A 57,671-nucleotide genomic window follows, 5' to 3' on the forward strand; every position below is an offset into this window, starting at 1 on the left:
AATTATTAAAAATAACCAAAACCAACTATTTTGTCTACTAGAGCATAGTGTATAAAAAAGTGCCAACTATTTTGTCTACTATGCCATCTTTTATTATGCCTAGTGTTAGAGGATTATCCCACCAACTCATCCCCCAACACTTCCGCCTGTTCTAGCACTCGTGCGATGGCCTCTTGCTCTAAATCAGGTGGATAGCCATTCTTTTTCAGGGTTAAACGGATAATATTTCGCATGCGAGCTTTCACTGCAGGTTTAATTTTCCAATCCAGCGTTACGGATTTTTGCAATTGATCGGTGATTTCTTGTGCCAATCGTTTTAACACCGCATCTTGCATAATTTTCACCGCACTTTCATTGCGAATTAAGGCATCATAAAACGTCAATTCCGCATAACTCAAACCGAGTTGTTCACCTCGTTTTTGCTGTTCTTCAAACTCTTTTGCCATATCAATTAAGGCTTTCAACACATCAGCAACACTTAAACTTTGATTATGATATTGATTCATGGTTTCTTTGAGTTTATCTTCAAAGGTTTTTTGTAAGGTGATATTGCTGCCAGCTCCTTTGCGGAAATTCTGCTGTAAATATTTCGCAATGCGTTCCGCCCACAGATTTTTCGTGCCACTTTTTTGTACCCGTTCCAAGAACTCATCAGACAACAAGCTGATATTGGCTTGATGATCGTCCAATTCGTCCAGCAAATTCACCACGCCTTGCGATTCAACCGCCTGATTGAGCAATTCCACTAAGCGGATTTGACGTTCTCGATCAGCGGTTTTGGTTGGCGTGTCTTTGCCTATGCGTTGGCGAATACTATCAAAAAACGCCAATTCTCGCTCAAAACGTTTAACGAACGGATCGGAACTGCATAAGGCATAACCTTTTTTCGCACTACGTACCGCATTAATAAACGCTGTTTTGCGTGGTGTCGGGTCTTTTTTATCGGGGGATTTCTGCTCATAATCCAAGGCTAAAATATGTTCCGCCCCTTGATTAATGGCGTGTAACAAAGGCTCAACGCTAGTATGGGAAAGTGCTTCTTGCAAATCAAAGGGCTTGCCGTTGACTGGGGTGGCAAATTGCTTGCGGATAATATCCATATTTTCTGCTAATTTTTGCTTCACTAAGGCAATATCCACCGCCACGGATTCGCCACCAGTTGGGTTGCGACCATACATCGCCGTGGCTTCACGCAACGCCGCCGTTAGTCCGATATAATCCACAATCAAACCGCCGTTTTCATTGCTTTTATTGCGGAATACCCGATTCACCCTTGCGATGGCTTGCATCAAATTATGCTCTTTCATCGGCTTATCAATATACATTGTGTTACAGCACGGCACATCAAAACCCGTCAACCACATATCCACCACAATCACCATTCGCAAGCTATCATTTGGATCTTTAAAGCGTTTTTCCAACAATTTGCGGTCATCTTTGCTCGGTACAAAGCGTTGCAACGATTCAGGATCGGAAGCCGAACCTGTCATAATGACTTTCAACGCCCCAAGATTGACATCATCAGAATGCCATTCAGGGCGAAGTGCGGTGATTTTTTGGTAAAGTTTGACCGCAATTTCACGGCTCATCACCACCGTCATCGCCTTGCTTTCAATGCTTTCACAGCGTTTTTCAAAATGGCTAACAATGCTGTCGGCGAGCAAATTCAACCGCTCATCGGATCCCACCAGTTTTTCCATCATCTTCATTCGAGCATTTTCGCCAGCGTCATACACGGCTTCCGCTTCCCGAATCACATAATCAAACTGCTTCGATTCGCCCAGTTTAATTTGTAAGGCTTGATAAAAAATCGGCACGGTCGCCCCGTCAGCCACCGCATCTTCCATCGCATAAATCGACACATACCGCCCAAATACATCTTGCGTGTCCTTGTCTTCCTGCGAAATCGGCGTGCCGGTGAAACCAATAAATGACGCATTAGGAAGAGCTTCACGCAAATATTTAGCAAAGCCTGTGCGATATTGTCCGTTTTTGATTTGGGTGTTAAAGCCATATTGGGTGCGGTGGGCTTCGTCTGTCATCACGATAATGTTGGATCGATCATTCAACATTGGATGATGTTGCTCACCGTCTAACAAAGCGAATTTTTGAATGGTGGTGAAAATCACGCCGCCTGTTTCACGTTTTGCCAATTCATCACGCAAATTTTCCCGATCTTCCGCTTGCACAGGTTTTTGCCGAATAATGCTTTCGCCAGCCGAGAACGTGGCGAACAGTTGCCCATCTAAATCGTTACGGTCGGTCACCACTACAATGGTTGGATTTTGCAAGGCAGGCTGAGCCAACACACGCCCAGCATAAAACAACATAGACAGTGATTTGCCTGATCCTTGCGTATGCCACATTACGCCAATTTTGCGATTGCCGTTGGGAGCCGCCGCCAAAAGCGTACAATCCACCGCTTCATTGACCCCATAAAATTGGTGATAGGCGGCGATTTTCTTAATCACATTGCCATCATCATTCTCAAACACCACGAAATTTTGCACATAATTCAACCAGTTTTCAGGCGTGAGCAGCCCGTGCATTAAGCCGACCAATTCATTTTCAAAGGTAATGCGTTGCGAATCGTTTTTTTCATCCACCACTCGCCACACCGTAAAGCGTTCAAAATTCGCCGTCAGCGATCCTAGTCTGGCTTGGGAAAAATCGCTAATAATCAAGGCTTGATTAAACACAAACAGATCGGCGATTTCGTCTTTATAGGTCTGCAATTGATGATAAGCATCCAAAATATCTGCTTGATCGGAAAGGGGATTTTTCAACTCAAACACCACCAAGGGAAGACCATTGACAAAGCCAATCACATCAGGACGGCGATTGCCTTTGCGACCTTTAATGGTGAGCTGATTGACCATATCAAAGCGGTTATTGTCGGGGTTGTTGAAATCAATCAGATAGGCGTTGTAATGAATAGTTTTGCCGTCTTGTTTATAGGACACAGGCACGCCGTTACGCAACAGCTGATACGCTGCTTGATTACGTTCGGAAAGACTTGCCCCCGAGACTCGCACCACCTGAGCCACCACATCCGCCACCGCCATTTCAGGCAAATCAGGATTCAGCCGCTCCACTGCGTCCTGCAAAATCCGCTTAAATATCACATCAGACGGATTGGCACGAGAAAACTCACTGTTTTCCTCAATTTGACGAGCATCGGTATGCTCCCAACCGAGAGCGGCTAGATGCTCAAGGGCAAGGTTCTCAATGGCTTCTTCGTTGATGTTGAGTGGCATAAGTTTTCTCCTTATTGGTTTTACCCTCACCCTAGCCCTCTCCCAAAGGGAGAGGGGACAAGCGTTGTATTAATCACAAATTTTACAATTACCCTCGTTCAACCCCCTCTCCCTTTGGGAGAGGGCTGGGGTGAGGGTTTTATTACATCGTTATTTGCTTAACCCTGTACGCCAGTGCAGGGGAAAATCTATATATTATCTAAATTTCCATTAATTTTTTCTTTAAATGCAAGAACTAATGAATTTCTAGTTTCGCCAGAATTGATTAAATCAATAATTTTTTGTAAATGTTCGCTATCTGCACTATATGTGCCGATATATCCAGATCTTATTAATCCTTCCAACTCTTGTTTTCCTATATAATTCTTATCTCTCATTTGAAAATAGAATTTACTTTCGGTATTTAATAATTTCTCACAATGTTCGTGAGATAAAATAAAGGAAAGAACTTTATCATCGGTTTCTTTTGATTGAATAAATCTTAAATAAAATGGATTGCTATTTAATCTAAATTCATTTTCTCCGCAATGAGATAATGCTCTGTTTGTGGCTTTCATTTTGTTCATTTGTTCTTTGAAATGCTCATCAATATCAAATGCCCAATTATCTTTATTTTGTCTCAATCGTTTATATTGAACCATAACAATATTTTGATGAATTTTATTGACATAAATAAAATCTATTCCCATTATTTTTTCTAAAGATTTTCTATTAGTTACGTAAAGTGTTAAACTTTCCACTCCATTACTGTACTTTGCTCTACCAATCAAAGATTCACATTTTATACCTTCAAAGCTATTATGAACATCACCAGAAATTACATCATCTTCATAAACAGGATTACCTAAATTCTTGAGTTCGGTATCATATCCATTTTTGATTACCAAATCTTCAAGCGAATAGGAACGATCAAAATTAGCAATAGAAAAAGCAAATTTTATAGCATCAGCTTCCATTCTCTTAATATCTGATTTTTTAGGTTTTTCAATCAGATTAGAAATTTTCTCTGCATTATCACGCCATAGAAATTCAATCACTTTTTTACTCATCAATTCAGACAGAATAGACATTTGATTTTCTAGTTTATTTTCTATCGTTTGTCTTTCTCTACCTGAAAAAATAAGGACTAGCTCAGATAAATTTCCGATTACCATTTTCTGAAAATCAGACAACACAATTATCTTATCATCAGGTGTTGAATTGCGTTTATCTCTTATTTTGCATAAAAAACACTCATCATCACATTCAATCAGAACTAAGGATTTTTTTGTGAATTTATCACTTTCTTCTTTATTTAAGATAAAGGAAAATTTATTTTTATGACGCTCCCTGTCAAGAAATGTTTCAGTTTGTCTAGGACTAACCTTGTAAAGAATAAGATGTTTTCTTGCAATAAATGATTTTGCAGAATTGAGATCGATCATAATTCAATCTCCCCACTTAACAATTTCGGTAATAAATAATCCCTTAACTCTGATAATCTATGATTTTCATAGTTATTACTCAAAATCTTATTAAATAAATTCACAACATAATGGTGAAAAATTTTAATTAGCTCTTTTGGTGGATTAATTATTTCAATATTTGAAAATGTACTAGTATTCATATTAGGGGTAGCACTGCCACTGCTCGCCAATGCGATTAAATATTTTTTCATCTTTTCTTGCGATAGTGAAAAATACAAAAATTCAGAAAAATATTGTTCATTCGGCACAATACTATTTATTTGTTGATTGGTTTGCGATAGTTCGCTTGCAATAGCAACCAATCCAACTGTTGCAATGCAACTTACACAAATACTGCCTTTTGGAATGTATTTTTTTACTTGGCTATCCCCACCTGTTTTACTCAAATTATCAACGGTTTTTGTAATAAAAACATTGTTGTGCATATCAGGAATCTTAATAAAAGGAATATCATTGCCGTAATATTCGGTTTTGGATTTTGACGGTGTTTTACCGCAAATAATCGCTCCAAAATCTTTTAATGGTTTCACTCCCCACCCCAACGGCACCCCATCTTCCCCAAACCCACTCGGAAAAACTCTCGCCATTTCCACCGCACTTTCTCCCCCAATCACTTCAGCGGCGGCTAAATTGGCTTCTTGTTCGCTTTTGCCGTCTGCTAAGGCTTCGGCTTTGGCACGTACAGGGTCAAAATCAATAAACCAGCTTTTAAAAATCGTTTGGGCGATTTGTTCTAGGGTTTGGTTGGTTTGGGTGTTTAGGGTGATTTTGTCGTCAAATACTTGTAATATGCTCCCGATTTTTCCTTGAGTATCTAGGGATGGTACATCTATTTTTAATTTCTTTAATGAAGAAATATAAAGATTTTTTTGAACGCTTCCTTCAGCTAATGCTTCAATATGTTGTCTATTATTAAGCAAAGAATAGAATATGAATAAGTTATCAAATCTATCATTCACTTTTATATTTATAATTGCTCTATTTCCACACATATAGTCTTTAAGTATTCCCAAACGTCCTATTGTGCCAGATTTACTTATTACTATTGTATTGGGTTCAAATAACAATGCACTTTTCTTAGCACTCAAAAATCCTTTTTTTGTTAGTGTTTGAGATGTATTAAATACAGACCAATTATTAAGATCTGTAGCTCTGACCCATTTTATATCTCCACCAAAATAACTTGGTTCAGTTTGAGTAGGATTAACATATCCTTCTTGAAAATCAGCACATTCTGATAATTCCACTATATTCCAATCACTCATACCCCAATTCCCCCAAATTACTCTTAATCTTCGCTTCCAACTCCGCCCCCAATCTAAACTGTTCATTCAAAACTGCGGTTAATTTTTGCATTTTTTCCGCAAAAGGTACGCCGTCATCTTCGGCTTCTTCAGCTCCCACATAACGCCCTGCAGTCAGTACAAAATCATTGGCGGCAATTTCATCTAAACTGGCGGCATAGCAATAGGCAGGCACGTTTGCATAATCCTTGTCCTGTTGCCAGTTGTGGTAAGTTTGGGCGATTTTCGCAATGTCATCGGCGGTGAAATCCCGTTGTTTACGGCTTTTCATAAAACCGATTTTGCGTGCGTCAATAAACAACACTTCGCCTTGGCGAGCTTTGGCTTTGTTTAAAAACCAAATACAAGCAGGGATTTGCACGTTGGCGAACAACTGGCTTGGCAGGGCGACCATACATTCGACCAGATCGGCTTGAATAATATTTTTGCGAATTTCCCCTTCGTTGTTGGTTTGCGAACTCATTGAGCCGTTTGCCAGCACCATTGCCATCCGACCTTTGGGGCTTAGGTGATAAATCATATGTTGCAGCCAGGCAAAATTGGCGTTGCCTTGTGGCGGAATGCCGAATGCCCAGCGTGGGTCGTCAATCAGTTTTTCTTGCCACCAATCGGACACATTAAAGGGCGGATTTGCCATAATAAAATCCATTCGCTGGTCTAAATGGCGTGGGTTGGTGAGCGTGTTCGCCAGTTCAAAATTGGCTTCAATGCCCCGAATCGCCATATTCATAATGGCTAGGCGATAGGTGGTGAGATTGGCTTCTTGCCCGAAAATGGACACCGCATTGCGTTTGCCCTGATGTTCTTGAATAAAGCGGTCAGTCTGCACAAAAAAGCCGCCCGACCCCATCGCAGGGTCATATACCCGCCCTTGATAGGGTTCGAGCATTTCCACAATCAGCGATACAATGGATTTTGGGGTAAAGAACTCACCGCCCCGTTGCCCTTCTGCCATCGCAAATTTGCCTAAGAAATATTCATAAACGTGACCCAAAATATCTTTGGCACTGAGCGAAATCGGCTGACCGTTATACATCGGTTTGGAAAAATCCGTGCTGGAAAACAGGTTAATCAACTCCGCCATTGTGTGATCGTCCACCCGAAATTCGCTGATATGTTGCAGATTATTTTTCAATACAGGGTTTTCACGCTCAATGGCATCAAGGGCATTATCAATCAAGGCTGATGCCCCATTAAACTTCCCACCCCAAGGTAATTCATCACCACGGTTATAGGTAATGACCTGTTTGAGATTATCCCAACGGGATTCAACAGGCAGCCAAAAGACGTTATTTTCGGTGAAATAGTCCCGATTTTCGGCTTCTTCGGCAATTTGCTCAGGGGTGAAATAGGCAGGATCGAGATAATATTCGCTGTCGGGGTTGGTGAAGTTTTGTTGATTTTTTTCTTGCTGAACGCTGAAACTGTCGGAAACGTATTTGAGAAAGATTAAGCCAAGAATCACATATTTATAACTGCTCGGGCTTAATTGCTGACGGAGCTTATCCGCACTCGCCCAAAGGTTTTTGTCTAGCTCATTGAGAAAGGCGTTTTGTTCCGCTTGTGTTTGGTGGTCACCAGATGTGGTGCTGTGGTGCTGTGGTGCTGTGGTGCTGTGGTGCATTATACTATCTCCAGTTTAATTTGTCAATGTAAACAATGGGTTATGAAATGATTTGGATGTGTTTATTTTCGCATAAAAATGGGGGGAATTAAAGGGGATTTTTACCCTCACCCTAACCCTCTCCCAAAGGGAGAGGGGACGATCGTTATATTAATCAAAAAAATCTAATTTTCCCAAGATCAATTCCCTATCCCTTTGGGAGAGGGTAGGAGTGAGGGTAAAATCCCCTCTCCCTTTGGGAGAGGGCTAGGGTGAGGGTAACCACATTAAATCTCCGGCATATATTCCCCATTGATACACAAATAAATTGTTTCCAATACATTATCTATTTGACGATTAATTTCGTTATTATCAAATCGTAAGACTATAAATCCCAATTCATTTAAATACAGCGTTCTTTCTTTGTCATATTGCATTTGTTTATCTTCGTAATGTTGTGAGCCATCTAATTCAATGATCAGATTTTTCTCATAACAAATAAAATCAACAATATAAGGTTCAATCACACGTTGTCGATAGAATTTCAATCCACAAAATAATCTATTGCGTAAATGTTGCCAGAGTTTATGCTCTTCCTCGGTATCACGCTTTCTTAATTCACGAGAAAACTCTAATAAAATCTTGTTGGTAAATGTATTCATTTTATTCCCCTTTTTAGCGATGGGGATTTATTTTACCGACAGGGTGTAATGTATTGAAACGTTTCTTTGCGATTTTGGAATGGAGATCACAAAAATAGGGTTTACCCTCACCCTCACCCTAGCCCTCTCCCAAAGGGAGAGGGGACGATCGTTATATTAATCAAAAAAATCTAATTTTCCCAAGATCAATCCCCTCTCCCTTTGGGAGAGGGCTAGGGAGAGGGGACGATCGTTATATTAATCAAAAAAATCTAACTTTCCCAATATTAACCCCCTCTCCCTTTGGGAGAGGGCAGGGGTGAGGGTAAAACCCAAATTTTCCGTTATTTTTCCCCTAATCTATGCTATAATTCCCCCTAATTTTCACCAAATTGAGAAACCCTATGACAGATAATATCCAACCAGAATCACAACAAGGCGAATACGGTGCCAGTAGCATTAAAGTATTAAAAGGCTTAGATGCCGTGCGGAAACGCCCCGGCATGTATATCGGCGACACCGATGACGGTACGGGCTTGCATCATATGGTGTTTGAAGTGGTGGATAATGCCATTGATGAAGCCTTAGCTGGGCATTGTAAAGATATTATTGTGACGATCCATGAAGATAATTCTGTTTCCGTGGTGGATGATGGACGTGGTATTCCTGTGGATATTCACCCTGAAGAAGGGGTGTCGGCAGCGGAAGTGATTATGACTGTGTTGCACGCTGGCGGTAAGTTTGATGATAATTCTTATAAAGTATCAGGCGGTTTGCACGGTGTGGGCGTGTCGGTGGTGAATGCCCTTTCCGATAAATTATTGCTCACCATTCGCCGTCAAGGACATGTGTATGAACAAACCTATCGTTTAGGTGAACCGCAAGCCCCATTGGCTCAAATCGGTGATACCAGCAAAACAGGGACGACCGTGCGTTTTTGGCCGAGTTCAACCATTTTTAGCAAAACTGTCTTTGAATACGAAATCCTGAAAAAACGTTTACGTGAGTTATCATTCTTAAACTCTGGCGTGTCAATTAAATTATTTGATGAACGTGATGGTACGCAAGATCATTTCCATTATGAGGGTGGTATTCAAGCCTTTGTGGAATATTTAAATCAAAATAAAACCCCAATTCACCCAAAACCGTTTTATTTTTCCATGGAAAAAGACAATATCGGTGTGGAAGTGTCATTACAGTGGAATGATAGCTATAACGAAAATATTTATTGCTTTACTAACAATATTCCACAACGAGACGGCGGTACCCATTTAGCCGGTTTTCGTGGTGCCTTGACCCGAACGTTAAATAGCTATATGGAAAAATCAGGCTTAAATAAAAAAGGGAAAAGCGAGAAAGATAAAGTGGAAACCTCAGGCGATGATGCTCGTGAGGGGCTAGTGGCGATTGTCTCAGTGAAAGTGCCTGATCCGAAATTCTCATCACAAACCAAAGACAAACTGGTTTCTTCTGAAGTGAAAGGGGCGGTAGAATCCGCAATGAATGAGCGTTTGCAGGAATATTTAGAAGAAAATCCGAACGATGCAAAAATTATTGCGACCAAAATTGTGGATGCAGCACGTGCCAGAGAGGCGGCTCGCAAAGCTCGTGAAATGACCCGACGCAAGGGCGTGTTGGATATTGCAGGTCTTCCAGGTAAACTGGCCGACTGTCAAGAACGCGATCCGGCATTTTCTGAACTTTACCTCGTGGAGGGAGACTCTGCGGGCGGTTCTGCGAAACAAGGGCGTAACCGTAAAAATCAAGCGATTTTACCGTTAAAAGGGAAAATCTTAAACGTGGAAAAAGCCCGTTTTGACAAAATGTTGTCTTCGCAAGAAGTGGGAACATTAATCACTGCTCTCGGCTGTGGTATTGGTCGTGATGAATACAATCCTGACAAAATGCGTTACCACAAAGTGATTATTATGACCGATGCGGACGTGGACGGTTCGCATATTCGCACGCTTTTATTGACATTCTTCTATCGTCAAATGCCTGAAATTATTGAGCGTGGTTATGTGTATATTGCACAACCGCCATTGTACAAAGTGAAAAAAGGCAAGCAAGAACAATATATTAAAGATGAACCTGCGATGATCGAATATGAGTTGGCGATTGCGTTAGATGATGCGGCGTTATATATCAATCCGAATGCCCCAGCGATGACAGGATTACCATTAGAGAAATTAGTCACGGAATATAATAATGTCACCCAAATGATAGCACGTTTACACCGCCGTTACCCAGAGGCCTTGCTAAAAGAATTGGTGTATTATCCAACACTGACGAATGAGTTAATGAAAGATCAAACTGCGGTGGAAAATTGGGCAAATTTATTGGTGGAACGTTTGAAAGAAAAAGACACCAGTGGTAACCATTATTCGCATCAAGTGTTATTCAACCAAGAACGCCAGTTACATGAAATGTTATTAACCGTGCGTACTCATGGTATCGACACCAATTACAGCTTAGATTATGCTTTTGCCAACGGTAATGAATATGCTCGTATCGTCAAACTGGGTCAACAGTTAAGTGGTTTGTTGGATGATGGGGCGTATGTGACTCGTGGCGAACGTCGTTTAGAGGTGAGCAGTTTTGAGCAAGCCGTGGATTGGTTAGTTAAAGAATCTCGCCGTGGTTTGACGGTACAACGTTATAAAGGGTTAGGCGAAATGAACCCTGAGCAACTTTGGGAAACCACAATGGATCCAGAGGCTCGTCATATGTTGAAAGTGACGATTAAAGATGCGGTGGAAGCGGATCAGTTGTTTACCACGTTGATGGGGGATGAAGTGGAACCACGTCGTGAGTTTATTGAGAGTAATGCGTTAAGGGCAAATTTGGATATTTAGGGTGTCTTTGTTTGCGAAAAAAAGTTAATAAAAAGTTTCCTCCGATCTTACCTTATTTTCAAGTGGTAAAAACGAGGTTAATTCTAGAAAAGGATAAAAAATGAAAGTTATTATTCCAGTTGCTGGTTTAGGTACCAGAATGTTACCTGCCACCAAAGCCATTCCAAAAGAAATGCTTACTTTGGTCGATAAGCCGTTAATTCAATATGTTGTCAACGAATGTGTCAACGCGGGTGTAAAAGAAATCGTGCTAGTGACGCATTCTTCTAAAAATGCTATTGAAAACCATTTCGACACATCTTTTGAATTAGAAACGATGTTAGAGAAGCGTGTAAAACGCCAGTTATTGGAAGAAGTGCGTGCTATTTGCCCGAAAGATGTCACTATTATGCACGTTCGCCAAGGCAATGCCAAAGGCTTGGGACACGCCGTTTTATGTGGTCGTCCTGTGGTGGGTAATGAGCCTTTTGCCGTGGTGTTGCCTGATGTGCTGTTAGCGGATTTTACAGCTAACCAAAAAACTGAAAATCTTGCCGCTATGATCAAACGCTTTAAAGAAACGGGCAATAGTCAAATTATGGTTGCCCCAGTGGATCCAAAAGACGTGAGTAGTTACGGTATTGCAGACTGTGACGGTGTGGAATTTGCTGGTGGTGAAAGTGCCAAAATTGCTCGTATGGTAGAAAAACCAAGTGTAGAAAAAGCACCGTCTAATCTTGCAGTCGTAGGGCGTTATGTATTTTCAGCAGAAATTTGGCATTTATTAGAAAAAACGCCAGTGGGTGTCGGTGATGAAATTCAATTAACGGATGCCATTGATATGCTTATCGAAAAAGAAACCGTGGAGGCTTTCCACATGACAGGAGAGTCTTTCGACTGCGGTGATAAAATTGGTTATATGCAAGCCTTTGTAGAATATGGTTTACAACATGAAAAATTAGGCAAACCGTTCAAAGACTATTTGAAAAAATTAGCGAAAACCTTGTAATTTGCCTAAAATTCCCTCTCCCTTTGGGAGAGGGCTAGGGTAACCATTTCCGCATTTCACTCACCACATCTTTCACTTCAATTTCCGCCATCAAATTTTTACCCGATAATTTGGTTGCCCATGGCAATTCTTGAGAGAGTTTATGAAATTCTTTAAACGCATTTTGCTCATAGACCGAAATCACATTATCCAAATTATGATAAGGACCTGTTCGCCAAGGATTATGATAAGCATACAGACCGATAACAGGTGTTCCCACCATGGTGGCAATATGAGCAGGACCACTATCGGGTGCGATCACTAAATCCGCTTGTTGAATTAAAGCGGTCAATTCAGTTAAACTCGTTTTTCCGCACGCATTGGTTATCTGATTATCACAAAGTGCGGTGATTTTTTGGCAAATTTCCATTTCTCGTGAAGCAGGAGAACCACATAAAATCACGTTAATACCTTGTTGAGTGGCAACATTGGCGAGCTCCGCATAGCGTTCAATCAGCCAATCTTTTTCCATTTTGCTGGAGCAAGGGGAAATAATCAGATTGCGTTGGTTTGGTTGAATAAAGGTTTTTGCCTTTTGTTGTGCTGGCAAAGAAAGGTTTAATTGCCAATGAGGGGTAAATTTTGCTACGCCAATTTTTTCGGCAAATGCCATAAAACCGTCTAACACATGAGGATTTTCAGGATCATTCACTCGTTGATTAACAAAAAAACATTGTCCCTCTCTTGAGCGCTTTTTACCAAAACCGATTTTATATTTGGCTTTAATACCTAAAGATAAAATAGATGCACGGAAAGCGGTTTGCATATTTAATAACGCATCAAATGATTGATTTTTCAACTGTTTCCATAAAGCAAAAACGCCTCGCCAACCTGTTTTTTTATCAAATATAACTAAATCAATAGGCGGATTTTCAGGCATGACTTGCGATAATAACCCATACTCCACCTTTCCCACAATCCAAGTGATTTGACAAGCAGGATAAAAACGAGCAATTTCTTGTACCACGGCTAAAGCATGCGTAATATCACCAATAGCGGAAAGGCGTAGAACGCATAGGGATTTTGGCGGATTTTGGGGATTAAACAAAGGCATAAATTATCCTCATTCCTCCCCCTCTCCCTCTGGGAGAGGGTTGGGGTGAGGGTAAAATGATGTTTAAATAAACCCTCACCCTAGCCCTCTCCCAGAGGGAGAGGGAATAGTGTTGAGGGGAATTGGAAATAATACTATTTTAAAGTAGAATGATGCGAACGCCAACAAGGAATATAAAATGATTGAACGACAAGATCAAAATTGCTTTTTTTTATTAGCGAATGACAGTTATGCTGAACTCGATTATCGTCAATTTTTTAGTCCAGATTACTGGTTAAAAAAAGAGCGAGTTTCAGGCACCGCCAAAGGACGTGGCACCACTTACTTTTTACAAACCGAAGATTTATTCGGTGTGAATGTGAGCTTACGCCATTATTATCGTGGCGGATTATGGGGCAAAATTATTCGAGATCGCTACCGTTTTACCACACTTTTACAAACACGCAGTTTTGCCGAATTACGTTTGTTGCAAAAATTATACTTGGCTGGTTTACCTGTGCCGAAGCCGATTATGGCGGTCGTTGAAAAAGGCAAGTTAGGTATTTGTTATCGTGCTGATATTTTGATGGAAAAGATCGAAAATGCTCAAGATTTAACCGCACTTTTACAGCATCAAACCTTGCCCTCAGAAATTTGGCAACAGATTGGCGGCTTAATTCGCCAGTTGCACGATTTACAAATTTGCCATACGGATTTAAATGCCCATAATATTTTGCTCCAACAGACAGAAACAGGGCAAAAATGTTGGTTGTTAGATTTTGATAAGTGCGGTGAAAAATCAGGGGATTTTTGGAAACAAGGCAATCTTGAACGATTACAGCGTTCTTTTCATAAGGAAATTGAACGTATGAAAATTCAATTTAGTACGCAAAATTGGCAAGATTTATTAAGCGGTTATCACAATCGCCAGATTTAATGATAGAATACCGCAAATTTTTTTGAATAGATAAAATAATTAGGAATACCAATGCGTACAAGTCAATATTTATTTTCAACGCTAAAAGAAACCCCGAATGATGCTCAAGTGGTGAGCCATCAGTTAATGCTAAGAGCAGGTATGATTCGCCCAATGGCATCTGGCTTATATAACTGGTTGCCAACAGGTGTTAAGGTATTGAAGAAAGTTGAAAATATTATTCGTGAAGAAATGAACAAAGGTGGTGCCATTGAAGTGCTAATGCCTGTGGTGCAACCTGCCGAACTTTGGCAGGAATCAGGGCGTTGGAATGATTATGGTGCGGAGTTATTGCGTTTTACCGATCGTGGTAAACGTGATTTTGTGTTAGGACCTACTCACGAAGAAGTGATCACCGATTTAGTTCGCCGTGAAATCAGTTCTTACAAACAGTTACCGTTGAATTTATATCAAATTCAAACCAAATTCCGTGACGAAGTTCGTCCACGTTTTGGCGTAATGCGTTCCCGTGAATTTGTGATGAAAGACGCTTATTCTTTCCACACCACGAAAGAAAGTTTACAACAAACTTATGATGTGATGTATCAGGTTTATAGCAATATTTTCAATCGGCTAAATCTGGATTTCCGTGCAGTACAAGCGGATACAGGTTCAATCGGTGGTTCCGCATCACATGAGTTTCAAGTGCTGGCTCAAAGCGGTGAAGATGATGTGGTATTTTCTACCGAAAGTGATTTTGCCGCCAATATTGAATTAGCGGAAGCGGTGGCGGTAGGTGAACGCCAACAACCAACCAAAGCTATGGAATTAGTAGATACGCCAAATGCGAAAACCATTAATGAGTTAGTAGAACAGTTTAATCTGCCGATTGAGAAAACCGCCAAAACCTTGATTGTAAAAGGGGCTACAGAAGAACAGCCGTTAATCGCCTTAATTTTACGTGGCGATCATGAATTAAATGAAGTTAAAGCTCAAAAACACCCGTTAGTCGCTGATCCATTAGAATTTGCCGATGAAGCAACAATTAAAGCCAAAATTGGGGCAGGTGTGGGTTCACTAGGTGTGGTGAATTTACCGATTCCAGCGGTGATTGATCGCTCCGTGGCATTAATGTCTGATTTTACGGTGGGCGCGAATATTGACGGCAAACATTATTTCAATGTGAACTGGGAACGGGACGTGGTTGTGCCTGAGATTTTTGATTTGCGTAACGTCGTCGAGGGTGATCCAAGCCCAGATGGAAAAGGCACGTTGCAAATTAAACGGGGCATTGAGGTGGGGCATATTTTCCAACTGGGGACGAAATATTCCGAAGCCATGAAAGCCACCGTGCAAGGCGAAGACGGCAAACCATTGGTGATGACCATGGGTTGTTACGGTGTTGGTGTCACCCGTGTGGTCGCTGCGGCTATTGAACAACATCATGATGAGCGTGGGATTATTTGGTCAAGCGATGAAATTGCCCCATTCACGGTGGCGATTGTGCCAATGAATATGCACAAATCCGACACAGTGCAACAATTCTCCGAAGATTTATACCGCACTTTACAATCGCAAGGTGTCGATGTGATTTTTGACGATCGCAAAGAACGCCCTGGCGTCATGTTTGCAGATATGGAGTTAATCGGTGTACCGCACATGGTCGTGATTGGTGAGAAAAATCTAGCGAATGGCGAAATTGAATATAAAAACCGCCGTACGGGTGAAAAACAGATGATTGCCAAAGATCAGTTATTGGATTTTTTGCGTGCAAATGTAAACGCTTAATTTATAGATTGGGGCATAGATTATGCCCCTGTATTTTTTATGCCATAGAATGTAATTCAAACCAACTTTCTAAAATTAAACAAGCCGAAATACCATCTACTTTGCCTTTATCTAAAGCTCTAAAACCGCCACGTTGAAAAATTTCTGCTCTAGCGTCCACGGTGGTAAGGCGTTCATCTTGTAATTCCACAGGTAAACCAAAACGCCCGTGTAAACGGTTGGCAAATTTTTTGGCTCGTAAGGTGAGAGCCTGTTCGGTGCCATCCATATTGAGTGGTAAACCGACCACAAGGCGATCGGGTTGCCATTCTTTGAGTAATTTTTCAATAGCGTCCCAATTTGGAATACCATCTTGTGCTTTAAAGGCGGTCAAGGCTTGTGCCGTGCCAGTAATAGATTGTCCCACCGCACAACCGATACTTTTGGTGCCAAAATCAAAGGCGAGAACAGTGATCCCCATTAGCAATATCCTGCCTTACCACTTAAATTATGGCTATCAATCCCCAATAATTTTAGCGATTCTGTCCAACGATCTTGATAAGCTACATCAAAAATAATCCGCTCATCTGCTGGCATAACTAACCACATATTTTGAGCGATTTCTTGCTCTAGCTGACCGTTCACCCAGCTGGCACAGCCTAAGCCAACCAAATATTTTTCAGGGGCATTTGGTGTACCGAAAGTATCAATTACATCGGCTGAGGTAGTAAGTTGTAAACGGTCACTAATTTTATAACTATGTAGAAAAGATTGTACTGTTGGGGTGTGTAAAATAAAACCACGCTCAATACTAACAGGTCCACCAGCCACCACATAATCCTGTGGATAAACTTTGTCATCAGACATCATAAAACGCAATTTTGCCACCATTTCGGTAAGGCTTAAATCTGTTGGTTGATTTAAGACTAATCCCATGGCACCTTTGTCATTATGTTCACACATAAAAATCACCGCACGATGAAAATAATCATCGTCCATGGTAGGCATTGCGATTAATAAGTGATTTTGCAAATTCATGGTAATTTATGTTCTCGTTTGATTTTAATTAATAGGGCATTGCAACATTGCTCAAGTAATTGATAGGTTTCATCAAAACGTCCAGTATACCAAGGATCAGGAATATGATCATAAGCTAAATCAGGACAAAGGCTGGCGATAGCAAAAATATTTTGTTGTTTACCAAATAAGCGGTGTAAATCGTATAAATTATGGTTATCCATGGCGATGATATAATCAAAATTCTCTCGATCTTTTAACCGCACTTTGCGACTGACAAAATCATGACTTTTAATCCTTAAGCGATCTAATACATCGGCGGTTCCACAGTGCATATCATCACCATCATTTTCGCCTGATGTACCAGCACTATCCGTTTCAATAAAATCGGATAAACCTGCTTTTTGAATTTTATCTCGCATTAAATATTCAGCCATAGGGGAACGGCAAATATTGCCAAGACATACAAAGAGAATTTTGATTTTTTGCATATTTTCTTATGTTTTTGTTAATTAAGTTATAGGGTTAATTTGGGGATTGCTCGCAAATTTTCAATGTGGCTTTAATCAACTCCAACGCAATCGTCCCTTGTGGTGGTAATTCAGGCATGGGTTCATTATATTTGAACCATCTGGCATCCACAATTTCAGCTTCTTGCAACTGAATTTCGCCACTGTCATAATCTGCTAAAAAGCCGACCATTTGGGAATTGGGAAACGCCCACGGCTGACTGCCGAAGTAGCGGATATTTTTCACTTTAATCCCTGTTTCTTCAAACACTTCACGCTCTACAGTTTGCTCAAAGGTTTCGCCTACTTCCACAAAACCTGCCAGCGTGGTATATAATCCAGCACTCCCATCGCTACGGATATGGCGTTGATGGCATGCCAGTAAAATCTCATCATGACGGCGAACGGCAACAATAATAGACGGACAAATCACGGGATAGGCTCGATAATGACAAGCAGCATTTTGGCACTGCACCGCCCATTCATCGCAAGTGACTGCGGTTTTTTCACCGCACTTTCCGCAAAATTGATGGGTTTTAAAGAAATGATTGAGTTCAATGCCACGATTGAGCAAATAAAATTGTGTTTTAGGTAAACCTAATAAAGCACGTAAAGTTGTCCATTCTCGTTGTTCATTTGCCGTGTTTTTATTGGTCGTTTCTTCTTGCACCAAATACAGTGGTGCATTATGCCATTCGCCGATTTGGGTGGCTTGCTTACCGATTAAGCCTAATTGTTCCGCACTGCCAAAAGGCAATTCATGGTTGGGGAAATAAATTTGTTGGGCTTGGTGAATTAACCAGTAGCCCGTTTCATTGCTGATCGTTTTCATTAGTGTGCTTCGTCCCAGTTATCGCCTACACCCACATCCACAATTAATGGCACGCTTAATTGAGCCGCATTTTCCATTTCGGTTTTAATCAGTTGGCTAAATTCTTCGATTTTTTCCGACCGCACTTCAAATACCAATTCATCGTGAACTTGCATAATCATCACAATATCTGGATTATTTTGAATTTTGTTATCTAAGGCGATCATGGCTTTTTTAATAATATCCGCCGCCGTCCCTTGCATTGGTGCATTAATTGCCACACGCTCCGCCCCTTTTCTTCGCATGGTGTTGCTGGAATGAATGTCAGGCAAATATAAACGGCGACCGAATAGGGTTTCCACATAGCCTTGAGCTTTTGCCTTGGCTTGAATATCCGTCATAAAGGTTTGTACATTTGGGTAGCGTTGGAAATACAAATCGATATATTTTTGTGCTTCACCCCGAGCAATACCGAGCTGACGAGCAAGACCAAACGCTGACATGCCATAAATCAAACCAAAGTTAATCGCTTTGGCACTACGCCGTTGTTCACTGCTAACATTGTCTAGTGGCAAGCCAAAAATTTCCGCTGCGGTAGCACGGTGAATATCCTTGCCTTGTTGGAAAGCATTAGTTAAACCGTGATCGCCCGATAAATGTGCCATAATGCGTAATTCAATTTGTGAATAATCCGCTGCCACGATTTTAAAGCCCTCTCTGGCAATAAAGGCTTGGCGAATTTTACGCCCTTCTTCATTGCGGATAGGAATATTCTGTAAATTGGGATCGCTGGATGAAAGCCGTCCTGTGCTGGTTACTGCCTGATGATAAGAGGTATGCACTCGCCCTGTTTTGGGGTTAATCATCAAAGGTAATTTATCGGTGTAAGTGGATTTTAACTTGGCTAAACCACGATGTTCAATCAGCAATTTTGGCACAATATGCCCTTGTTGAGCTAACGCTTCCAACGCCTCTTCATTGGTGGATGGCGAGCCTTTCGGGGTTTTGGCAATGACTGGCAAAGCGAGCTTTTCAAACAGAATTTCTTGTAATTGCTTGGTGGATGCTAAATTAAAGGTTTCGCCTGCTTCTTGATGCACCTGTTGTTCTAGCTCATTCAATCGCAAGGTAATTTCCGCAGATTGTGTTGCCAACGCTTGCTTATCAATTAACACGCCGTGCCGTTCAATGCGAGAAAGCACCGTGACTAACGGCAATTCAATTTGTTCAAATAACGTAATCAGCTCAGGTGTCGCCTGTAATTCTTGCCATAAGGTTTGATGCAATTTCATGGTAACATCGGCATCTTCTGCCGCATATTCGGTGGCTTTATCTAACTCAATCTGATTAAAGGTGAGTTGGTTTTTGCCTTTGCCCGCTAAGGTTTCAAACGCAATGGTTTGATGTCCGAGATAACGTTCGGCTAAATCGTCCATATTATGTCGCCCTGTACTGTTTAACACATAGCTTTCTAACATGGTATCAAATTGCACCCCTTGCACGGCAATGCCATGGTTAGCAAAAATTGTTAAATCATATTTAATATTTTGTCCGATTTTTTTGATGTTAGCGTTCTCTAACAAGGGTTTTAATTGGTTTAAACAATATTGTTTATCTAATTGATTTTCAATTAATTTCCATTGCATTTCAGGGCTTTCGGCATCGGCGAATAAATCCCCTTGTCCATTCTCATGATGCACAGCCACTTGCTTACAATGTCCTAAGGGAATATAACAGGCTTTGCCATTTTCCAATCCAAAGGAAATACCGACTAATTCCGCTTGCATGGCATCAAGGGCGTTAGTTTCGGTATCCACCGCCACTAATTTGGCTTGCTCAATTTGTTTAATCCACTGATTTAACTGTGTTTCTGTCGTGATCGTTTCATATAAAGTGCGGTCAATTTTTACTAAATTTTTCACCGCACTTTGCTCAATTTTTTCTTCTTTGGCAATATTAGCGGTTGCCTGATAAGGATTAATCTTTACCGTTTGCTCTGTTGGATTCGTCACGGAACTTTCGCCGTTCAATACTTCATTTAACCAACGTTTAAATTCATATCGCCCAAAATATTCAGCAAGTTGATCGTTATTCGCTGTACCGATTTGGAGTTGATCATGGCTCACTTCTAATGGGACATCGGTTTTAATGGTGGCTAACACATAGGACAGATCCGCATCTGCCTTGGCAGATAACAATTTTTCGCCTAATTTTTTCGCACCACGAATCGGCAAATCGGCAACTTTATTGAGATTAGCATAAATTTCCGTCATTGACCCAATCCCTTGTAACAAGCCCAATGCGGTTTTTTCACCCACGCCAGCGACACCAGGAATATTATCCGAGCTATCGCCCATTAATGCCAAATAATCAATAATCAATTCAGGTGGAATCCCATATTTTTCTATCACACCAGCACGATCTAACAGACTATTATTCATGGTATTAATCAGCATAATATGCTGATTAACCAGCTGTGCCATATCCTTATCGCCCGTAGAAATGAGCACATTTTTCCCCACACTTGCCGCCTGCATGGCAAGCGTACCGATCACATCATCAGCTTCCACGCCTCCAATGGACAATAACGGAATGCCTAATGCCCGAATCATCTGATGTAACGGTTCAATCTGCGACCGCAATTCATCAGGCATCGGTGGGCGATGGGATTTATATTGCTCAAACAGTTCATCACGAAAGGTTTTGCCCTTAGCATCAAACACCACCGCAATATGGCTTGGTTGCACTTGCGAAATCAGGCTTTTGATCATATTCAACACACCATACATCGCCCCAGTCGGCTCACCTTGCGAATTAGTTAAAGGAGGAAAGGCATGAAAGGCACGATATAAATAAGACGAACCGTCCACGAGGACGAGAGGGTTTGGGGCAATTTGGGTCATAGTATTTCTCGCTAATTTAGTATGACCTTATTATAGCTTAATTTGGCGGAAGAATTGTATTTTATATGTGAAATGGTTATTTTGCTAAAAGAAAAAATCCAATTTTTGAGTCAAGCATTTTGACTTACTAGCTGAAACAGCTAGGCACTGGATTTGTATAATTTGAACATTCGGGCAGTCATGGCTTAGTCGTGCGATATGGCAGACAAATTTACATTTGATGTGATTCAAATCGTACTTTTAGGGCAATTCTCAGATTGGGAAGTTGTGTTACACTTTGGTTTAATAAGCGCTGGAATAATTAGTCGATATAAGATCACTTATAATCTACTAACTTATTTAATTGACTAAAAAGAAAGTGGATTATACCATATCACAATCAGAATAATTGGGTTTGAAATGGTATTGAAAAGTTACTTTAAATAGAATGATTAAAATATGACTAATTATGATTTATGTGATTATAGAATTGAAATAACTCAAGAAATGTTTGAAGCCGCTGTAAGAGAAGTGGAGAGAAGATCTCCAAACCTTAAACCGCATTTCTATTTAGGTTATTTAAGTGAAGAAGCTAGACAAGTTCTTGGTTTTTTAGGGGAGTTTTCTTGTGCAACTTACTTTGGTTATAATTGGAAAGATTATATAAGAAAAGATTACAAACTAGCTGATAAATATGACTTAATTTTTAAAAATAGAGAGGATAGTTCAATTTCTTATCGCATTGATGTTAAGACTGAAACTTTACCTAGTTATGAAATATTAAATAAAGTAATGAATAAACAAATTGATGATGACAAACCTTACGGAAGAAGATTAATTCATCAATATCAATTTGAAAATAATTTATCTAATTATAATTGGATTTTATTTGGATGCTTTTTAAGACCAAAAGAGTCCGAGTTAAGTTGGAATCCTGTCGGTAATTATTGGTACCTTATAGGAGGAATAGAAACAGAAAAAATAAAAGAGAATACAATTACAAGAGAAACGCCATTTGGCAGTTTATACCCTGAACCATGCGTTAATATACGTACATCATTATTACGTCGTCGGAGAAAAAATATGGATGTAATGTTCGGTAAAAAACTACAGATTAATTGCTCTAATCAAACTTTTTATAAATTTTTAGGATATTTAGCTAATCATCCTAATGATATAAATATAGTATATGAAAGAAATTCTGAACAAGGAGCTTGGGGAAATGAATCTCGAATACACTTTAGCAGTGATTTTGTTAGAAACAAGTTTATTCATTTAGGTATTAATGTGACAGCAGGTGTAAGCAACATTGATTCTAGATTAAATTGCAATGAATTGATTGAGTTTTTGTATAAACTCGGCTTTCAGCAGGGAAATACTCAGAATTTAAACGTTATCAGGAATAATATCTCAAATGATTATATTAATGATTTTAATAATGGAGCATTAATGTAATATTCTATGAGCCTATAAGAGCCTATAACAAAATTTGTGTAAATACCTGTTTCTGGAATAATATTCAAAAATAGGTATTTTAATAACAAATTAAATTATAAGCTCCAAAGTGCGGTATTTTCTAACTTATTTTTATCCTAACTATACCCCATCAATCTCAACAGTTCCTTAGTATAATCAATGGCTTCGGTGCGATTTGCTACGCCGATTTTTTGGTATAGATTGCGGATATGGGTTTTAGTGGTGGTTATGGCGACTTGTAATTCTTCTGCAATATGTTCATTGTTATAACCTGAATAAATCAGCCCTAACACTTGCCATTCTCGTTGGGTCAGTGGGCTGATTTTAAGTAATTCAGGGACTTCAGGATTTTTCAATAAACGTTCTACAAATTGCTCGTCAAAATGGGCAAATTTATGCCGATAGTGCTGATTGATACTGCGTAAAATAAATTGTGCTTTATGTTGGGTAAATTCGTCTAATACATTGCTTAATTGCAGGAGTTGACGAATTTGTTGTGCCATAATATCGCCTTCAAGCACAAACGCACTGATAAAATTTGTTTGTTTGGTTAAGCGAAGTGCTTCAAGCAAATCTGTTTGAGCCAGATTTTTTTCATTCTGTAAGAAATACAGACGGTTACGCAATATTAATGCTCGATTTAAATCACTGGTTAAATTGAGTTGCTGGGCGGTTTCAATGATACGATCTAAAATCTGTTTCGCTTGGCTAAATTCACCTAGTGCAATGTACGCTCGGGCAATACTTCGCCATTGTTCTTGGCTAAAATGATTGCGATCAGTGTGGGGTTGTTTACTTTGAATTAACCAGTTTTGCATGGCTTCAAGATTATTATTCATTTGATATAACAATACTTTGGCAGAATCAGCATTGGCTAACCAGTCATCATGATAATCGTGCATACCTTGTAAAATATCTAAGCCTTTAATCAACCGATCAGCGTTATCTAAATCACCACGTACCAGTGAAATTTTGCTTAATAGCGTCACACATTGTAATTTATCAGAGGCTTTATTTAGAATTTGAATGCCTGCATTTGCCATGGCTTCAGCTTTATCAAGATTGTACCATTCCCATAAGATACGCCCTTTTAAGCGGAGCAAAAACTCATACATAGGAATTTTTTGTAGGTGATTTTCTTTCACAAACAGGGTGGCTTTATCCAACATATCATAAGCGGCTTGCAAAAAGCCCTGTGCCATTAAAATTTCTGATTGTTGTAACAGCGACCATAAAATATGATGATAAGTATGGTGATGACGTGCCATTTTTTCAGTGTGTTGTTGGATTTTTAAGGCTTGCTCCAGATTACCATAACAATGATGTGCTTCACCGATAATAGAGTTTGCCACAATTTGTGCGTAATAGGCGTTTTCAAGTAAATCGGCTTGTGCTTTTGATGCAAGGGATAACGCCGTATCTTCATTGCCGTCATTAATGGCGACCTGTGCCAATAATACATCAAATTCCGCCTGATTTTCTTTGCTTAATTGTATGTTATTTTGCTGTAATGCTTGTTTAAATTGGCTAAAAATACCGATTACTTCATTATGTCGATGTTGACTTTGTGCCAGCCATGCCTTGAGTAAGACTAAATTGGGCTGTTGCATAAATTCGTCTTCATTTAGGCATTGTAAACTTTCTTCCAATAATTGCAGTTCACCATGATGAAATAAATCCCAAGCATGTTGATTTAGAATGGATAACAAAATGGAACGATTTTCTAATTGCATCGCATGATATAAGGCTTCGGTGATATAACCCAATTTTAACCATGCTTCTGCTGCCCGTTGATGAAGATCTTGCAATTCTTCGCCTAATTCGGTTTGGCAACATTGCCATAAAAACGTGGCAAATAAAGGGTGAAAACGCCACCAGTTATCTTCGGAATCCATTTGATGTAAGAATAAACCTTGTTTTTCTAACTCTTCTAAGGATTTGCGGCTATTGGTTACACCCGTTAAATGTTGTACTAATGCTTCATTCATGGAACGCAGCACGGAACATTGGAGCAAAAATTTGCGAGCTGTCTGATCGAGCTTATTTAGCACTTCATCATTTAAATATTCATTGATATGGGAATTATTTAACTTGGCTAACCGTTTGGCAGCGTCCTGTAATGAGGTGTTTTGTTGCTTAACGGATAGGCTAATTAATTGTAAGGCGGTCGGCCAACCTTCTACTTCATCGCAAAGTGCGGTGATTTCTGGTTCAATTAATTCTGCATCAAGACGAGATTGGAAAAAAGCAATACTTTCTTGATGATTAAAAGGTAATTGACCCGCATCAATTTCTAATAATTGTTCTTGCACTCTCAAATTGGCAATGCCTAACGGTGGCACGGAGCGAGAAAGCAAAATCAATGTCATATTATCGGACTGATGACGAATCCAATATTTTAATGCTTCGTGAATATCTTCATTTTCAATTAAATGATAGTCATCTATAATCAAATAGAAATGCCCTTTTAAGCCAGCAATCTTAATTAACAGCTGATCGAATAAGGTAAATAAGCTGGCTTGATGATTAAATTGCCCATCTTCTATTATGGGCTGTTCTGCATTAATCGCTTGGCTAAGAGCTGCACAAAAATAGGTGGCAAAACGTTCGGGATTATTGTCACTTTCATCTAGCGAATACCAACCCACATTTTTGGGTTGTTGTGAATTAATCCACTGAGAAATTAACGTGGTTTTACCATAACCCGCAGGTGCATTAATCAGCACCAAAGGATATTCACAGGCTTTATCTAATAATTGTATTAAACGCTCTCGAATCACGCTATTTTGTAAGCGGTAAGAACAAATCAGTTTTGATGGAATGAGCATATATTTAAGGTATCCAGTTGGTGTAGGAGAATACGGTTTCTCTACTTCTTTATAGTCATACTACGAAGATTATAGCAAGGATGATTTATTTTTACATTGATCCAAGATAATGAAACATAGAGATTTAATAAAAATTTATGGAGTTGCTATGTTACAAAACCAATTTACTCAGGCATCATTTGATACTGTCGTGCAAAAATACTGCCGTTATTTTGATGTGGACGGTGCCGAACAGTTTTCTTTGAGCCAATGGTATCAAGTGTTAGCCGAAGGAAGCCTTGCTTTAGCTTATGCCAAACCAGCACAAAAAAAGGCGGATACTCGCCACGTCAATTATCTTTCTATGGAGTTTCTTATCGGGCGATTAACCGGCAATAACCTGATGAATTTAGGTTATTACCAGCAAGCCAAAGCCTATTTAGCCAACTATGGAGTAGAAATCGTTGATGTGTTAGAACAAGAGCGTGATCCTGCATTGGGGAATGGTGGTTTAGGTCGATTAGCTGCCTGTTTCTTAGATTCCATGGCAAGCCTTGGACAACCTGCCACAGGCTATGGTTTGCATTACCAGTACGGTTTATTCAAACAAACCTTTGAAAACGGCGTACAAAAAGAAAGTGCAGATTTTTGGGGACGCAATGATTACCCGTGGCAAAGCCACAATCCAGCCAAAACCCAATTAGTGGGATTTGGGGGCAAAATTCAGTGCATTAAAGATGATAAATACGAATGGCAACCTGCATTGACCATTCAAGGTAAAGCCTATGATCTGCCTGTGGTGGGTTATCAAAATGATGTCGTGCAGCCTTTACGTTTATGGCAAGCGGATAACGATCAAACCTTTAGCTTTGAGAAATTTAATGACGGTAAATTCTTGCTTGCGGACAAAGAAATCGTTAATGCGGCTGCCTTAACCCAAGTGTTATACCCGAATGACAACCATAAAGCAGGGCAAAAACTCCGCTTAATGCAACAGTATTTCCACTGTGCTTGTTCAGTGGCGGATATTTTAGCTCGTCATTTGGCACAGGGTCATCGCCTACAAGACTTTGCTAAATATCAAGTGATTCAATTAAATGATACCCACCCAACTCTGGCTATTCCAGAATTAATGCGAGTGTTATTAGATGACTATAATTTAAGCTGGGATCAGGCTTGGGAAATTTGTTCAAACACCTTTGCTTACACCAACCACACCTTATTACCCGAAGCCTTGGAACAATGGGATCAACGCCTATTTAAACAGTTATTACCACGTCATTTCCAGATTGTGGATAAAATCAATCGTTTATTCCAGCAAAAAGTGCGGTCAGAATTTGGTGAAAATCCACAAGTTTGGGAAAAATTGGCGATTTTATTTGATTATCGGGTTCGCATGGCAAATCTTTGTGTGGTCACTTGCTTTAAAGTCAATGGAGTGGCTCAAATTCATTCAGATTTATTGGTGACGGATTTATTCCCTGAATATCATAAAATCTTCCCAACCAAATTCTGTAATGTGACCAATGGTATCACGCCACGCCGCTGGATTCGTCAAGCTAATCCAAAATTAAGTGATTTATTAGATCGCACTTTACAAACCGATTGGACTAAAAATCTTGAACAATTACAGGGTGTTGAGAAATATGTGGCAGATAGCGGTTTCCGTACCGAATATCGCCAAATTAAACAACATAACAAAGCGATATTGAGTGCGGAAATTAAACAGACCCTTGGTTTAAGCGTAAATGAAGATGCCATTTTTGATGTGCAAATTAAACGTTTCCACGAATACAAACGCCAACATTTGAATTTACTCAATATTATTGCGACTTATCAACAGCTGAAAGACAATCCAAATATGCCGTTCACGCCACGTTTATTTGTCTTCTCAGGCAAAGCGGCACCAGGCTATTATTTGGCGAAGAATATTATTCATGCCATTAATAACGTGGCACAAGTGATTAATCATGATAAGCAAATGAAAGATAAATTACAGGTCGCATTTTTGCCAGATTATCGCGTCAGTCTGGCGGAAAAAATTATTCCCGCCGCCGATGTGTCGGAACAAATTTCCATGGCAGGTAAAGAAGCCTCAGGGACGGGCAACATGAAACTCGCCTTAAATGGGGCATTAACCCTTGGTACATTGGACGGTGCTAATGTGGAAATCGCCCAGATGGTCGGTACAGAAAATATTTTCCTGTTCGGTCATACGGTAGAAAGTGTCCGCGAACTGTTGGCACAAGGTTATGACCCAAAAGCCTATTATCAACAAAATCCCGTGTTAAAAAGTGCGGTGGATTTTTTAACCAAAGGGGCGGTGTGCCAAGGCAATAAGGCGATGTTCAAATTGATGATCGACAGCTTAATAGAACGTGATCCGTTCTTAGTGTTGGCGGATTTTGATAGCTATATGGTAGCTCAACAACGCATTGGACAGGCTTATTTAGACAGGGAAGCATGGTTACACAGTTGTATTTTGAATACGGCTCGGCTTGGTATGTTCAGTTCTGACCGTTCCATTCGAGATTATCAACAACGTATTTGGTTGAAATAACAACGTTTTCCCCTGTTACAGCAGGGGAAAATAAGGGGAATATGATGACAACAATATTGAATAAACAATGCCAACAAGCGGGTATTTTGCCGTATTTTTTTGATGAAAGGGGATTAAAAATTCCCCCTAAAACGGAAGTAAAAAAGCGGTTACTCAAAGCGTTTGAAAATAATTTCTCGCAACATTCATTGTTGCCAACGGTGAAAATATTTCGCCAAAAAACACCGCACTTTTTCCCATTAAATACCACCAATCAACGTGAACACATACAGGGAAAATGGCAGCTTTGGTTAGAAAACCAGACTGAACCTTTGCAAGGGAAAATCAAACGCAATGCGATTCCGTTACCACAAAATTTACCACTGGGCTATCATCAATTACAATTAACCGTAGGCAAACAACAATGGCAATGCGTGCTGATTATCGCCCCTGAACGTTGTTATCAGCCGATTGAACTGCTGGAACACAAAAAATTATGGGGAACCTTTTTACAGCTTTATACCTTAAAATCAGCAACCAACTGGGGGATCGGCGATTTTGGTGATCTAAAACAATTTATCCAACAGCTCGAGCCTTATCAAGCAGATTTTTTAGGCTTGAATCCGATTCATGCACTCTTCCCTGCCAATCCTGAATCTGCCAGTCCTTACAGCCCATCTTCACGCCGTTGGTTAAATATTGCTTATATTGACATCGGAAGCATTGTGGAATTTCAACAAAGCCAAGCAGCACAAGCGTGGTTTAACTCCGATGAAATTCAACAAAAATTAACCGCACTTCGAGCCACAGATTGGATTAACTATGCGGATGTTATTCCGTTAAAATTAACAGGATTACGTTTTGCCTTTCAGCAAGCGGATAAAGAAAATCCTACTTTCATTGAGTTCTTACAACAAGGCGGTGAAAGTCTGCAAGTACAAGCAACCTTTGATGCGTTACACGCCCATTTGAGCCAGCACTTTTCTGAACAATGGGGTTGGGATTTTTGGGCGAAAGAGTATCAAGATTTTAACTCGCCAGCCGTGCAACAATTCCGCCAACAACATCAACAGGATATTTTGTTTTACAGTTGGTTACAATTTATTGCGGATCAGCAACTGGCAGAATGTGATGCTTTGTGTAAAGCACAAGCGATGCCAATCGGTTTATACCGTGATTTAGCCGTCGGCGTAACGGGCAATGGGGCAGAAACTTGGAATAATAAAACCTTATTTTGCCTAAATGCTTCTGTCGGTGCGCCACCCGATGTACTTGGACCACAAGGGCAAAATTGGGGATTAACGCCATTCAATCCACACATTTTGCAACAACAAGCCTATCGTCCGTTTATTGAATTAGTCAGATCTAATATGCAACACTGCGGTGCGTTACGCCTTGATCATATTATGTCTTTATTGCGTTTATGGTGGATTCCGAAAGGGGATAGTGCGGTCAACGGGGCTTATATCCGTTATCCAGTGGACGACTTAATTGCGATTCTGGCACTTGAAAGCCAGCGTCATCAATGCACTATCATTGGAGAAGATTTAGGTACTGTGCCAAAAGAAATTGTCAGTAAATTACGCAATGCTGGCATTCTCTCTTACAAAATCTTTTATTTTGAATTTGGCCAACAAGGACAAAGCCGAGATTTACAACAGTATCCTTATCAAGCCATGACAACCCTCAGTACCCACGATTTACCCACCATTAACGGTTATTGGCGTGGTTATGATTTTGAGTTGGGGAAACAGTTTGGCGTTTATCCAAACCCTAAAATCTTGAGCATTTTGCAACAAGACAGAGTGCGAGCAAAACATAAAATCTTAGATCGTTTGCAACAAGCTGGGATAGACATTGAACAAGGGATTGATGAAACCCTTGATTCTCCAGTCAACAAAACATTCAATCATCAATTACAACGCTATGTGGCTAAGGTAAGCAGTGCATTATTTGGTTTACAACCCGAAGATTGGTTAGATATGACCGAACCTGTTAATATCCCCGGCACCAGTACGCAGTACGCTAATTGGCGGCGGAAATTAACTAAAAATATTGATGCGATTTTTGCCGATCGGGAAATTCAGGCGTTGTTGATTGGGGTGAAAGAGCAGCGGTTGGATAATGCGTAAACGAATAAAGATTGACAATAATGGGGTTAATGCCCATAAATTTCTCGGTATTATGTCGCACTGCCAAAAAATTTATCCCCTGTTTGTTCGGGGGATTTTTATGGGCGAAAAATACGTTTACTTAGGTGTCTATACCAAAATTTCTATTTACATTCCTTTTATTTTCTATATAATTCCGAATCGAAACTAATCATGACTAAAGTCTAATGAAACGAAACTTTAACCAACGCAATACTCAACAACGTCGTCAACAGATTATGCAACTGTTACAACAACAGGGCGAGATCACGGTTGAGCAATTAGTCCAGCTATTTGACACTTCTGAAGTGACGATTCGTAAAGATCTCACTGCATTAGAAAACAACGGTTTTTTACTTCGCCGTTATGGCGGAGCCATTTTAATGCCACAAGATATTTTTGAACAGGAAGAGTTACTTTCGAAACAAAAGTTAGCCATTGCCAAAATCGCAGCAGAACGCATTCGGGAACATAACCGTATTATCGTGGATAGTGGCAGTACCACAGCGGCATTGATTAAGCAGTTAGACGGTAAGCAAGGCTTAGTGGTAATGACGAACTCTCTTTCGGTTGCAACAGAATTGCGAGCGTTGGAAAATGAGCCGACCTTGTTAATGACCGGTGGCACTTGGGATACCCATTCGGAATCTTTTCAGGGAAAAGTGGCGGAGCAAGTGTTGCGATCTTATGATTTTGATCAACTGTTTATTGGGGCAGATGGCATAGATTTAGAACGTGGCACCACCACTTTTAACGAATTAATTGGATTAAGTCAGGTGATGGCGGATGTCAGCCGTGAAGTGATTGTGATGGTGGAAAGTCAAAAAATTGGCCGAAGAATGCCGAATTTAGAACTGACTTGGGCACAAATTGATGTGTTGATAACCGATAATCAAATTTCAATGCAGGACAAACAATTTATTGAAAACTTAGGCGTACAAGTGATTGTCGCTGAATAATATTTAGAAAAGGAAAAACAACTTATGTGTGGAATCGTCGGTGCAGTCGCACAACGTGATGTGGCAGAAATTTTAGTGGATGGCTTACACCGTTTAGAATATCGGGGTTATGATTCTGCTGGTGTAGCGGTGTTAAGTGCGGATAAAAATATGCAAATTGCTCGCCGAGTGGGGAAAGTGAAATCCCTTGAAGATGCGGTGAACGCCAAGCCATTAGTGGGTGGTACAGGGATTGCGCACACGCGTTGGGCAACTCATGGCGAGCCATCAGAAACCAATGCACACCCCCACCGTTCAGGGCATATTGCCGTGGTGCATAACGGCATTATTGAAAATTATCTTGAATTAAAAGCCCAATTACAGGATCGTGGCTATGCGTTCCAATCGCAAACCGATACCGAAGTGATCGCTCATTTAGTGGAATGGGAATTTCGCACCGCAAAAACCTTGTTAGAGGCTGTCCAAAAAGCGGTGGTACAACTACGTGGAGCCTATGGCACAGTGGTGATGAATGAACAAGATCCAGAACGTTTAATCGTCGCTCGTTCGGGTTCACCGTTGGTGATTGGTTATGGCGTGGGTGAAAATTTCTTGGCCTCTGATCCCTTGGCATTATTAAGCGTGACTCGCCGTTTTGCTTATTTAGAAGAGGGTGACGTTGCCGAAATTACACGCCGTACCGTGAGCATTTTTAATCGTGCTGGTGAACCTGTTGAGCGTGAAATTCACGAGGGTAATTTTGAGGCAGATGCGGCAGATAAAGGGCCATATCGTCACTATATGCAAAAAGAAATTTTTGAACAACCGGTGGCCATTATCAACACATTAGACGGTCGTATTAAAGACGGCAAGGTGGATATTCAATCTATCGCACCGAATGCCGTGGATATTTTATCGCAAGTGCAACACGTGCAAATCGTGGCTTGTGGCACCTCTTACAACGCAGGCATGGTGGCTCGTTATTGGTTTGAGTCTATTGCCGGCGTGAGCTGTGATGTGGAAATTGCGTCCGAATTTCGTTACCGTAAATTTGTTACTCGCCCGAATAGCTTATTAATAACCTTGTCGCAATCCGGTGAAACCGCAGATACTTTAGCCGCACTTCGCCTTGCCAAAGAATCGGGCTATATGGCGGCCATGACTGTGTGTAACGTGGCCAGTTCCTCTTTAGTGCGTGAATCCGATTTTGCTTTTATGACCAAAGCGGGCGTAGAAATTGGTGTGGCCTCCACCAAAGCCTTTACCACTCAATTAACCTGTTTATTATTATTAAACGTGGCCATGGGACGTTTAAATGGTCAGGTGAGCGAAGAACAAGAACATCACATTGTACAGGCTTTACAACGTTTACCTGCTCAAATTGAAAGTGCGTTGGTTTTTGATAAACAAATTGAAAAATTATCCGAGGACTTTGCCGATAAACAACATACCTTATTTTTAGGCCGTGGCGAATATTACCCGATTGCCATGGAATCCGCCTTGAAATTAAAAGAAATTTCCTATATTCACGCCGAGGCCTACGCCGCAGGCGAACTCAAACATGGGCCGTTGGCGTTAATTGACAGCGAAATGCCTGTGGTCGTGGTGGCACCTGAAAATGATTTATTGGAAAAAGTGAAATCCAATATTGAAGAAGTGCGTGCCAGAGGCGGTCAACTTTATGTATTTGCTGACCATGATGCGGGCTTTGAAGAGGCCAGTGGCTTTAAAACCATTGTGTTACCGAAAGTGGATGAAGTGACTGCGCCGATTTTCTACACCGTGCCATTGCAATTATTGTCTTATCATATTGCGATTATTAAAGGCACCGACGTGGATCAACCGAGAAACTTAGCGAAAGCGGTGACGGTGGAGTAAAATCTCTTTAGAATATAAGAATAGGTGCGTTTTTACGCACCTGTTTTTTTCTACTCAATCCCCAATTCCAACCCCATTTCAATCAAAAAGCGTTGTTCGGTTTTTAAATCCTGTTGTACTAACGGATTGCGTGCCAAATAATCAGGTTCAAAATCCAGTTGCCACAAAGTGCGGTGGGTTTTGAGGAAGATTTTTTCGGTTTGTTCCGTGGCTTGGCGTGAGCGGTTAAGCAGAATGGCCAAACGCAATAAACGGATTAACGCCAACACATCTTGTGGTGTGTAGCGAGAAAATTGAGCAACATCATCTAAATGAAAACCATTGATTTGCAAACGCACGAGCGTGGCAAGCAAACGTTGTTGTTCTTTGTCGAAACCGGGCAATTCCATATGGGTGAGAATATAGGCGGAATGTTTTTGCATATTTTTATGATTAATCACAATGCCCACTTCGTGCAACAACGCCGCCCATAATAAGATTTCTTGCATTTCTTCGGCAAACTCACTGGCTTGCCAATCGTGAAAGTGTTGGGCTAATTGCACCGCCGTTTTGCTCACGCGTTCCGCTTGAATGCGGTCAAGATTAAATTGTTCCGCTAGGGATTCGGCGGTACGTTGGCGGATATTTTTTACTTGGAAATTTTTATCCAAACTGTACATCACGCCCTCACGTAAGGCACCATCAGAATAACGCATTTGTTCAATTTGATAAGTGTCGAATACCGCACTCAAAATAGCTAACCCCGGCACGAATACATCAGCTCGTTCTTCGTTTAAGCCAGACAATTTTAAATTATCAAAGTGCGTGGCTTTTAGTGTCCGTTCAATCAGAAAATCTAACCGACCGGCGGTGATAATGCCGTCGGGATCGAGCGTGGCTGTGATCACCTGATGAACGGTTTTAATGGTGCCAGATGAACCGAGGACATATTGCCAACCTAATTGTTGATAAGGTTGAGCGAGATCCTGAATACGGCTTAGGGCAGCTTGGCGAGCATGTTCAAAATTTTCCACGTTGATTTCACCATTAGGAAAAAATTGTTTGGCAAAACTGACACAGCCCATATTGCGGCTCTCGGCTACCATGGGGTCAAAATCTTCGCCAATAATCATTTCTGTGGAACCGCCACCAATATCAATGACCAGTTTACGACCACTTTCAGGCTGGGTATGCGACACGCCAGCGTAAATCATTTTGGCCTCATCTTGGCCTGAAATAATATCAATCGGGTAAGGAAACACCTGTTTGGCTTGGCGTAAAAATTCCGCATTATTCACCGCACTTCGTAGCGTGTAAGTACCCACTACATTCACATTTTCTGCTTGAAAACCCTGTAATCGTTCAGCAAATAAAGCAAGGCAATTCACTCCGCGAGTAATAGCTTCTTGATCTAAAATACCATTTTCATCTAACCCTTTTGCCAACTGCACTTTTTGTTTTAAACGTGACAAAATTTGGATGGATCCGTTAACGATACGTGCCACGATCATGTGGAAACTGTTGGAGCCTAAATCAATGGCGGCAATTTCACGAGCTTGGTGTAAATTGCCCTGCGAAAGTGCGGTGGCTTTGTTGATTAAATTAATTGTATTCATAAATTCATCATAAAAAGGTTAAAATTCAAATTCATACAATACATCAAAGGCCTGATTGACCCCAGATACTGATTGTAAGAAAAGTTGTGGAACTAAACGATAACGCAAGGTGACTTCGGCAAGACCGTCAAATAATCCTACGCCGTATTTAATTTTTAAACGAGGCGTAATGTTACCACTCACAACGACTTTAGAACTGTCACCCACACCAGAAGTGCCTAAGTTTAAATCTTGAATACCGAAGGCTTCTCCAATACCGCCGACTAGCTTACCGCTTTTGGCTAATCCCATGCCGAGCAAGGCCGCCCCAACAGAACCGCTTGAACCGGCATCTCCGCTACTTTCTAATGAGCGACCGGTGATAATATAAGACAAGGCTTGATCTTGCGGCATACTAGGTTCAGAGAATACTACCACATCAGGAGAATCTGCCACACCGGTGACTTTAATCCCAGCGGTGACCTTACTGTCCTCCATCGCTTCAGGATTACGAATGGCCTCAATATTTAATAGCGGTTGTGATGGTAAACCAGAAAAGCTAATTTGCCCTTTACGAATCAGCAGATCTTGCCCAAAGGAGGCATAGCGTCCATTTTTCAGATCCACTTGTCCGTATAAACCTAACTGTCCTTTGTCTTGCTTAACGGATAATTTACCCTCTAAATTACTGTCTAAGCCATAGGCTTTGACATTGACATCCTTGCCAATATTAATCTCTAAATCTGACGTAATCAACATCCCTGATTCCGTGGTGGCGGCCATTTGACGAGATGCTAACACGTCGCCATTTTTCAGTGGATTCGCACTGTCTAAAATCACTTCATCACTGCTGACCGACACCGCACTGTCTGGCAAACTTTCCACCGCAATTCTGGCCCATGGAATATCCACATTGCCACTTAAGGCTAATAATTTCGGATTGGCTTTCACGGTCACGTTCGGACTCACTCGCACTTTGGCCATGGACGGAATATTCACCAAGAATTTATCTGCTTGGGCATGCACTTGAGCGTTCCATTGTTCAAGGGTTTTCCAATCTGCCTCACCATCGATATTTAAACGGCTGTCGGCGGTTTGAATATCGCCTTGCAGCGTAGAGCGGTTGCCCAAGAAATTTAACGCCACAGCACCGCCAGTGATTTCCACTGGAGAAGATTTGAGTTTGGCTTTTAACTGATTAATATTAAAGGCACCATTTAACAGCGGTGCATTTAAATCCCCTGCAAAGGTTAAGTTTGATGTAATGCCACCTGAGATTTTTTCACTACTGGATAATAATTGGTTCGCCAAATTCAGATTCACGCCGTCAATCTTCAAGGCACCGGATAATTTGCGTGCTTTGACAATATCCTTAATGTTCACATCTGCATTAATGCGACCGTTATTTTGAATCTGAATATCGGATTTCACCGCCAAATTATCGTTATCTAATTGAGCGTTTAACGCTAATTTTGGAATCGCTAATTTAAAGGTGCGGTAGTCTATTTTTTGTGCCACCGCCACGCCGTCGCCATTGACGGTGACATCAAGTTTAAGCGGTTTATTTTCATTCCACGCAAAGGTACCAGTACTGCGTAAGGTACCTTGTAATAAGCCATTTTGCTCGGCTAATTTATTGACCAAGGCTAAATTGAACCGTTTTAACTCAAAAGGAATTTCCCCATTTTTGCCGGCTTTAAAGGATAGAGGAAAACACAAATCAATGTCCGTATGTTTCCAACAGTGGCTCGAAATGGTAGCAAGCGTTTGTTTATTATCAAAGCTAATATCAATATTTTGGCTATTTTTCACCTCACCGATTGGTGAATTTACCGCAACTTGGCTTAAGGTGCCTTTCCACACTTGCGAACTGCGGTCAAAACTGCCGGATAAATTTAAGCCTCCAGCCACCGGTTCACCACTGGAGCGTAATTGTAATTGGTGAGATTTTTCATTGCCTGATGCGGTTAATTTCGCTTGATTCAATTTAATCTCGCCTTGGCTTAATCCGCTTAATTCCACATTTAAATCGCCTTGAATTTGTTGTTCCGTGCTGACGTTACCTTTGGCACTGACTTTGGCAATTTTTAACTGTTGAAATTGAATATGACTGCCGACTAAATCGAGATCTAAATTCGGTTCGGTGATTTTGCCTTTAATATGGGCTTTGCCTATTAATGCAGCGGATAAATCAGGCAACAGTCCTTTTAAGTTGGGAGCGTTAATGTCTAACGCAAAATCCGATTGTTCGGTTAATTTACCCTTGGCCACAATATGGTTGACGCCATAATTTAAGCTAATTTGTGATGTGTTTAACAAGACCTGATTATCTGACGTCAAACTGCCTTTTAGGCTGAGTGGATTTTTCGACAGCGAACCTTGAATATTTAATTCAGGTACGGCGATTGCCCATTGATTGCCTTTCACTTGTCCTGAATGCGTGAGTTTACCCGATAATACCGCTGGGAATGCAGACAAATAGGCCCCCAGATTAATTTTGCTTAAATCCGTATCCGCTTGCCATTCCACGCCGTCTTGCCAGTTTAATTTTCCGTCCAAAGTGAGTGAACCGTCTAACGCATTGACCTGTAATTTCTCAATGTCCGTGTGTGAAATGCCACCGCTGGCTTGTAACGCCAGATCCGTTGACGGTGCGGACATGCCTTTGATTTGGCCATTTAACGCTAACTGATAATCAAGCAAATTACCGCTCACATTTAGCGTAGTATTTTGCACCTTAAGCGGATCGCTTGTTTGGCTAAACGGATAATCAAATTCAGCCACATTTAAGGTGAGATTTAACGGTGTTTTTTCCTGATTAAGTTGGACATCCGCATTGAGCGTGGCCTTGGCGACACCTTGCGTGGTCAGAGAAAGTGCGGTGGTCTTTTTCAGATTTCCGCTGACAGACAGATCCACCACGGATTTTGGCAATAAAATCTCATCGCCTTGTTTAAAGGTATCCAAATCAGAATGCAAGGTTAAATTCAGTGGCATGTCTTGATCCAACTGCATATTGCCTTGTGCTTGGATATTACCTACCGAACTGTCAATGTGTAACGTTTGTAATGCCACATTTGAACCAGTAGCATCCGCTTGCACTTGTACGCTTGGCACATCAATTTGTTGCACTAACTTGCCATCAGTGAATTGTTGATATTGCCAGTTTTTGCCTGAAATATCAGGAACGTGCATATCAAAAGGCAAAATAATTTCATTCAGATTCGCCAATAATGCGGGGGTTAAACTTTGCTCGATTTGTTGCCAGTTGATCGGCTCACTTGGGCTTTTTTCGGCTTGAATCTGGGCTTGTTTGTCTTTTTCTGCTTGCTCTTTGGTATTGCTAGTCAGAATATAGGCAACATCATTAATCTGTGTCGGTTCAAGGGTTAAACCATTTTCATTGTTTAAAAACACCGCACTTTTGAATTTGCCAAGATGAATCTGATTATGATCAATGCCTAACGCCAGATTATCCACTTCCACATTTTTCACGGCGACCGAAACTGGCAAAGTGATTCGCCGCATTTCACTTTGTTCTTTTTCTTCTTCCGGTTCAGACGGTGGCAATTTACTGGTATCAATCTGAATGGCCGGCTGTTGTAGATGTAAATTCTCAATGCAAATATCCGCTTTTAGTAAGCAACCAAAATCAAATTTGAGTTCGGCCTGAGCAATATTGGTAGCCACGCCGGCGGATTGAAATTCCACATTTTTTAACACTAAGCCATTCTGCAATTTGCCTTGCACTTCGCCAATGGTTAAACCATCTACATATTTGTCCGCTAAACCGACAGCCCATTGGGTACCACTTTCGGTGCCCATAATGCCAGCCACGCCCACGCCAGCTAAGCCAGCGATACCGGCAAGTACGCCAGTCGCCACCAAACTGCGGTGTAAAATTTTGCTTTTTTTGCCCTTTGTGGTTGGGCTAGATTGCGGTGTATTTTCTGGTTGTTTAACTGAGTCTGTCATCCTTAAATCTCCGCCCCTAATCCGATGTAAAATTGAATATTTTTGCTATCGTCCTTATCTCGTACTGGCGTTGCAATATCAAATTTAATGGCACCCACAGGCGATGCCCAACGTACGCCCATACCTGCCCCATAACGCAATTCATCGGTATGATAAGAACTGGCGGCTAAACCGGCATCGTAGAACGTAGCGAGCCACCAACTTGGATAGACTTGATATTGATATTCAACGGAACCGGTGGCTAAACGTGATGCACCAATTAACTTACCATTGCTGTCTTTTGGCGAAATTTTCTTATATCCATAGCCACGCACACTGCGATCGCCCCCGGCAAAGAAACGCATAGACGGTGGCATGCGGTGGAAGTCATCGGCGTGTAACCAACCAAGATCCAAACGTCCCACCACACGATGATTTTCCGCAAAGGTTTTAATCACCGCACCGGACGCACGTAAACTGACAAAATTCACATCGGATAGCCAAATCTTCTGCCCGACATCTGCGGTTAAACTGAATGTATGAGCCCAAGTGGGGAAAATACCGCCTTCTAAATATTTATGGCTCACGCTTGCGGTGGGATACAGCAAAAAGGTTTTATCTTCCACATCGGCTTGGGTAAATTTATCGTAGCGAGATCGCACCCCAAGGGAATACTGCCAACCGTCAGGGTAGTCCCAATAACGCAATCCCCCCACTGTAATGGCGGTAGATTTGGTATCGGTACTGCTGTCATTTTCGTTTTCAATCCCTGCACTAAATTGATAATATTCGTACAACGGATTTTTTAATAACGGCATTTTATACGACATCTCAATGGTTTGTTTAGGCGAAGATACGTAGAAATTGGAGCTAAAACTATGCCCACGGTTATTAATCCAAGGCTTTTTCCAACCTAACTGCAAACGTGGCCCCACATCGGAAGAATAACCAATCCCCACTTCCATGGAATTTTTCTTTTTAGGGTACATCAACAGGTCAAAATCCACGGTTTTGCTGTCTTCATTTAAGGTCGGTTTCATCAGCACCGATTGAAACCAACCTGTTGATGTGTAATCATTATTGGTTTTCAGCACATCCGTTAATAAATACGGATCGCCTTGTTGCAAGGTTAAAATATTTCGTAAATAATCTTCACGGATCTGTGAATTTTGGAAACGAAACTCACCATAACGATAACGTTCACCGCTTTCAAACAGCAAACGCCACCACGCCTGATAAGTGGAAGGCATGACTTCCAAGCGATGAATAGAAAAATCCGCATCAAAATAGCCCCGTTGAACCGCTAATTTTTGCACCGCACTTTTGTAATCATCATAGGTTTCGTGATTGACAATATCGCCTTTTTTTGGCACATCTTTATTTAACGCCAGAAAAGCGTCATCCGTGGCCGCCGCACCTTTCATCTGAACATCCGCTTGTTCAATGCGTACCGGTTTGCCAAGCTCCACATTGGCAATCAGTTCTTTTCCGTTCGGCGAGAGAGTAAAATGGAGTTGAAAATCGTAATAACCCAACACACGCAACCCCTTATACAAGACGGTGCGGATTAATTCTTGATGACGCTCTGAACCATCAGATTCATCCGCATCAATCTCATCAAGATAAATTTGTGCATTCTCTTTTAATTTTTCATCTTGAATGCCTTGTAAACGCACCTTGACCTTTGGCGTCACCGTTTTTTGCTCGCTATCTTGCAACGTAGGTGCTGACGGATCACGTTGCTCAGCCAACGTCATCATGGGATAACCCACAACATAGCTCAATATCAACCAAAACAGTAACTGCTTGCTCATTTTCATCTCATTCAACCTATAAACACATTAACCTTTGGGGCTGTCAAAACATCAACAACCCCCTATATCTTAGTTTACATTTCAATGAGATAGTTCGCAATTATTGAATGTGATTTATTCGGTTAAAATTGATGATTTAATCACATTAAACTCAGCAGGCAATGCTTGATCACAAACGAATATATCAAACTGTTGCAAATTTCCCACATAGGCCTGTTGTACCTTGTTAATTTTAGATGAGTCAAACACCAATATGGATTGTTGGGTTTTCGCCATCGCTTTGTGTTTGGTTTTGGCTTCATCTACATTAAAACAGGTCACGCCCTGTTTCACATCCACGCCAGCCGCCGAAATAAAGGCTTTAGTGGTGCAAATGGCATCCAGTTCCGTATTGAGTTGAATGGGCGTTAAAAAAGAATTGTGTCTGGAATAATGCCCACCGCACAAAATCACGTGGCAATTCGGTTTTTCTTGTAACACCAAAAAGCTATTAATGGAACAACAAAGTGCGGTGAATTTGATCGAAGAATTGATTTGAGATGCAATGAAAGGAATGGTGGAACCACAATCAAAAAACACCACATCCCCATCTTGCACCAGCTCCGCTGCCAATTTCCCTACCTGCATTTTTTCCGCAATATGCTTGGTTTCTTGCTCAAAAATCAAATAGTTATTCTCATTGGATTTCTGCGGATCTTTAACAATATACCCCCCTAACAACACCACCGAGCCTGTATTGGTACTCAAATCACGGCGAATGGTCATCTCCGACACATTCAGCATATCCGCCGCATCTCGCAAATGGATTTTGTCCATCTGCTTCAGTAAAAATTCCAATTTCTGAATACGGGATTGTACTTTTTTATCCATAACAGGCTCGCTTATTCGTTTTCGGGGTGGAAGATTAATATCCGCCCTGATTATCTTGCAAACCGCTAATAATTGCAATCCCTGCACTGGCACCAATACGCGTCGCCCCTGCGTTAATCATCGCCATCGCCGTTTCCGTATCACGCACCCCACCTGACGCTTTCACGCCTAATTTTTCGCCCACGGTTTGACGCATTAACGCAATATCTTCCACCGTCGCACCGCCTTTATTAAAGCCTGTGGATGTTTTCACAAAACCCACGTTCAAGTCACGGCAGATCTCACAGGCTTTGACAATCTCATCTTTCGTCAACAAACAGGTTTCCAAAATCACTTTCAAGGTTTTACCGTTGCACGCCGCAAGCACCGCTTGAATATCCGCCTGCACCGCATCCCACTTGCCCGATTTAATCCAACCCACATTGATCACCATATCAATTTCTTCCGCTCCAGCCACAATCGCTTGTTCCGCTTCAAAGGCTTTCACCGCCGACAAATTCGCCCCCAGTGGAAAACCCACCACTGTGCAGATTTTCACATCCGAACCTGCTAATTGTTGTTTCGCCAACGGAATATAACCCGAATTAATACACACCGAACAAAAATGATGCGCTAGGGCTTCTTGGCAAAGTTGAATAATATCTTTTTCCGTTTTTTCAGCGGTTAAAGCGGTATGATCGATAAATTTCGCTAATTCATTTGGTTTCATAATAATGTCCTTTTTTGTTTGGTTTTTGTGATTATTTTAACTTTTTTCTATTTTACAGTAAAAATTTTTTAAATCTGTGATCTTTGTCACAAAATTAACATTTTATTTGATTTATACTGCTTGCAGTAAAAATTGTTACTATTCTAACATAATGTCACTAAGGAGAAAACGATGGATATTGCAGTTATTGGATCAAATATGGTTGATCTTATCGCTTATATAAACGAAATGCCTAAACTGGGTGAAACCCTTGAAGCCCCTGATTTCAAGATGGGTTGCGGTGGTAAAGGGGCTAATCAAGCTATTGCAGCAGCAAAATTAGGATCATCAGTAATGATGGTTAGTAAGGTTGGCGATGATATTTTTGCGGAAAATACCGTGAGAAATTTCCAACATTATGGCGTAAATACTGATTTTGTGAAAAAAGTCACAAATGTCTCTAGTGGTGTTGCCCCTATTTTTGTGGATAAATCATCGCAAAATCGCATCTTAATCGTTAAGGGAGCGAATAATCACTTAAAACCCGCGGATATTGATCAAGCTGAAGTGCGGTTAAAAAATTGCAAATTATTTATTTTGCAACTGGAAATTCCGTTGGAAACGGTATATTACGCTATTGATTTTGCTAATCGTCATCAGATTCCAGTGATTTTAAATCCTGCTCCAGCAAGCCCTGATTTAGATATTCAGTATGCGTGCAAATGTGATTTCTTTATGCCAAATGAAACTGAATTAGAAATTTTGACAGGAATGCCAGTACAAACAATGGAGCAAATTCAACAAGCGGCGAATAGCTTGTTAGCAAAAGGGCTAAAAAATTTGATTGTGACCCTAGGCGAAAAAGGCTCAGTGTGGTTGCACGGCAATGAAATTACGCATATCGCCCCACACAAAGTCAATGCGGTGGATACCAGCGGAGCAGGTGATGCCTTTATTGGCTGTTTTGCCCATTACTATATTGCGACACAAGACGTGGAAAAAGCAATGCAAATGGCTTCCCTTTATTCGGCTTATAGCGTGACAGGCTTAGGCACGCAATCTTCCTATCCAAATAAAACTGAATTTGAGCAATTTCAACAATCTGTGAAATAAGGAGCATCTTATGAAAGACATTCAACAAATGCCTGACGGCTATCTCAACAAAACGCCGATCTTTCAATTTATTCTGTTATCTTGTTTATTCCCATTATGGGGAGCGGCTGCCAGTTTAAATGATATTTTAATTACCCAATTTAAAAGCGTCTTCACTTTGAGTGATTTTGCCAGTGCGTTGGTTCAAAGTGCGTTTTATGGGGGTTATTTCTTAATTGCCATTCCAGCGTCTTTAGTGATTAAAAAAACGAGCTATAAAGTGGCGATATTAATTGGTTTAACCTTGTACATCGCAGGTTGTTCAATGTTTTACCCTGCATCCCATATGGCAACTTACACAATGTTTTTGGCAGCGATTTTCTCTATCGCCATTGGATTAAGTTTCTTAGAAACATCCGCCAATACGTATAGCTCAATGATTGGTCATAAAGACTACGCCACATTACGCTTGAACATTAGCCAAACGTTTTATCCTATTGGGGCAATTTCAGGCATTTTATTGGGTAAATACCTTGTTTTCCAAGAAGGGGCAAGTTTAGGCGAACAAATGTCAGGAATGACACCAGAGCAATTACACGAATTTAAATTATCTATGCTAGAACATACGTTACAGCCCTATAAGTATTTAATTTTTGTATTAATTGCCGTGACGATTTTGTTCTTAATTACCCAATTTCCAAAATGTAAAGTGGTGAATACGGATAATCAAGTTTCTAACGTCAAATTCACTGATACCTTAAAATATTTGGCAGCCAACCGTGCCTTTAAAAAAGGCATCATCGCCCAATTCTTGTATGTGGGAATGCAAGTCGCTGTTTGGTCATTTACCATTCGTTTAGCCTTAAATTTGAGCAATATGAATGAACGTGATGCGTCTAATTTTATGATTTACAGCTTCATTGGTTTCTTCGTGGGTAAATTTATTGCCAACTTCTTAATGACCAAATTTAAATCCGACCTTGTGTTGCTTTGGTATTCCATTTTAGGAGTGTTGACGTTAGCTTACACCGCTTTTGTTCATGACTTTTCAGCGGTTTATGCGGCTATTTTTGCTAGTGTGTTATTTGGGCCTTGTTGGGCAACCATTTACGCATCTGTCTTGGGCACTGTGGCAAGAGAACACCGTGAAATCGGTGGAGCAGTGGTGGTAATGTCCATTATTGGTGCGGCTGTCGTCCCAGCCATTCACGGTTATGTGTCAGACAGCTTAGGCTCAATGCAACTTGCCTTTATTGTACCGTTATTATGTTTTGCTTACGTTGGTTACTATTTTTACGACAAATTAAGAAATAGCAACGAAACCAAATAAGGAGAGAACTATGAAAAACAGAATTTATCTTTGTAAACAACAATTTAGTTCAGTAGAACAGGTGATTTTTCAGAATGATCATTTCACTGCCGTGAGTTTTAAATACGATTCTGGCATTGAAGCCATTAATCTGATGAACAGCAAAGGATTTGTCACTGTTTTACCTTTTTATGGGCAAATTATTTGGGATGCTGAATTTAATGGGCAAACACTCAAAATGAAAAATATGTTCAGCGAACCGAAAGTGGGAATAACCATTGTGGATACTTACGGCTGTTTTGCGTTTCATTCGGGGTTGATTCGTAATGGTTGCCCAAGTCCACAAGACGATCATCCATTACACGGTGAAATGCCTTGTGCCAAAATGGATAAAGTCTGGTTAGAATTTGATAATAATGCCTTAGCCATTAGTGGACAAACGGAATATGTGAAAGGCTTTGGCGATCATTATTTGGCACAACCTGAAGTGGTGATTTACGCTGCTCGTTCGCTGTTTGACATTAAAATGCAAGTGACGAATCTAGCCAGTGTGGAAATGCCGTTGCAATATATGTGCCATATGAATTATTGTTATGAATCGGGAGCGACTTTTAGCCAAAATATTCCTGAAAGTGCGGTGCAATTACGTCAAACTATTCCAGCTCACGTTAAACCAACGCCACAATGGACGGCGTTTAATCAGCAAATTCTTAACGGCGAATATCAACTAAATGCCCTTGAAAATAACGAGCTATACGATCCTGAAATTGTGTTCTTTATGGATAATTTACAACAATATCAACAAGATCTTGAATATCGTATGCACTCACCGAAAGGCTATAATTACTTGACGACATTCTCATCAAATCAATTTAATTATGCTACTCGTTGGATTTTATACAATGCGGATCAACAAGTCGCCGCCTTTGCATTACCAGCGACTTGCCGACCTGAAGGTTATTTGGCAGCGGAAAAAGCGGGTTCGTTGATTTGGTTAAAACCGAAAGAAACAAGGGAATTTAAAGTGACAACAGGGATTGAAGAGTAATCTATTGATTCTTAAATTATCTTTTGAAAGTGCGGTGAAATTTACCGCACTTTTTGTTTATTTTTGTGATCTGCATTCCAAAAAAAAGATTATACAGTATCTTACTGTTTAAATAACTATTATAATATGTTCTCGTAATAGGTAAGACAGGATTAGAAAAATGAGTGACATTAAATTATTTGAAAACAGCCAAATTCGTTCTATTTGGGATGCTGAAAAAGAAGAATGGTTTTTTAGTATTGTAGATGTGGTGCAAGCATTGACGGAAAGCCCTAATCCCCGTGATTACTGGTATCGTGTTAAAAAACGGATGTCTGATGAAGAAAAATCTGAACTGTCGACATTTTGTCGACAGTTGAAATTGCTGGCAGGTGATGGAAAAATGCGAGAAACGGATGTGGCTGATATGACAGGTATTTTCCGTATTATTCAATCCATTCCTAGCCCCAAAGCAGAACCGTTTAAAATGTGGTTAGCCGAGGTGGGGAAAGAGCGAATTGATGAAATTATTGATCCAGAATTGACCATTGATCGAGCATTACAAACCTATTTGCAAAAAGGTTATTCGAGAGAATGGATTAATCAGCGTTTGCAAGCCATTCAGGTGCGTAAAGAATTAACTGATGCTTGGCAAGATCATGGCGTGAAAGTGGGGCGAGAATTTGCGATGCTCACTAACGAGATTACTCGAGCTTGGTCGGGTATGACAACGAGAGAATATAAGCATTTCAAAGGGTTAAACAAAGAAAATTTACGTGATAATATGTCAACCACAGAGCTTGTATTGAATATGTTAGCAGAGGCGGCAACCAAAGATATTACTCAAATCACCCATCCTGATGGTTTTGAAGAAAATAAGGCCGTTGCACAACGGGGTGGAAATGTGGCTAAGGTTGCTCGAGAAAGTTTGGAAAAAGAAACGGGAACACCAGTTATTACGCAACAAAATTCCATTGATTTTGCTCAATTAATTGGTTATGTTTCGAGTGAAGTTAAGAAAAAATAGTCATGTATTGTTACCAATACAAATAATCACATAATAAAAAGGAGAATAATATGTCAGAAGTCTTTCATTTAGGCTTAACGAAAGCCATGTTAAAAGGGGCAAAAGTGGCGATTGTGCCGGGTGATCCTGCTCGTAGTGAGCGTATTACTAAATTAATGGATAACCCTGAGTTTTTGGCTTCTACCCGAGAATTTACTTCTTGGTTGGGCTATGTCGGTGGACAACCTATTGTGGTTTGTTCCACTGGCATTGGTGGTCCGTCGGTGTCGATTTGTGTAGAAGAACTGGCTCAATTAGGTGTGCGTACTTTTTTACGTATTGGCACGACAGGAGCAATTCAGCCACATATTAATGTGGGGGATTTACTGATTACCACAGGTGCAGTGCGTTTAGACGGCGCCAGTGGCCATTTTGCACCGTTGGAATATCCTGCGGTAGCCAATTTTGATTGTACCAATGCTCTTTTTGCCGCAGCGAAAAATCAAGGGGTGCAACCCTATGTGGGGATTACGGCATCGTCTGATACATTCTATCCTGGGCAAGAACGTTATGACACTTTTTCGGGCAAAATCTACCGTCATTTTCGTGGCTCACTCGAACAATGGCAGGAACTCAATGTGATGAATTTTGAAATGGAATCTGCCACATTGTTTACTATGTGTAGTGCGTTGGGGTTACGTGCAGGCATGATCGCTGGTGTGATTGTTAATCGTACCCAACAAGAAATTCCGAATGAAACGACGATTCATAGCACGGAGCAAAAAGCTGTTGCAGTCGGGGTGGAAGCTGCAGGCAAATTAGCATTGGATTATGTGTAACGCATTGAGTTTATGAGAAATGTTGAAAGTGCGGTGTTTTTCACCGCACTTTCATAGACTAGATCGACAACTTCGGCTTGCTCACCATAATCTCAATCACCTGACGGTCAGTATATTGCATACTGCGTGATGCAATGTTACACAGATTATCAATGGAACGGTCAATGGAATGTTCAACAATGCCTTCATTGCCCGTCACTTGGGTGTTATCCAACGCCATTAAGACAGATTTATAGCCTGAACTCACGCTAGTAGACACTTTCATGGCACAGCTATTTGCCGCACCGTCACAAATAATACCACTGATGTCACCAATCATACTGCTAATTGCCATGCTAATGGTTTCAAATTTCCCCGTCAGCAACCAAGCCACCCCCGCACAACTGCCCATTGCAGCCGTGGTCGCTGCACATAAAGCGGATAGTTTCGGTAGTTTGCTGTGAATATAAATCGCCATTAAATGGGATAAAAATAACGCTCGAATCCGTTGTTCATGGCTGGCGTTCAAATGGCGAGCCACGACTACAACTGGCATAGTGGCGGCAATGCCTTGATTGCCTGAACCAGAATTACTCATGGCCGGTAGGTTTGCGCCACCCATACGGGCATCGGATGCGGCTGTGGTTTCAATAATAATTCGATTCATTAAATCATCACTTAATAAGCCTTTACCGATTTGATGTTGCAAGGTTCGCCCAATATGTAAGCCATATTCTTGGCGTAAGCCTTCTTGTGAAAGTGCCGAATTCAGTTTTTCCGCATCATCAATAAAGGCAATTTTTTCCAATGCCACATTCATGGAGAAATCAAAAATATCCTGTGCGGAAAGGGCGGCAAAAATATCATTTAAGCTGTCGGTTTCTGCTGCACAAGGTTTAGAAAAAATCACCTTACCATTTTTAGCAATGTAAATAATGTTGGTATGATGTGCGGCAATGCGGACGCACACCTGATCTTCACCATAAAATAAACAGGCTTCGGAATATAAAATATGCTCAGTGTCAAAAATAGACACTTCAACCCGATTTTCTGCCAGTAAATTTTTGGCTTGGGCGACCTGTTCGGGAGTAATACCTTTTAACACTTCTAAGCCCGCATTAGGATCACCACCAATCGCCCCAATCGCTGCCGCCATGGGTAAGCCTAATGTGCCTGTCCCCGGTACGGTGACGCCCATACCGTTTTTCATTAAATTGGCAGATACTTTGGCATCAATACGTTCAGGCAAATGCCCTAAATGATAGCGAGCCACCGCTGATGCCAAGGCTAAGGAAATCGGTTCAGTACAGCCGAGGGCAGGGACGACTTCATTTCTTACGGTGTCTAAGATCAAGTTTTCAGTCGTCTTGTCATTAATTTTCATTTATATTCCTTTAAAAATAATTCGCTGTCTATATAATCAAAACTCAGCAGTACGGCTGAACGTCATTTTTTCCTTTGTGATCGGATGATGAATCGTCAAACTTTCCGCATGCAAACACAACCTTGGCGACATGGCTTTGGCTTGTGGGTGGGCATAAAATTTATCGCCTAAAATCGGGTGTCCTAGGGCTAACATGTGTAAACGTAATTGATGTGAACGCCCTGTAATCGGGGTGAGTTTGACTCTTGTGCTGTTATTCGGCAAGCGTTCCAATACTTCAAATTCCGTCACGGCACGCTTGCCATAGACAAAATCGAGCCGTTGTCGTGGGCGGTTTTCCCAGTCGCAGATTAAGGGTAAATTCACCACACCATTGTCGGCTTTCACATGTCCCCAAACTAAGGCTTGATAATGTTTTTCCGTTTCCCGTTCCCGAAATTGGCGTTTGAGTTCGCTGTCTGCGAGCTTGCTCATGGCGAACAATAAAATGCCACTGGTTGCCATATCAAGGCGGTGTGCAGGTTCGCAAAAGCCGTATTTATCTTTAATGCGACTCATGGCACTGTCACGATATTGCGGTTGGCTACCCGAGACGGAAAGCAAGCCACTGGGTTTGTTGACGACCATAATATGATTGTCATGATAAACAATATCAAGCCAAGGTTCGGTGGGGGGATTGTAGTCAATTAATGCCATAATGGGTTACTCAAAAAAATCAGAATGGCGTATTTTAGCATAATTTAGGCTTGATTTTCTGTTTGTCTATACTATGATTGTTCTATTCATTGATCCGTCTTTTTATAAATATGGTTAAAATTCAAAATCTTAGTTTTTCCTTTGAACAGCAAGTGATTTTTCATGGCTTGGATTTTTCCTTGCCAGAGCAACAATGGACAGCGTTACTTGGGGCATCGGGTATCGGAAAATCTACATTATTGCGTTTAATTGCAGGTTTGGAGAAACATTATCAAGGTCATATTTTGCTGAAACCCAAGGCAAAATTAGCGTGGTTGGCTCAACAAGATAGCCTGTTTCCTTGGCTTTCTGTGTTGGATAATGTGCAGTTGCAAGCGCATTTACAAAGTAAAACCAACGCACAAACGATTGCGAAAGCCGAGCAATTATTGCAAGCGGTGAATATGTTGGAACATAAAAACAAGCCTTGTTATCAGCTTTCGGGCGGACAACGGCAGCGGGTGGCATTGGCAAGAACCTTGATGTTGGAGGCGGATTTAATTTTAATGGATGAACCTTTTTCGGCGTTGGATGCAGTGACAAGATTACAACTACAACAGCTTTCACGAGAATTATTAAAAGACAAAACCGTGCTATTAATTACCCATGATCCACAAGAGGCCTTACGCTTGGCAGATCGGATTTTTGTATTGAAAAAGCAACCTGCTCAACTGTCTGATCCTATTATTCCCGACAGCCCTGCCCCGAGATTTTCTCAAAATCAAGCCTTGTGGCAGTTGGAGCAACGCCTGTTTAGCGAATTACTTGGGGAGGTGGCATAATGCACAACGCAATGAAAACACTGATAAAATCCTTGGGACTGTGTTTAAGCCTTGCCCTGCTTTGGCAGTTAGTCGTTTATCTTTTTGATTTACCCCATTATTTATTACCCACACCGATAGATGTCGGCAACAAAGCCATTGAGCGAGCGGATCTGCTCTGGGAACATGCTCAAATCACGGGCATTGAAATTTTGTTAGGGTTGGCGTTGGGCTTAATTTTAGGGCTAATGTCCGCCTTATTGCTCGCATTATCTAAATGGCTCAGTCGCTTGTTATTGCCCTTATTATTGATTTCTCAAGCCATTCCCGTGTTTGCCATTGCCCCCTTGTTGGTGGTGTGGTTCGGTTATGGCATGGCATCAAAAATCGCCATGACGGTGCTGATTATTTATTTCCCCGTAACCGCCTCTTGCTATGACGGTTTACGCAACACCCCTAAATCTTGGTTAGAACTGGCTCAAACCATGCAAATTTCCCCACAAGCCATGTTGTTTAAAGTCCGCTTACCTGCGGCGTTACCCTCTTTGGCTTCGGGTTTACGCATTGCGGTCACCATTGCCCCCATTGGTGCAGTGATTGGCGAATGGGTCGGTTCTTCGCAAGGCTTGGGGTATTTAATGATGCACGCCAACGCGCGTATGCAGGTGGATTTAATGTTTGCAGCCTTGTTGGTGTTGTTAATCATCACGCTCTGCTTGTATTTTTTGGCAGATAAATTGTTAAACCGCTGGCTCCCTTGGGTCAGCCATTTACGTTAATCTGGAGAACTTTATGAAAAAAATTACCCAATTTTTCACCGCACTTTTGGCAAGTTTTGCGTTAGTTTGCCAAGCTCAAGCCAATGAGAAAATCAGTTTATTGCTCGATTGGTTCATCAATCCCGACCACGCCAATATTGTGGTAGCACAACAAAAAGGCTTTTTTGCCAAGCAGGGGTTAGAAGTAGCAATTATTGAACCCACCGATCCCTCAATGCCACCAAAACTTGTTGCTGCCGGCAAAGGTGATATTGCCGTCAACTATCAACCGCAACTGTTAATGCAAGTAGATGAGGGGTTACCTTTAGTGCGAGTAGGCACGATTGTTGGCACGCCATTAAATTCCTTAACCGTATTAGAAAGTAGTAAGATCAACAAGTTAGAAGATCTAAAAGGCAAAAAAATCGGCTTTTCCGTGAGTGGTTTTGAAGATTCCTTGTTAGAAAAAATGCTTTCCGATGTGGGCTTGCACAAGCAGGATGTGGAATTAATTAATGTCAACTGGGCGTTATCGCAATCTTTGTTGAGCAAACAAGTGGATGCGGTAATAGGCACATTGCGTAATTTTGAACCGCACGAATTGAACCTTGAGGGACATCAAGCCAAATTATTTTACCCTGAACAATACGGCGTGCCGAGCTATGAAGAACTGATTTTTGTGGTGCAAGCGGGTAAACAAAACGATGCTAAAATTGCTAAATTTTTAACCGCACTTGAACAAGCCACCGCTTATATTAAACAAAATCCAACGCAAGCATGGCAAGATTTCGTCAGCTATAAACCAAAAGAATTAGACAACGAACTTAACCGCCGTGCGTGGAAAGACACCATTCCGTTGTTAAGTGATAATGTCCGCAAACTGGACAAAGATCTTTATCAACAAGTGGCACAGTTTATGCTAGATAGCAAACTGATTAAAAGCCTGCCAGCCTTAGACCGTTATGCGGTGGAAGTGGGGCAGTAATTTACGTTGTACAGCCCTCATCATGAGTGATGAGGGTTCTTTTATTAGGATGAAGAATGAAAAAAACTCGCCAATTTTACACCGCACTTTTTAGCCTGACTTTCGCATTATCGGCACAGGCGAATGAAAAATTAACCATGTTAATTGACTGGTTTGTCAATCCCGTACATGCCGATATTGTGATTGCCAAACAAAAAGGCTTTTTTGAACAACAAGGGTTGGATGTGGAGATTATTGAACCCACTGATCCGTCCATGCCACCGAAATTAGTGGCAGCAGGGCAGGCGGATATTTCCATGGATTTTCAACCGCAGTTGATCATGCACGTGGATCAAGGTTTGCCCTTGATGCGTATTGGTACTATGGTAGCAACGCCGTTTACCTCTTTAGTGGTGTTAAAAGATAGCGGTATCAATAGTTTAGCGGATCTCAAAGGCAAAAAAATTGGCTATTCGGTCAGTGGTTTTGAAGATACGATTTTAAGCAGTATGCTAGAATCCGCTGGACTGTCGTTGAAAGATGTGCAATTAATCAATGTGAACTTTGCGTTATCGCAGTCGCTGTTAAGCAAACAGGTGGATGCGGTAATCGGTGCCTATCGCAATTTTGAATTACACGAACTGGCTTTGGAGGGACACCCAGCCCAAGCCTTTTTCCCTGAACAAAATGGCGTGCCATCTTTTGAAGAACTCACCTTAGTGGTGAAAAAAGGACGAGAAACCGATCCGAAAATCGCTAAATTTCTCACCGCACTTGAGCAGGCGACGGTCTATATGAAACAAAATCCCGAACAGGCATGGCAAGATTTTGTGAGCTTTAAGCCAAAAGAATTGGATAATGAATTAAATCGTTTAGCGTGGAATGATACCTATCCTGCTTTTGCGGACAATCCTCGTGAATTGAACAAAGATCGCTATAATAAGGTGGCGGAATTTATGTTGCAAAAAGGCTTAATTAAAACCTTACCCGCTTTGGAAAGCTATACGACAGAAGTACCACGTTAAGATAAAAAATGAGCCTTAAGGCTCATTTTTTTACTGACTCACCATCACCCTCAAACTATCCAATCGCCAGCGAGCTTGTTGTAAATGTTGTAATGCTTGTTGGCGCATTGTTTCTAAGCTGTCAATTTCATCTTGGCGAATATTCGGGTTGACGGCTTTTAATGCGGTTAGGCGTTCTAGTTCTTCGCTTAATTGTTTATCTGCCAGCTGTTTGGCTTGCGCAATAATTTGTTTAGATTCAAGTGCCATCAGGTTTTCTGCCGCCTTGAGCATTTGTTCTAAATTGGGGCGAACCATTTTCACCATTTTGTTTGCCATGGTTTTTGCCATGGGTTTAAGCTGTTTTTCAAGATTCTCAAATGTCACATTGGGAGCGAGATTATTGCCTTTGCTATCTAACAATAAGCGTACAGGTGTAGGCGGTAAAAAACGGTTTAGCTGCAAGCCTTTTGGAGCTTGGCTTTCCACTACGTAAATACATTCTAATAATAATGTCCCCGTTGGCAATTTTTTATTGCTTAACAAGCAAGTTGCCGTTTTGCCGATGTCGTTAGACAAGACTAAGTCAATGCCGTTGCGTAATATGGGGTGATCCCAACTGAGAAATTCCACATCTTCACGTGCTAAGGCAACATCTCGGCTAAATGTTACCGTGATACCGTCTTCTTTTAAGCCAGGGAAATCAGGCACTAACATTGTGCCAGTGGGCGTAATGACAATGGATTGTTCGCCTAAGTCTTCTTGTTCTACACCAATAATGTCAAATAAATTTAAGGTGAAATTGACTAATTCAGGGCTGTTGTCTTGCTCGGCAATTTGATTTGCTAACTGTTGAGCCTGAATACCACCGTTGGAATTTAATTCCAGTAAGCGATCTCGTCCATTTTCGAGTTCGTCTTTTAGCTTGGCACGTTGTTTCGCTGTTTCTTTGATGAAATCGGCAAAACCATCAAGTGCGGAAGGATGTTGCAAAAAATGTTGTAATTTTTCACCGCACTTTTCAAATAACATTGCCCCCATTGGGCAGGTTTGTTCAAAGGCATTTAAGCCTTGATGATACCAATCAGCTAACAAGGCTTGTGGCGTTTGAGCAAAACAAGGGACATGAATTTGAATTGCTTTAGTTTGCCCGATTCGGTCTAAACGCCCGATACATTGCTCTAATAAATCGGGATTATCTGGCAAGTTAAACAGCACTAAATGTTGTGCAAATTGGAAATTCCGCCCTTCTGAACCGATGCTTGAACTGAGTAATACTTGAGCACCTTGTTCTTGATCCGCAAAGTAAGCGGCAGCACGATCTCGTTCAATAATCGACATATTTTGATGAAATACCGCACTACGAATCCCTTCTTTTTCTCGCAAGGCTTGCTCTAACTGAATCGCAGTTTGAGCCAGTTGGCAAATCACTAACACTTTCTCCGTGCGGTGATTTTTTAAGAACGTGACCAACCAATCAAAACGGGGATCAAATTCGTACCATTTAGCATTGTCATTCATTTTCTGAAACAGCTGTTCTGGGTAAAATAAACCCTGATCAACCTTTTCACCGAGAGAACGCATTACTTTCATGGTATTTTCATATTGCTTAGGTAATTCAAGGGTGATCTGATGATAAATCCGTTGCGGAAAGCCTTTTACGCCTGATCTGGTATTACGAAATAACAATCGACTGGTACCGTGACGGTCGATCAGATGACGAATGAGTTCTTGTCGAACGCTGGTTTTTTCTGGTTCGTTATGGCTCTCTAATACCTTAAATTGTGGCTCAATATCTTGTTCGGATAACAGATCAGAAATGGCGTTTTTTTGCACCGCACTTAGAGGTTTTTGGGTCAGTAAAGTTTGTACTGCCTTGGCAACAGGTTGATAATTTTGCTGTTCTTGTAAGAACGCATGGTAATCATAAAAACGGTCATTATCTAATAAACGTAAGCGAGCGAAATGCCCTTGTTGTCCGAGTTGTTCAGGCGTGGCAGTGAGGAGTAATACAGACGGAATTTGTTGAGCTAAGGTTTCTACTAACTGATATGCTGTACTGGGATTTTCAGGTGACCATTGTAAATGATGTGCTTCATCTACAATCAACATATCAAATTGGCTTGCGATTAACTGTTGCATTCGTTTTGGATTTGCCACCAACCAATCAATGGAACAAATAATGCGGTTTTCCGTATCAAAAGGATTTCGCTCTTGTTCATCTTCGGTTGCAACAAAATCGCCGGCACGTTCTTCATCAAATAGCGAAAAATGCAAATTAAAACGGCGTAGCATTTCCACTAGCCATTGATGTTGCAAAGTTTCTGGCAGCAGGATTAATACTCGATCGGCACGTTCGGCAAAAATTTGTTGTTGTAAAATCATGCCAGCTTCAATGGTTTTACCTAACCCAACTTCATCTGCTAACAATACTCGTGGTGCAATACGTTGCCCTACTTTTTTGGCAATATGCAGTTGGTGGGGAATTAAACCGGCTCGAATACCACATAGCCCACGTAAGGGAGATTGAAATTGTGCCTGTTGGTGTTGTAAAGCACGATAACGCAAGGTAAAACGATCTGAGCGATCGATTTGTCCTGCGAATAATTTATCTTGTGGTTGACTAAAACTGATATGACTGGCGAGTTCCATTTCTTTGATCACCATTTCTTCGCCATTATCTAAACGTTGGACTAAATACAGGGCAATGTCATTATTCATCATCGTATCCACGATTTTTGCCTGCCAGCCTTGTTGATGTGTGATGTGATCGTGCTTTTTGAAGATCACTCGGGTTAAAGGGGCTGTGGCAATGGCATAAATTCGGGTTTCTTGTGCGGCAGGGAAAGAAATTGTGATACTGCGGTGATTAAGTTCGGTGATGATGCCTAAACCGAGATCGTTCTCACTTTCGCTGATCCAACGTTGACCGATAGCAAATGACATAATAGGGGGACACTCTTGTTATGATAAATTGGGGGCGTATTTTAGCAAAAATGAGCAAAAATAAAATTGAAATTTATGTATTAAATATTTTCCATCATATCAATTTAGTCATTTAATGGGCGCTATTTTGTAATTTATCCTTGACTTCATGAAAGTGCGGTGCAAAAATTCTTATGTTTTTACTAATATAAAGGAACGTATTATGAATTATGTCAATGCAATCAAAAAAGAATTCTTCGGTGGTTGGAATGCGATTGAGACACTCTGGATTGTGGTTTTTGTCGGGGCACAAATTTGGGCCTATGTACAAGAGCCAGATTCACCACTGGGCATGATCTCAGGCATTGCGGGATTGCTATGTGTTATTTTCGTCAGTAAAGGAAAAATCAGTAACTACTTCTTCGGGCTTATTTTTATGTAGCTTGGGGCAATAATTTTATCGGTGAAATGAATACCACGCTATATGTGTATATTCCAGCCCAATTTATTGGTTATTTTATGTGGAAAGCTAACATGCAAAATGACCAACAGGGGAATGAGGAAGTGATTGCGAAAGCCTTAACCCCAACAGGTTGGCTGATTTTATTAGTGAGTATTGCAGTCTGTTCATTCTTCTTTATTCAAGCGGTGAATGCGGCAGGGGGCAGTTCGGCATCGCTTGACGGCACCACCACGATTATTACCTTTGCTGCACAATTATTGATGATTTTGCGTTATCGTGAACAATGGGCGTTATGGATTGTGTTAAACATTCTCTCTATTGTTTTATGGGCAGAAACCCCAGCGATGTATATTATGTATAGCGGTTATTTATTGAACTCCATTTATGGGTATTACAACTGGACGAAATTAGTTAAGAAAGAAGCCTGATTGGCTATTCTTGAAAACAATAGAAAAAAGCACCGCACTTTTATGGTTGAACCATACAGTGCGGTTGAATATTGGTGAATGTTTATCCATCTCGAAAGACTAAGCTAAGGCTGTATCAATCACAGCAATTACCTCATCTGTGGTTTGGCAATTAAGTAATTTTTTTAAATCTACTCCAGTTTCGCTATTAGGATCTTTATCTTCTAGCACTTGGGTGATTTCCATAATACCTTGCATATGTTGAGTGGAATCGCTACCCGCAAGGGTAATCAGTACACTGACAGGTTCATCTCTACTATCAAACACTACAGGGGTAGTTAAAGTGACCAATGCAAAAGCGGTTTTAATTACGCCTTCTTCAGGGCGAGCATGTGGCATGGCGAGACCAGGAGAAAGAATAATATAAGGTCCGATTTCTTTTACTTTGGCAATAATATTGTCATAATAACGAGGTTCAATGGCTCCTGAGGCAATTAATAAATCGGTACCAATTTTAATTGCATCTTCCCAAGTGTTAGCGGTTTGATTTAATTTAATCGAATTATTGGCAATAAGAGATTCTTTTAACATAATATTTCCTTTTTGAATATTAAACTTTACCCCATTGGTTATGGGGATATTGGTTAGTTTTAGTAACAGTTTATATGAACTTTATCAGCTAATTCACAAACATAATTCTGTGTAACAAAATTTGTGGGATAAGCATTATCTATGCAAATATGGAAAAAATGCTTATTATGTTCAATAATCTTGATGTTTCCAACGACGTGCGGTGAATTTCACCGCACTTTCGTCTTTTCCTTACTGTTCTAACTTACTTCTTCAGCGCCCCTAAAATCCCACGGGTAATTTCCCGTGTAATTTGTGAGCGAATACTGCGTCCTACGGATTTACTTAATCCACTGACCAATTCTTCTGTCACCGTTAATTTTTCACCACGTTTTTTAGTGCCAAAAATCATGCGACTTAAGGAACCGAATAACCCCTCGCTTTCTTCCTTTTCCGCCTGCTGTGCTTGTTGTTCTGCCACTTGGTCAAGATTCGCTTGCTCGGCTAACATTTCAAAAGCGGATTCGTTATCCACATAATTATTGTAGTAAGCAAACAGATCATCATCTTTCACCCAAGTTTGACGTTGTTCAGCACTGAGTGGGGTGAGTTGGCTTTTCGGCGGATAAATGGTGGCTCGTTCAACGGGCGTTGGCATGCCTTTTTCATCTA

40 protein-coding genes and 1 pseudogene (1 of these 41 running past the window's edge) are annotated in these 57,671 nt (G+C 40.9%); 19 read left to right on the plus strand and 22 right to left on the minus strand.

The window, feature by feature from the left end:
* Positions 1-113 precede the first annotated feature (113 nt).
* The 5 genes from ACTG7L_RS08415 to ACTG7L_RS08435 all read right to left on the minus strand — a co-directional run bounded on the left by ACTG7L_RS08415 (position 114) and on the right by ACTG7L_RS08435 (position 8,292).
* Positions 114-3,257: a type I restriction endonuclease subunit R gene (locus ACTG7L_RS08415; RefSeq protein WP_439328158.1), complete on the minus strand. Its 3,144-nt coding sequence runs from the start codon at positions 3,255-3,257 to the stop codon at positions 114-116.
* Between the two features lie 188 nt (positions 3,258-3,445).
* Positions 3,446-4,681, minus strand: a complete 1,236-nt coding sequence (locus tag ACTG7L_RS08420) for a hypothetical protein (protein WP_439328159.1) — start codon at positions 4,679-4,681, stop codon at positions 3,446-3,448.
* Entirely contained in the window at positions 4,678-5,988 is a 1,311-nt protein-coding gene (locus tag ACTG7L_RS08425; RefSeq protein ID WP_439328160.1) for a restriction endonuclease subunit S, read from the minus strand. The genes ACTG7L_RS08420 and ACTG7L_RS08425 overlap by 4 nt, the downstream gene beginning before the upstream one ends.
* Complete coding sequence (locus ACTG7L_RS08430; protein WP_439328161.1) at positions 5,981-7,651, minus strand: type I restriction-modification system subunit M; 1,671 nt, start codon at positions 7,649-7,651, stop codon at positions 5,981-5,983. Before ACTG7L_RS08430 ends, ACTG7L_RS08425 begins: the two co-directional genes overlap by 8 nt.
* A gap of 266 nt (positions 7,652-7,917) precedes the next feature.
* A complete protein-coding gene (locus ACTG7L_RS08435; protein WP_439328162.1) occupies positions 7,918-8,292 on the minus strand; it encodes an endonuclease domain-containing protein in 375 nt (124 codons plus the stop codon).
* 383 nt (positions 8,293-8,675) lie between these two features.
* Between ACTG7L_RS08435 and gyrB the strand changes: the two genes are divergently transcribed.
* Together gyrB and galU are read left to right on the plus strand one after the other, a co-directional pair.
* Positions 8,676-11,126: a DNA topoisomerase (ATP-hydrolyzing) subunit B gene (gene gyrB, locus ACTG7L_RS08440; protein ID WP_439328163.1), complete on the plus strand. Its 2,451-nt coding sequence runs from the start codon at positions 8,676-8,678 to the stop codon at positions 11,124-11,126.
* Between the two features lie 100 nt (positions 11,127-11,226).
* Complete coding sequence (gene galU, locus ACTG7L_RS08445; protein ID WP_439328164.1) at positions 11,227-12,114, plus strand: UTP--glucose-1-phosphate uridylyltransferase GalU; 888 nt, start codon at positions 11,227-11,229, stop codon at positions 12,112-12,114.
* Positions 12,115-12,148: 34 nt separating this feature from the next.
* Here the strand turns inward: galU and ACTG7L_RS08450 are convergent, their stop codons facing one another.
* On the minus strand, positions 12,149-13,207 hold the full coding sequence (locus ACTG7L_RS08450) for a glycosyltransferase family 9 protein (protein WP_439328165.1): 1,059 nt from the start codon (positions 13,205-13,207) through the stop codon (positions 12,149-12,151).
* A gap of 178 nt (positions 13,208-13,385) precedes the next feature.
* Between ACTG7L_RS08450 and ACTG7L_RS08455 the strand changes: the two genes are divergently transcribed.
* The gene (locus ACTG7L_RS08455; RefSeq protein WP_439328166.1) at positions 13,386-14,123 is read left to right on the plus strand and encodes a 3-deoxy-D-manno-octulosonic acid kinase; all 738 of its coding nucleotides are present in this window, start codon (positions 13,386-13,388) and stop codon (positions 14,121-14,123) included.
* Between the two features lie 51 nt (positions 14,124-14,174).
* Entirely contained in the window at positions 14,175-15,890 is a 1,716-nt protein-coding gene (gene proS / locus ACTG7L_RS08460; protein WP_439328167.1) for a proline--tRNA ligase, read from the plus strand.
* 37 nt (positions 15,891-15,927) lie between these two features.
* On the opposite strand, the gene ruvX is transcribed toward proS, so the two are convergent.
* From ruvX to polA, 5 genes are read right to left on the minus strand one after another with little or no spacing between them, the layout of a single operon-like run.
* Entirely contained in the window at positions 15,928-16,350 is a 423-nt protein-coding gene (gene ruvX / locus ACTG7L_RS08465; RefSeq protein ID WP_439257484.1) for a Holliday junction resolvase RuvX, read from the minus strand.
* Positions 16,350-16,907 carry a YqgE/AlgH family protein gene (locus ACTG7L_RS08470; protein ID WP_439328168.1) on the minus strand — a complete coding sequence of 186 codons (558 nt, stop codon included), beginning with the start codon at positions 16,905-16,907 and terminating at the stop codon, positions 16,350-16,352. Before ACTG7L_RS08470 ends, ruvX begins: the two co-directional genes overlap by 1 nt.
* Positions 16,904-17,377 (minus strand): low molecular weight protein-tyrosine-phosphatase, encoded by a 474-nt coding sequence (locus tag ACTG7L_RS08475; RefSeq protein WP_439328169.1) that lies wholly within the window; start codon positions 17,375-17,377, stop codon positions 16,904-16,906. The genes ACTG7L_RS08470 and ACTG7L_RS08475 overlap by 4 nt, the downstream gene beginning before the upstream one ends.
* Before the next feature lie 34 nt (positions 17,378-17,411).
* Entirely contained in the window at positions 17,412-18,227 is an 816-nt protein-coding gene (nudC, locus tag ACTG7L_RS08480) for an NAD(+) diphosphatase (protein ID WP_153985336.1), read from the minus strand.
* The gene (gene polA / locus ACTG7L_RS08485) at positions 18,227-21,109 is read right to left on the minus strand and encodes a DNA polymerase I (protein WP_439328170.1); all 2,883 of its coding nucleotides are present in this window, start codon (positions 21,107-21,109) and stop codon (positions 18,227-18,229) included. The genes nudC and polA overlap by 1 nt, the downstream gene beginning before the upstream one ends.
* A 438-nt stretch (positions 21,110-21,547) precedes the next feature.
* Here polA and ACTG7L_RS08490 point away from each other — a divergent pair, with 438 nt between their 5' ends.
* Positions 21,548-22,543 (plus strand): hypothetical protein, encoded by a 996-nt coding sequence (locus tag ACTG7L_RS08490; protein WP_439328171.1) that lies wholly within the window; start codon positions 21,548-21,550, stop codon positions 22,541-22,543.
* 137 nt (positions 22,544-22,680) lie between these two features.
* Here ACTG7L_RS08490 and malT read toward each other — a convergent pair whose 3' ends face one another.
* A complete protein-coding gene (gene malT, locus ACTG7L_RS08495) occupies positions 22,681-25,392 on the minus strand; it encodes an HTH-type transcriptional regulator MalT (protein WP_439328172.1) in 2,712 nt (903 codons plus the stop codon).
* 148 nt (positions 25,393-25,540) lie between these two features.
* Here malT and glgP point away from each other — a divergent pair, with 148 nt between their 5' ends.
* The 4 genes from glgP (at position 25,541) to glmS (ending at position 32,876) form a co-directional block, all read left to right on the plus strand.
* A complete protein-coding gene (gene glgP, locus ACTG7L_RS08500; protein ID WP_439328173.1) occupies positions 25,541-27,931 on the plus strand; it encodes a glycogen/starch/alpha-glucan family phosphorylase in 2,391 nt (796 codons plus the stop codon).
* A 44-nt stretch (positions 27,932-27,975) separates the two neighbouring features.
* A complete protein-coding gene (malQ, locus tag ACTG7L_RS08505) occupies positions 27,976-30,042 on the plus strand; it encodes a 4-alpha-glucanotransferase (protein WP_439328174.1) in 2,067 nt (688 codons plus the stop codon).
* 206 nt (positions 30,043-30,248) lie between these two features.
* Entirely contained in the window at positions 30,249-31,019 is a 771-nt protein-coding gene (locus tag ACTG7L_RS08510; protein WP_439328175.1) for a DeoR/GlpR family DNA-binding transcription regulator, read from the plus strand.
* A 24-nt stretch (positions 31,020-31,043) separates the two neighbouring features.
* A complete protein-coding gene (glmS, locus tag ACTG7L_RS08515; RefSeq protein ID WP_439328176.1) occupies positions 31,044-32,876 on the plus strand; it encodes a glutamine--fructose-6-phosphate transaminase (isomerizing) in 1,833 nt (610 codons plus the stop codon).
* A gap of 50 nt (positions 32,877-32,926) precedes the next feature.
* On the opposite strand, the gene ppx is transcribed toward glmS, so the two are convergent.
* The 5 genes from ppx to deoC all read right to left on the minus strand — a co-directional run bounded on the left by ppx (position 32,927) and on the right by deoC (position 41,797).
* On the minus strand, positions 32,927-34,471 hold the full coding sequence (gene ppx / locus ACTG7L_RS08520; protein ID WP_439328177.1) for an exopolyphosphatase: 1,545 nt from the start codon (positions 34,469-34,471) through the stop codon (positions 32,927-32,929).
* Between the two features lie 18 nt (positions 34,472-34,489).
* Positions 34,490-38,425: an autotransporter assembly complex protein TamB gene (gene tamB, locus ACTG7L_RS08525; RefSeq protein WP_439328178.1), complete on the minus strand. Its 3,936-nt coding sequence runs from the start codon at positions 38,423-38,425 to the stop codon at positions 34,490-34,492.
* 2 nt (positions 38,426-38,427) lie between these two features.
* Positions 38,428-40,161: an autotransporter assembly complex protein TamA gene (gene tamA / locus ACTG7L_RS08530; RefSeq protein WP_439328223.1), complete on the minus strand. Its 1,734-nt coding sequence runs from the start codon at positions 40,159-40,161 to the stop codon at positions 38,428-38,430.
* Between the two features lie 171 nt (positions 40,162-40,332).
* Entirely contained in the window at positions 40,333-41,088 is a 756-nt protein-coding gene (gene deoR / locus ACTG7L_RS08535; protein WP_439328179.1) for a DNA-binding transcriptional repressor DeoR, read from the minus strand.
* Between the two features lie 34 nt (positions 41,089-41,122).
* Positions 41,123-41,797, minus strand: coding sequence for a deoxyribose-phosphate aldolase (deoC, locus tag ACTG7L_RS08540; RefSeq protein ID WP_439328180.1), 675 nt, complete (start codon positions 41,795-41,797; stop codon positions 41,123-41,125).
* A 171-nt stretch (positions 41,798-41,968) separates the two neighbouring features.
* On the opposite strand from deoC, the gene rbsK reads away from it, so the two are divergent.
* From rbsK to udp, 5 genes are all read left to right on the plus strand, one after another.
* Positions 41,969-42,889, plus strand: a complete 921-nt coding sequence (gene rbsK / locus ACTG7L_RS08545; RefSeq protein WP_439328181.1) for a ribokinase — start codon at positions 41,969-41,971, stop codon at positions 42,887-42,889.
* Positions 42,890-42,899: 10 nt separating this feature from the next.
* The gene (gene fucP / locus ACTG7L_RS08550) at positions 42,900-44,198 is read left to right on the plus strand and encodes an L-fucose:H+ symporter permease (protein ID WP_439328182.1); all 1,299 of its coding nucleotides are present in this window, start codon (positions 42,900-42,902) and stop codon (positions 44,196-44,198) included.
* 10 nt (positions 44,199-44,208) lie between these two features.
* Positions 44,209-45,225, plus strand: a complete 1,017-nt coding sequence (locus tag ACTG7L_RS08555; protein WP_439328183.1) for an aldose 1-epimerase family protein — start codon at positions 44,209-44,211, stop codon at positions 45,223-45,225.
* 160 nt (positions 45,226-45,385) lie between these two features.
* On the plus strand, positions 45,386-46,231 hold the full coding sequence (locus ACTG7L_RS08560) for a BRO-N domain-containing protein (protein WP_439328184.1): 846 nt from the start codon (positions 45,386-45,388) through the stop codon (positions 46,229-46,231).
* A gap of 50 nt (positions 46,232-46,281) precedes the next feature.
* Positions 46,282-47,049, plus strand: a complete 768-nt coding sequence (gene udp / locus ACTG7L_RS08565) for a uridine phosphorylase (protein WP_439328185.1) — start codon at positions 46,282-46,284, stop codon at positions 47,047-47,049.
* Between the two features lie 58 nt (positions 47,050-47,107).
* On the opposite strand, the gene ACTG7L_RS08570 is transcribed toward udp, so the two are convergent.
* Positions 47,108-48,412 carry an L-cysteine desulfidase family protein gene (locus ACTG7L_RS08570; protein ID WP_439328186.1) on the minus strand — a complete coding sequence of 435 codons (1,305 nt, stop codon included), beginning with the start codon at positions 48,410-48,412 and terminating at the stop codon, positions 47,108-47,110.
* A gap of 36 nt (positions 48,413-48,448) precedes the next feature.
* Entirely contained in the window at positions 48,449-49,108 is a 660-nt protein-coding gene (rluA, locus tag ACTG7L_RS08575; RefSeq protein ID WP_439328187.1) for a bifunctional tRNA pseudouridine(32) synthase/23S rRNA pseudouridine(746) synthase RluA, read from the minus strand.
* Positions 49,109-49,218: 110 nt separating this feature from the next.
* On the opposite strand from rluA, the gene ACTG7L_RS08580 reads away from it, so the two are divergent.
* The 4 genes from ACTG7L_RS08580 to ACTG7L_RS08595 are packed head-to-tail and all read left to right on the plus strand — an operon-like array spanning position 49,219 to position 52,655.
* The gene (locus ACTG7L_RS08580; protein ID WP_439328188.1) at positions 49,219-49,929 is read left to right on the plus strand and encodes an ABC transporter ATP-binding protein; all 711 of its coding nucleotides are present in this window, start codon (positions 49,219-49,221) and stop codon (positions 49,927-49,929) included.
* An 11-nt stretch (positions 49,930-49,940) separates the two neighbouring features.
* Entirely contained in the window at positions 49,941-50,687 is a 747-nt protein-coding gene (locus tag ACTG7L_RS08585; protein WP_439328189.1) for an ABC transporter permease, read from the plus strand.
* A gap of 13 nt (positions 50,688-50,700) precedes the next feature.
* Complete coding sequence (locus ACTG7L_RS08590) at positions 50,701-51,651, plus strand: ABC transporter substrate-binding protein (protein ID WP_439328190.1); 951 nt, start codon at positions 50,701-50,703, stop codon at positions 51,649-51,651.
* Positions 51,652-51,707: 56 nt separating this feature from the next.
* Positions 51,708-52,655: an ABC transporter substrate-binding protein gene (locus ACTG7L_RS08595; protein ID WP_439328191.1), complete on the plus strand. Its 948-nt coding sequence runs from the start codon at positions 51,708-51,710 to the stop codon at positions 52,653-52,655.
* Between the two features lie 30 nt (positions 52,656-52,685).
* Here ACTG7L_RS08595 and rapA read toward each other — a convergent pair whose 3' ends face one another.
* Positions 52,686-55,580: an RNA polymerase-associated protein RapA gene (rapA, locus tag ACTG7L_RS08600; RefSeq protein ID WP_439328192.1), complete on the minus strand. Its 2,895-nt coding sequence runs from the start codon at positions 55,578-55,580 to the stop codon at positions 52,686-52,688.
* A gap of 202 nt (positions 55,581-55,782) precedes the next feature.
* On the opposite strand from rapA, the pseudogene pnuC reads away from it, so the two are divergent.
* Positions 55,783-56,450: pseudogene (gene pnuC / locus ACTG7L_RS08605) on the plus strand (nicotinamide riboside transporter PnuC).
* A 99-nt stretch (positions 56,451-56,549) separates the two neighbouring features.
* Here pnuC and ACTG7L_RS08610 read toward each other — a convergent pair.
* Complete coding sequence (locus ACTG7L_RS08610) at positions 56,550-57,020, minus strand: PTS sugar transporter subunit IIA (protein ID WP_439328193.1); 471 nt, start codon at positions 57,018-57,020, stop codon at positions 56,550-56,552.
* A gap of 244 nt (positions 57,021-57,264) precedes the next feature.
* Positions 57,265-57,671 carry the 3' portion of a helicase HerA-like C-terminal domain-containing protein gene (locus tag ACTG7L_RS08615; protein WP_439328194.1) on the minus strand. It continues 1,096 nt past the right edge of the window, so only the last 407 of its 1,503 coding nucleotides appear in the window; its start codon lies off the right edge, out of view; it ends in the stop codon at positions 57,265-57,267.

Origin of the sequence: Lonepinella sp. BR2357, assembly GCF_051851525.1 — a bacterium.
Lineage (GTDB): Bacteria > Pseudomonadota > Gammaproteobacteria > Enterobacterales > Pasteurellaceae > Lonepinella.

Excerpts from the sequence above, each read along its gene's own strand:
- ACTG7L_RS08610 (WP_439328193.1), bottom strand. The coding sequence starts at position 57,020 with ATGTTAAAAGAATCTCTTATTGCCAATAATTCGATTAAATTAAATCAA.
- fucP (WP_439328182.1), top strand. The coding sequence starts at position 42,900 with ATGAAAGACATTCAACAAATGCCTGACGGCTATCTCAACAAAACGCCG.
- rluA (WP_439328187.1), bottom strand. The coding sequence starts at position 49,108 with ATGGCATTAATTGACTACAATCCCCCCACCGAACCTTGGCTTGATATT.
- deoC (WP_439328180.1), bottom strand. The coding sequence starts at position 41,797 with ATGAAACCAAATGAATTAGCGAAATTTATCGATCATACCGCTTTAACC.
- ACTG7L_RS08450 (WP_439328165.1), bottom strand. The coding sequence starts at position 13,207 with ATGCCTTTGTTTAATCCCCAAAATCCGCCAAAATCCCTATGCGTTCTA.
- tamA (WP_439328223.1), bottom strand. The coding sequence starts at position 40,161 with ATGACGTTGGCTGAGCAACGTGATCCGTCAGCACCTACGTTGCAAGAT.
- ACTG7L_RS08570 (WP_439328186.1), bottom strand. The coding sequence starts at position 48,412 with ATGAAAATTAATGACAAGACGACTGAAAACTTGATCTTAGACACCGTA.
- galU (WP_439328164.1), top strand. The coding sequence starts at position 11,227 with ATGAAAGTTATTATTCCAGTTGCTGGTTTAGGTACCAGAATGTTACCT.
- ppx (WP_439328177.1), bottom strand. The coding sequence starts at position 34,471 with ATGAATACAATTAATTTAATCAACAAAGCCACCGCACTTTCGCAGGGC.
- ACTG7L_RS08420 (WP_439328159.1), bottom strand. The coding sequence starts at position 4,681 with ATGATCGATCTCAATTCTGCAAAATCATTTATTGCAAGAAAACATCTT.
- ACTG7L_RS08560 (WP_439328184.1), top strand. The coding sequence starts at position 45,386 with ATGAGTGACATTAAATTATTTGAAAACAGCCAAATTCGTTCTATTTGG.
- ACTG7L_RS08455 (WP_439328166.1), top strand. The coding sequence starts at position 13,386 with ATGATTGAACGACAAGATCAAAATTGCTTTTTTTTATTAGCGAATGAC.
- udp (WP_439328185.1), top strand. The coding sequence starts at position 46,282 with ATGTCAGAAGTCTTTCATTTAGGCTTAACGAAAGCCATGTTAAAAGGG.
- ACTG7L_RS08590 (WP_439328190.1), top strand. The coding sequence starts at position 50,701 with ATGAAAAAAATTACCCAATTTTTCACCGCACTTTTGGCAAGTTTTGCG.
- ACTG7L_RS08470 (WP_439328168.1), bottom strand. The coding sequence starts at position 16,907 with ATGAATTTGCAAAATCACTTATTAATCGCAATGCCTACCATGGACGAT.
- polA (WP_439328170.1), bottom strand. The coding sequence starts at position 21,109 with ATGACCCAAATTGCCCCAAACCCTCTCGTCCTCGTGGACGGTTCGTCT.
- ACTG7L_RS08580 (WP_439328188.1), top strand. The coding sequence starts at position 49,219 with ATGGTTAAAATTCAAAATCTTAGTTTTTCCTTTGAACAGCAAGTGATT.
- deoR (WP_439328179.1), bottom strand. The coding sequence starts at position 41,088 with ATGGATAAAAAAGTACAATCCCGTATTCAGAAATTGGAATTTTTACTG.
- glmS (WP_439328176.1), top strand. The coding sequence starts at position 31,044 with ATGTGTGGAATCGTCGGTGCAGTCGCACAACGTGATGTGGCAGAAATT.
- gyrB (WP_439328163.1), top strand. The coding sequence starts at position 8,676 with ATGACAGATAATATCCAACCAGAATCACAACAAGGCGAATACGGTGCC.
- glgP (WP_439328173.1), top strand. The coding sequence starts at position 25,541 with ATGTTACAAAACCAATTTACTCAGGCATCATTTGATACTGTCGTGCAA.
- nudC (WP_153985336.1), bottom strand. The coding sequence starts at position 18,227 with ATGAAAACGATCAGCAATGAAACGGGCTACTGGTTAATTCACCAAGCC.
- ACTG7L_RS08555 (WP_439328183.1), top strand. The coding sequence starts at position 44,209 with ATGAAAAACAGAATTTATCTTTGTAAACAACAATTTAGTTCAGTAGAA.
- ACTG7L_RS08510 (WP_439328175.1), top strand. The coding sequence starts at position 30,249 with ATGAAACGAAACTTTAACCAACGCAATACTCAACAACGTCGTCAACAG.
- ACTG7L_RS08585 (WP_439328189.1), top strand. The coding sequence starts at position 49,941 with ATGAAAACACTGATAAAATCCTTGGGACTGTGTTTAAGCCTTGCCCTG.
- ACTG7L_RS08430 (WP_439328161.1), bottom strand. The coding sequence starts at position 7,651 with ATGCACCACAGCACCACAGCACCACAGCACCACAGCACCACATCTGGT.
- ACTG7L_RS08595 (WP_439328191.1), top strand. The coding sequence starts at position 51,708 with ATGAAAAAAACTCGCCAATTTTACACCGCACTTTTTAGCCTGACTTTC.
- tamB (WP_439328178.1), bottom strand. The coding sequence starts at position 38,425 with ATGACAGACTCAGTTAAACAACCAGAAAATACACCGCAATCTAGCCCA.
- ACTG7L_RS08415 (WP_439328158.1), bottom strand. The coding sequence starts at position 3,257 with ATGCCACTCAACATCAACGAAGAAGCCATTGAGAACCTTGCCCTTGAG.
- rbsK (WP_439328181.1), top strand. The coding sequence starts at position 41,969 with ATGGATATTGCAGTTATTGGATCAAATATGGTTGATCTTATCGCTTAT.
- ACTG7L_RS08475 (WP_439328169.1), bottom strand. The coding sequence starts at position 17,377 with ATGCAAAAAATCAAAATTCTCTTTGTATGTCTTGGCAATATTTGCCGT.
- rapA (WP_439328192.1), bottom strand. The coding sequence starts at position 55,580 with ATGTCATTTGCTATCGGTCAACGTTGGATCAGCGAAAGTGAGAACGAT.
- malQ (WP_439328174.1), top strand. The coding sequence starts at position 27,976 with ATGACAACAATATTGAATAAACAATGCCAACAAGCGGGTATTTTGCCG.
- ruvX (WP_439257484.1), bottom strand. The coding sequence starts at position 16,350 with ATGGGGATCACTGTTCTCGCCTTTGATTTTGGCACCAAAAGTATCGGT.
- ACTG7L_RS08435 (WP_439328162.1), bottom strand. The coding sequence starts at position 8,292 with ATGAATACATTTACCAACAAGATTTTATTAGAGTTTTCTCGTGAATTA.
- malT (WP_439328172.1), bottom strand. The coding sequence starts at position 25,392 with ATGCTCATTCCATCAAAACTGATTTGTTCTTACCGCTTACAAAATAGC.
- proS (WP_439328167.1), top strand. The coding sequence starts at position 14,175 with ATGCGTACAAGTCAATATTTATTTTCAACGCTAAAAGAAACCCCGAAT.
- ACTG7L_RS08490 (WP_439328171.1), top strand. The coding sequence starts at position 21,548 with ATGACTAATTATGATTTATGTGATTATAGAATTGAAATAACTCAAGAA.
- ACTG7L_RS08425 (WP_439328160.1), bottom strand. The coding sequence starts at position 5,988 with ATGAGTGATTGGAATATAGTGGAATTATCAGAATGTGCTGATTTTCAA.